Genomic DNA, 57,671 nt, shown 5'->3' with positions numbered 1-57,671 from the left:
AGATCTCGCCGTACTTGCCGAGCGCGACCACGCCCTCCTGGATCCGGGCGCCGCCGGAGTCGAGGATGCCGATGATCGGCACGCCGGTCTTCAGCGCGTGCTGCATGACCTTGATGATCTTCTCGCCGGCGACCTCGCCGAGGGAGCCGCCGAAGACGGTGAAGTCCTGGGCGTACACGGCGACGTTCCGGCCGTGGATCGTACCGACGCCGGTGACGACCGCGTCCCCGTAGGGGCGCTTGGCGTCCATGCCGAACGAGGTGGTGCGGTGGCGGACGAACTCGTCGAACTCAACGAAGGAGTTATCGTCGAGCAGCTGCTCGATGCGTTCGCGCGCGGTGCCCTTGCCCTTGGCGTGCTGCTTGGCGATCGCGGACTCGCCCGCGGCGGTCACGGCCTCGTGGTACCGCTCACGGAGGTCGGCCAGCCGGCCGGCCGTCGTCGAGAGATCGGGGGTGTCTCCTGAAGTCACCCGCTCACCCTACCGGCGGCGGGGTCGGGGCCGGTTGGAGGACCCCCACGGTTCCTGCCCGTACATTTGCGTGCATGTCCACATCCCCGTCGGCGTCGTTCCCCGTCACCAGCGAGGCGGTCCGGTCGGCGGGCGCGACCCTGACCGTCCCCGACGAGACCGGCTCGACGAACGCCGACCTGCTCGCCGCGGCACCCGCGCAGCAGCACGGCAGCGTGGTCGCGACGCTCCACCAGACCTCGGGTCGTGGGCGTCTGGACCGCACCTGGAGTGCCCCGGCCGGCGAAGCGTTGGCCGCGAGCCTGCTCGTGCGCGCCGACCTCGCGGACCAGGACCGCGGCTGGCTGCCCCTGGTCGCCGGAGCCGCCATGCGCGACGCGATCGCCCGGGTGCTGCCCGCCGGCGCCGACGTCGCCGTCAAGTGGCCGAACGACGTCCAGTTCGCCGGCGACAAGGTGTGCGGCATCCTCTGCCAGGTCGCGTCCGACGGCAGCGTCGTCGTCGGCGCCGGCGTGAACCTCACGATCCCCGCCGACCGTCTGCCCACCCCGACGTCGACGTCGCTGCGCGTCGCCGGCGCGGTCGACGACGCCCCCGCCCTGGCCGACGCGGTCCTGTCCGCCTTCCGTGCCGCCGTCCTGGAGGCCGTGGCCGCGCTGGTCACGGGTGGTCCCGCCGCCGAGACGGTCCGATCGCACGTCCGTGCCGCGTGCGGCACGATCGGTCGCCGCATCCGCCTCGAGCTGCCCGACGGCACCGTCGAGGAAGCGGACGCCACCGGCATCGACGACGAGGGCCGCATCACGATCCGGGATCGAGCGGGCGCCTCCAGGGGCGTCGCCGTGGGGGACATCACCCACCTGCGGTATGCATGACGGCATGACCGCCGAGCCGCCGCCCGAACGCGTCGTCGCTCGCCTGCGACCACACGCTCGTCGACTCGTGCGCCCGGCGGTGTTCGTCGTGCTGGTCATGGTCGCCGGCGGGTTCGGGTTCGGCGTGTTCCAGGCGCAGCTGGCATGGCTGAACGCCGTCGTCGCCGCACTCGTCGTGGTGCTCGTGGTGTTCGGCGGTGCCGTGCCGCTGTTCCGGTGGATGTCCGAGCGGTACGTCGTCACGACCCGGCGGCTCGTGGTCGTGCACGGGCTCGGTACACGGACCCGGCGCGAGCTCCTGCACTCCCGCGGGTACGACGTGACGGTGCGCCGGCGCGGGCTCCAGGGGGTGTTCCGCTCCGGTGACGTCCTGGTGTTCCCGGGCGACGACCCCGCCGTGGTGCTCGCCGACGTGCCGCACGCCGACCTGGTGGTGGCCGTCCTGCACGACCTGGTCGAGGCCCACGAGGCCCGGCGGCGCCACCGCGAGCCGGACTGGGACGAGATCGTCGGCGGCCCGGACCGACCGCCGTGGGGCGACGTCCGAGCCTGACGCCGCCGCGACACCCTGGGCGCTGCGGTGCTGGAACTCCCACGAGAAACCGGTACCGTCTTCGTCGTGCGTATCTCTGTCATCGGCTGCGGGTACCTCGGTGCCGTGCACGCCGCCTCCATGGCCAAGCTCGGACACGAGGTCGTCGCCGTCGACGTCGACCCGACGAAGATCGAGCGGCTCGCCGCCGGCGAGGCCCCCTTCTTCGAGCCCGGACTCCCGGAGATCCTGACCGAGGCGCTCGCCTCCGGCCGGATCCGCTTCACCACCGACATGGCCGAGGTCGCCGGTGCCCGCGTGCACTTCCTCGCCGTCGGGACGCCGCAGAGCCCGACGGGTGCCGCGGACCTCACGTACGTCGACGCCGCTGTCGCCGCGCTCACCCCGTACCTGTCCGCCGGCGAGTTCGTCGTCGGCAAGTCGACCGTCCCGGTCGGCACCGCTGCGCGCCTCGCCGCCGAGGTGTCCGAGGCCGTGCCCGGGGCGACGCTCGTCTGGAACCCCGAGTTCCTCCGCGAGGGCTTCGCCGTGCAGGACACCATCAGCCCGGACCGCTTCGTCTACGGCGTCCCGGACGGTGACGCCGGACAGGCCGCCGTCGACGCCCTCGACGAGGTCTACGCCGAGGCGCTCTCCACCGGCACGCCCCGACTCGTCGTCAACCTGCCCACCGCCGAGCTCGTCAAGATCAGCGCGAACGCGTTCCTCGCCACGAAGATCTCGTTCATCAACTCGATGGCCGAGATCGCCGAGGTCGCCGGTGCCGACGTCACCGCGCTCGCCGACGCCATCGGCCACGACGCCCGCATCGGCCGCAAGTTCCTGAACGCCGGCCTCGGCTTCGGGGGCGGCTGCCTGCCGAAGGACATCCGCGCGTTCCAGGCCCGGGCGAACGAGCTCGGCGTCGGGGAGTCCCTCGCGTTCCTGGCCGACGTCGACGCCACGAACCTGCGTCGTCGTGCGCACGTCGTCGAGCTCGCGCAGGAGCTGCTCGGCGGGGTCGTCACCGGCAAGCGCGTCGCGGTGCTCGGTCTGGCCTTCAAGCCGAACTCGGACGACGTCCGTGACTCGCCGGCCCTCGACATCGCCGCACGCCTGCACGAGCTCGGCGCCACGGTGTCCGCCTACGACCCCGAGGCCGTCGTCACCGCCCGTCGCGTGCACCCGGAGCTCGACTTCGTCGAGACCGCGGCGGACGCGCTGTCCGGCGCCGACCTGGTCCTCGTGCTGACCGAGTGGACGGAGTTCCGCGAGCTCGACGCGACCACGGCGGCGTCCCTGGTGTCGAGCCCGGTCGTCATCGACGGCCGCAACTGCCTCGACCGCGACGCGTGGACCGCCGCCGGCTTCACGTACCGCGGCATGGGACGCTGACGTCGCCTGACGTGCAGCAGCGCACCCGGCGCTCGGACCGCATCCGCGCCCTGCTCACCGCGGGCTTCTGCGGCCGGGACTGGGCGACACCGGTCGTGCTCGCGGCGACGCTGCTCGCCCTGACGGCGTCGGTGGCGCGGACGTTCTCGTCGATGCCGCTCGCGAGCGTGGACGAGTCGGCGCACGTCGACTACGTGCTGCGGGTCTGGCACGGGCAGCTCCCGGTCCTGTCCGACGGCATCCGGTTCCGTCCGGGGTTCGGCGGGACCCCGCCCGTGCAGTGGGTCGCGCAGCACCCGCCGCTCTTCTACCTGCTGCTCGCACCGGTGGTGGGGCCGCTCGTCGACGCCGGGCACCCGGTGCAGGCCGTGGTGCTCGGTCGTCTGGTGAACGCCGTGTTCGTGGCGGCGATCGTGCCGGTCGCCGCGTGGGCGGCTGGCCGCTGCTTCCCCGGGGTCGTCCGGCTGCCGGCCACCGTGGCCGTCGTCACCGCGTCGACGAGCGTCCTCGTGGTGCAGGGCGGCGTCGTGTACAACGACTCGCTCGCAGCGTTGACCTGCGCGCTGGCGTGCGGCGTCGCGGGCGCAGCGCTCCGGTCCGGCGTCGGCCCGGGGCTCGCCGTCGGTGGCGCCTTCGTGGCCGCGGCCGGCGCGACGACCCGCCTGTCGTTCGCCCTCTGGCTCGTGGCGATCGTCGTCGCGTTCGCGCTGGCCCGCACGGTCCGGTTCGGCCGGCTCCGCGGCACCTGGGCCCGCGTCGCCGTCACGGCGGTCCCGGTGCTGGCGGCCGCAGCCGCCTCCGGGTGGTTCTGGCTGCGGAACGAGGCACTGACCGGGTCGTTCAGCGGCCGACCGACGGCCTGGCCCGGGTACACGCCGCGACCGCACTACTCCGAGGCCGAGGTCGTCTCGATGCTCGGGTTCTGGCGGCAGCTCTTCGCGCTGTACCGCGGGTCGTTGCCGATCGCGAGCCCGCTGCCGTGGGTGGTCCTGCTCGTCCCGGTGCTGCTGTTCGTCGCGGCCCTCGTGCTGCGGCGCCTGCGGCCCTGGGCGCCCGCCGACGACGACCGGTGGCCGCGCCGCCTCGTGGTCGCGATGCTCGTGGTGGTCACGCTGCTGTTCGTCGTCGTCGAGATCCGCTACACCGCCGGGGGCGGCGCGCCGCTCAACCGCTACACGCTCACGGTGCTGCTGCCGATCGTGTTCGCGATGGCGGCCGGCTTCCTCGCCTGGCGTCGCGCGGCAACCGTGCTCGTGCTGGTCTGGGGCGCCGTCGCGTTCGTGCCGACGTGGTCGCTCCTGCGGTTCGAGGGCTCGGACCTCGTCGAGCACTCCGGCACCGTCGTCGTGCTCGCGTTCGCGGCGGCGGTCGTCTGCGCCGCCGCGATGCTGGTGACCTACGCGATGGCCGCGCGCAGCACCGCCCGGTAGCGCTCGCCGATCCGCTCGGTCGAGAACTCCGCCGCCGAGACGACGGCCTGCTCCTGGTAGCGCGCCCGTGCGGCATCGTCGGTGAGCACGCGCTGCAGGGCTGCCCGGAGCGCAGGGACATCGCCCGGGGGCACGAGGACGCCGGACACGTCGTCCCGCACGACGTCGCGGATGCCGGGCAGGTCACTCGCGACGATCGCGGCACCGACGGCAGCAGCCTCGAGCAGGGTGACCGGCAGTCCCTCTTGATCGCCGTTCGCCGCCGGGATCGACGGCACCGCCACGACGGTGGCCGACGCCAGGGTCTCGAGCACCTCGGTGCGTCCGCGCTGACCGAGGAACGTCACGGGCAGTCCGGCGGCCTGCTGCTCGAGCTGGGCCCGGTAGGGGCCGTCACCGACCACGGTGAGCCGCCACGGCACGTCGTCGCCGAGTCCCCGGAGGGCCTCGATCAGGTTGCCGAAGCCCTTCTTCTCGACCAGCCGGCCGACCGCCACGACGTGGTGCTCCTGGGCGGGGACGCGGGCGCGGGTGTCGCGGGCCGGTCCGAGGTCGACGCCCATCGGGATCACGGTGGACCGGGCCTCGGGCACGCCCCACTCGGTCAACCGTTCCCGCATCTCGGAGTTCACGGTCGTGACGTGCGCCGAACGGCCGAACACCCAGCGCTTCAGGCGGACCAGGGGAGCGGCACGGAGCGCGTAGATGTCGCCGCCGTGCGTCGTGACGACGACGGGCACGCCCGGGGCTGCCAGCGTCGCGACCAGGGCCTGCGGGATGGCCCAGTGCGCGTGGATGACGTCGGGCTTCGCGGAGCGGACCACACGGCGGACCGCGAACCACTGCGCGAGCACCAGCGCCGGCACCTGCACGATGCGTGACCGGCGCTCCTTCAGGTTGTCGAGGATCGCGCCGTCGGCCAGGTCCTCGAACGCCTTCGGGAAGTAGGGGAAGCGCCGGACGCCGACGTCGCCGATGCGTTCGGTGGTGGCGCCGCCGGGTACGCGCGGGGTGAGCACCATCGTGTCGAACTCGAGTGCCTCCTGGTGGGCGAGGTCGAGCACGAACGCCGGCACGCCGTCGTCCGGACGGGCCGGGAACGTCGAGCCGAGGACGAGCAGGCGGGGACGGGCGGAGGGGGTGGGGCGGGACATCGTGCCTTTCCGGGGGTCGCGGGGGACGGTCCGGTAGGCTCTCCACCCGTGCGCGTTCTGATCCACAATAGCGATTCGCCCCACAACCGCGGGGACCGGGCGATCCTCGCCGGCAACGTCGAGCTGGTCCGCCGGCGGTGGCCCGACGCCGAGATCGTCTCCCTGTCGCAGTACCCCGAGCGGGACGCCGCGTGGTTCGGGATCCGGTTCCTGCCGGTCTCGCCGTACAGCACCGGCATCGGCGACCTGTTCGCTCTGCTGCGTGCCGCACGCAGTGCCGACGTCGTCCTGTGGGGTGGCGGGGAGATCCTCAAGGACTACACGAACAAGCTCGGCCTCGTGTACTGGTTCGGCAAGATGCTGCTGGTCCGCGCGGTCAACAAGAACCTGGTCGGGGCCTTCCAGGGCATCGGCCCGACGACCGCCGGCGTGAGCAAGCGCCTGATCCGAGCCACCGTCGACCTGTGCCGCTCGTTCGCCGTGCGCGACGACGAGTCCCGCGAGAAGCTCCTGGCGTGGGGCGTCCGCACACCGATCGTGTCGTCGTTCGACCCGGCCGTCGTCGGGACCGTCACCGCGCCCGACGCCGACGTCCTCGAACGCCTCGAACGCACCACCGGCCTGACCGCCGAGCGCCTCGAGGGCTCGATCGGCTTCGGGGTCCGCCGCTGGTTCCACTACAAGCGCAGCGGCTGGATCCCGTTCCGCTTCCTACCGAAGCGCTTCCGGCAGACCGGCGTCGACAGCGACAAGCTCGTCACGTACCGCCAGGCCGTCGCGGACCTGGCCGACCGCGTCATCGACCGCTGGGACGCCGACGTCGTGTTCTACCCGATGCACATGGAGGCCTCCGAGGGCGACGCCGCCTTCGCCCGGGAGGTCATCGCCCTCATGCGGCACGCCGACCGCACCCACGTCGTCGAGGCCGACGAGTTCTCGCCGTCCGAGTACGCGGGGCTGATGTCGCGCAGCCGGCTGTTCCTGGCGAGCCGCCTGCACTCTGCGATCGTCGCGACCATCGCCGGCGTCCCCGCCGCGGTGCTCTACTACGTCGACAAGGGCCGGCTGTTCTTCGAGCAGATGGGTCAGCAGGAGTTCTCGAAGCCGATCGAGGCGGCGCTCGAGCCGAGCTTCGTCGACGACGTGACGGCGCAGCTCGAGCGGCTCGACGCGGACCGCGACGCGGTCCGCGCGCAGCTCGCCGAGGGCGTGGCCCGGATGGCGACCGCGCTCGACGCCGACTTCGCCGAGGCGACCCGCGACGTCCGCTGACACCGGCGGCTCGCGATCGTGAGCCGCTGACGGACGGGAGGCCCGTGGCGACACCGCCACGGGCCTCCCGTCCGCCCGGGCGAAGCTCGCCGGCGCGTGGTGCGTGGGCTGCGCACCGTGCGCGCGTCGTCGTCTGGTGCGGGCTTGCCCGCGTGGTGCGCGGTTGTGTGGCGGCACGGGGCGTGCAACGGCGCACCGGGTGTCGGAGTCCGCACCGTGCGGCGGACGGGATGGCGCGTGGTGCGTGGGCTGCGCACCGTGCGTGCGTCGTCGTCTGGTGCGGGCTTGCCCGTGTGGTGCGCGGTTGTGTGGCTGCACGGGGCGTGCAACGGCGCACCGGGTGTCGGGGCGCGCACCGTGCGGCGGACGGGAGGCCCGTGGCGACGCCGCCACGGGCCTCCCGTCCGCCCCCGCACCCAGCTCAGGGCGTGACGCGCGTCACTCGGTCTTGGCCGCGAAGCGCTTCAGGTACGTGATGTTGTTGCGGTAGACGTCCTGGTCGCCGGGGAGCACCCCGCTGGACGCCCACTGCCAGAACGTCCACTTCGACCAGCTGCGCCCGAGGGTGCCCGGCGTGGTGAAGTTCTTCACGGGGTAGATCGCGACGAACAGCGGGTTCTTCGAGAACTGGTTGCTGTTGTTCGTGCAACGCTTCCACCAGTCCGTCGTCGTGTAGATCGCCGGGTAGCGGTGGGTCTTCTTGTAGACGGTGTTCGAGAAGTCCTTGATCCAGCTGCGCATCTGGCCCCAGGTCTTGCCGTAGCAGGTGCCCTGTGCCGCGCTGCCGTACTCGATGTCGAGCAGGGGCGGCAGGGTCTTGCCGTCCTTGCTCCACTGCCCGCCGTGCGCGAAGAAGTAGTTCGCCGTCGCGGCGCCGCTCGCCTGGCTCGGCTGCGCGTACACGTAGCCACCGCGGTACAGGTTCCGCTGCTTGGCGGTGGCGTACTGCTGCTTGTAGGTCGAGCTGACGTACGAGGTGCCCTCGGTCGCCTTGACGTAGGCGAACCGGGCACCGTTGCGGTACGCCTGCAGGAAGTTGACGCTCGGCTGCCAGGCGCTGATGTCGAAGCCCTGGACGCGTCCCGGGGGCGGGCCGGACGCGGTGGCGGCGGAGGAGGTGCTCAGCGACTGGGCGCTCACGCCGCCGGCGGCGGTGTCCGGCGCGGTGACCGTGACGTGCGACTCGCCGGCGTGGGCGGCGATGCCGGCGCCCATGGTGTGGTTCCCGGTGCGGTCCATCTCGGCGATGGAGAGCTGCTCGGCCGCGGGGGCGGGGGTCGCCGCCGCGGTGGCCGTCGGAGCCGGCGTGGTCGGGGCGGTCTCGGCGACCGCCGTCCCGCTGCCGAAGGTGATGGCCCCGGCGACGGCGGCAGCGGTGCCGAGTCCGAGGATCCTGGTGATCGGTGCGCGCATGTGGTCTCGTCTCGTCTTCCCTGTCGAGATGCCGTGGGCCTGATCACCCACGCCGCGGTCCGAGCGATGCTACCTGCCGCCCGCCCGTGCTGTCCGCGACGCGCAGCACGGCGGCGTCCGCGGCCGCGAGCGACGTGGTGCGGTCGTCAGCGCGCGCTGCGGCTGCCCGCGTCGGGGGAGGCGCTGTCGGTCTCGACCTCGGGCAGGCGTCCGCGGTGCGACACCTCGGCCGTCGCGTGCTTCTGTCGGCGGTTCATGAAGTTGCGCTCGACGAGCCACCAGAAGCCGATGCAGATGCCGATCACGACGGGGATCACGACGAAGACCATCATCAGGAACTGGTACTTCGGGTACAGGCCGAGGGGCAGCAGGAGCAGGTTACCGAGGCCCAGCAGCGGGCTGTGGAACAGGTAGATCGAGTACGACACCAGACCGGCGAGCACGAAGGGCTTCCAGGCGAAGAAGCGGGCGAGCCACGTGTGGTTGCCGGTGACCGCCTGGCGCCCCATCCAGGTGAGCAGGATGCCGGCCAGGATGCCGGTGACGACCTCGGACGGCCAGGTCTGGTGCTGCCAGTAGTCGCGGTTGCGGAAGAACACCAGCAGCGTCCCGAGCACCATCGCGCCGACGAAGGCGCCGCTCGCCCACCGCGGCCCGCCGAGCTTCGAGCGTTCGCGGACCACGCCGGACAGGTGCTCGTCGCGGGCCTTCACGGTCAGCTCGGCGGCGAGCATCCCCACCGCGAACAGGCCGACGAACCACGGGTGCATGAACGAGTAGCGGCTCTCGGCGCCCATCCACATGCCGATCAGCACCAGGCTCGAGGCCGTCGCCCAGCCGCCGAACACCCGCCACAGCGGCAGGATCAGGAGCGGCATCAGGAAGTAGATCTGCCACTCGACCGCGACCGTCCACATCGGGCCGTTGATCTTGCCGATGTACTGCGGGAAGAAGTCGTGCACCAGGAAGAAGTGCGTCAGGAACGTGCCCCAGCCCATCGGCAGCTTCGTGTCCCACTGCGTGCCACCGGGCTGACCGAGCACGGGGACGAACAGGATGAGGAGCGCGAACAGCACGAGCGACGCCCAGTAGGGCGGGATGATCCGTCGGGCGCGACGCCAGACGAACTTCCAGAAGCCGCCGGGCAGGCGGTACCGGTCGAACCGGGTCAGCACCGGCAGCATGAGCACGTAGCCGGACAGCACGATGAAGAGCGGGACGCCGAGGTAGCCCCAGCCGATGATCGGGCGCAGCCAGGGCAGCTCGGTCGGGCCGGTGCCGGTCGTCCCGGTGAAGAGGTACGCGTGGTAGAAGACCACCGCGAGTGCGGCGAGGCCGCGGAGCCCGTCCAGGTAGGGGAACTCGAGCCGGCCGCCGGCGCGGGGCGCGGCGGCAACGGGATCGGCTGCGGATTCTGCTGCGCGGGTCTCGGTGGCCAACGATCGTCCTCGGTGTGGTCGGAGCGGGGTCGCAGGCAGTCTCCCACACGCCGAGCGGGTGTCGCGATGCGGGCCCTGTGCCTGGTGTTTCGGTTCGGATGTCATGATGAAGCACGTGACCTCGACGAGCGCAGCCGCAACGCAGATCACCCACGAGCCGGATCATCGGCGTTCGGGGGCCGCTCCGCGTCGGTTCGCGCGCGTCGTCGCACCGCTCGTCCTGGCACTCCTCGTCGTCGTGGGCGTCGCGCTCAGCGCCGCCGTCGCGTACCACAACCGCCTCGGCGTGACGAACGTCGACGGCATCTCCTACATGGGCATCGCCCGCGAGTACGCGAACGGCTGGCTGCCCGACGCCATCAACGCCTACTGGTCGCCGATGGTGTCCTGGATGATGGCGCCGTTCATCGCGGCCGGCCTCGGCATGCAGACGGCGTTCGCGGTCGTGAACTGCTTCGCGGTCGCCGTCGTGCTCGGCATCGGCGGCTGGCTGGTCTGGTCGCAGAACCACCGCATCGTCCCGGCGGTGCTCTTCATGGTCACCGCGATCCCGGCGCTGATGAGCGCGGTGTCGGTGCAGACCCCCGACCTGCTCGTCGTCGCGTGGGTCGTCGGCTACCTCTGGGCACTCCGGTGGGCGGACCAGGCGCTGCACGGGTCGACGCAGGCCCGGCTGGTCTCCGGCGGCGTGCTCGGCGCCGTCGCGGCCATCGGGTACTTCGTCAAGCTGTTCCTGCTGCCCGTGGCGGTCGGCGCGGTGATCCTGTGGCTGCTGCTGCGGGTGTGGTCAGCTCGACGCCGCCGCGAGCCGGTGCGGCACTGGTGGACATCGCCGGTGGCCACGATCGTGGTCTTCGCCGTCGTCATCGCGCCGTGGGTGGGCGCCCTCACGATGAAGTACGGTTCGCCGACCCTGGGCTCGTCGCTCTCGGTGAACATCGGCTCGAAGTTCGACGACGGCGGGCGCGCGACCGACTGGCCGTTCCTGCCCGTGCCGCCGAACTCGCACGCGTTCTCGCCGAACGAGGACTTCACCCCGTCGGTCTACAAGCAGGGCCCGATGGACAACCCGGACCCCGCCGTGGTGCCGCCGACCGACGACGCCGCCACCACCGAGGACACCGCGCCGAAGGTCACGAAGGACTCCGGCATCGCGGCCCGCGCCGGCTACTACCTGCACGAGCGGATGCTCGCGTTGCCCTACTACCTGCAGAAGATCAGCACGTTCGCCCCGTTCGCCGCACCGATCGCCCTGCTCTTCGCCGCGGCCCTGGTGATCGGCGTGGTCCGGTTCCGCCGGTACGCCTTCACCTGCATCGTGGCGGCGACGACCCTGGTCTACTTCGTCGGCTACGGCATGATCACGTCGTCGTCGAGCGGCGGCGGGAACGCGCGGTACTACTGGCCGCTGTTCTACCTGACGGCGATGATCGGCGCGCTCATGCTGCCGGCCGTCTGGCGGCTGGTCCGCCGACGCGGCGTGGTCCGGACGATCGTCGCGTGCGTCGCGATCGCCGTCGTCCCCGTGGCGTCGTTCACGCAGAACTGGATCGGGTCGCCGGCACCCTTCTACCCGTCGGTGAACCGCACCGAGGCCCTGCGCGTCACCGGACCGACGGACGTGCCCGAGATCGTCCGGCTCGCCGACCAGATCCGGGCGAGCGGTGCCCTGCCGGAGGACGCGACCGTCATCGGCTCGAACTACCGCTCGCTGTCGTCGCTCGCGTTCCTGACCGACACGCGTGTGTACGGTCGCTCAGGTCAGGGGTACACGTACCACTCGGACGCGATGCGCAAGCTGTTCATCGACCAGGGCGTGCAGTACTTCGTGCAGTTCGACCCCGCCACCGCACCAGCACGCGACTACTCGATGGCCGGGAAGCTCGTCGGGACGTACAACGCGACGATCTCGTGCAGCGCCGACCGGTCGACCGATCCCGAGATCCCCTGCCGCATCCAGATCGTCAAGTTCGCGAAGTAGTCGCCGCTCCAGGGAGCGCGCCACACCAGCGTCTACGATGACCTGGTCCCGAAGCCCGGCAGGAGACCACGTTTGTCAGGAACCACCAGCGACACCCCCGCACCCGAGGGGAAGCGTCCGCCGAAGTGGCGGCGGTTCCTCGGCAAGGCGATCCCGATCGTCTTCTACGTCCTGCTCGCGGTGTTCCTCGTGCTCTACCTGCGCGGCGTCGACTGGGGACAGCTCGCCGAGGCCGACTGGCAGTGGGGCTGGGTGGTCGTCGCGACGCTGATCAGCCTCGGGTTCCGCTACTGGGGTGTCGGCATCTGGTTCTACCTGCTGCGACGGCTCGGAGCGACCGGGCTCAAGGGCAGCGGCGTCACCCTGACCTACGTGTACGCGAAGTCCTGGATGGGCCGCTACATCCCCGGGGCGGCCACCTGGATCATCGGCAAGGTCTACTTCGCCTCGAAACACGGCGTCTCGAAGGCCCGGCTCGGCGTGAGCGGCCTGCTCGAGGGCGCCCTGCAGATCGCCGCCACACTGGCCCTGGCGCTCGTGCTGCTGCTCATCGACCCGCGCACGCACGACCTCGACCCGTGGCTCATCGCCCTGATGATCGCGGCGTTCGTCGGCTGCGTCGTCTGCCTGATCCCGCGGGTGTTCGTGTTCCTGATCGGCATCGCGCTGAAGGTCCTGCGCCGCAAGCCGCTCGAGGCCGACGTGCGCCCGAACCTCGGCACGGTGCTCGGCGGGGCCGGACTGTACGTCGCCGGCGCGGTGCTGTCGGGTACCGCGTACTACTTCATCACGCTGGCGGTGTACCCGTCGCTGAAGCTCTCCGACGCGGCGTTTGTCATCGGTGCCGCGAGCATGGCCTCGGCGATCAGCATGTTGGCGGTCTTCGCCCCCGGCGGGCTCGGTGTCCGCGAGGGCGTCCAGGCCCTCCTGCTCGCGCTGGTGATGCCGGTGCCGGTCGCCCTCGTGGTGGTCGTCGTCACCCGCATCTGGAGCCTCGCGGTCGACGGACTCTTCCTGCTCTGCGCCGCAGCCCCGACGTGGTTCCGTCGTGGTCGCCCGACCGACGACCCCTCCGCGGTCGAGGGCAGCGCCCCCGCCGCCTGACGCGCGCACGCCGCGAGCACGCACGCCGTGAGCACGCACGCCGCGAGCACGCACGCCCCGAGCGCACACGCCGCGCGCGCGGGGTGGTCACGACGCGGGGGCGACCACCCGACGGTCGGCTCGGGCGACCTGCACGACGGACGCGACGAGCCCCACCGCGACCAACGCCACGACGACCACGAGCACCGCGGGCGGCACCGGACCGATCTCGGAGTAGCGCAGCAGCCCGCGGCCCGTCACCGGGAACAGCGCCGCGTTCCAGAACCACGCCGACGCCACCGCGAACCCGTACACGCCCACCGCGGGCAGCAGCACGGCCAGCGCCACGGCGACCCAGGAACGTGCGCGCCCGGCGGGCACCAGGCGACGCCATGCGATGGCGCTCAGCACGATCAGGCAGACGATGGCGGGGAAGTAGTAGCGACCCTGGGTCGCGGCGACTTCAGTGGTGGTCAGGTACGAGTGCGCGCTCGTCCGGTTCTGGATGCCGATGAGCAGCGCCGGGAACACTGCCAGGCACAGCGCCACCCGCAGGTCGGGGCCCCGCCGGAACGCCCAGCCGACGAGCACGACGAGCGCGATGACCGTCAGGACGGCGGTGAGCAGGTCGCCCATGCTGACCTGTGCGCGACCGCCGAAGCTGCCCCAGAACGTGCGGGCGAGCGTTCCCCAGCTGACGTCGAGGAAGTGCCCGAGCGTCGGGTGCTCGCCGGGTGGGAAGTCCTTCGGCGGGCGCATCGCCGTGTACCCGTTCGGCTGGATCCGGCCGTAGGCGAACCAGTTGTGGATCCACCACCACGCCCCGATGCCACCGGACACCGCCATCGTCACCACGGTGCGGACCACCCGTTGCCGCAGCGACAGCACCCCGGCGCCGGCGAAGAGCACGACCACCGCCACGAACGGCACCGCGGGCAGTCCGGTGCCCTTGATCCAGACCAGGGCACCGAGCACCACCGCGAGCGCGATGGTGGTGCGCCACCGGGTGTCCCCGGTGAGCAGCCGGGTGGCGAGCCACACGACGATCCCGGCGACGAGCAGCACGGGGGCGTCGTTCGAGAACGAGGAGCCGATGGACGCGAGCTCGGGCGTCGCGAACACCGCGAGTCCACCGACGAGCGCGGCCCGCGGCGACCGGGTCACCCGGCGGACGGACGCCCACGCCAGCAGCGGCAGGGCGGTGACGGCGAGGACGTCGGCGAGCCGCAGCGCGGTGAACGCCCGGTCCCACCGCAGGTCGCCGAAGTCCACGGCACGGAGCACGGCGGCACCGGCGAGGTAGGCGGTCGGCGGGTGCTGCGTCATCTGGTTGACGGTCGAGGACGCGCCGGGGGCGTTCTGCAGCAGCTCGCTGACGGTCGACCACTCGCTCGACGGCTTGGTCGCCTGCTCGACCTTCGCGGTTTGCACGGCGTTGGTGACGAACAGCTCGCCGGGAGCGGCCCACGCGTCGCCGAGCGCGACGTGCACGGCGGCGTCGACGTGCGCCGTCTCGTCCGGGGCCTCGAAGACCGGGACGATCAGCGCCCAGGCGACGAGCCACAGGCCGAAGGTCGCCGTGACGACGGCGATCGCCACACGCTCCCAGCGGGCGGTGCGGGGTGGTGCGGTGGTGCTGGTGGTGGTCTCGTGGGCCGTCACCCGGTCGAGTCTAGGGCGCGCCCCTCGTGTGCGACGTCGGTGGCGACGGGCTCGGAACCGGTCCGCTCGGGGTGGTACACCCACACCTTGTAGAGCCAGAAGCGGAACACCGTGCCGAGCACCAGGCCGACGATGTTCGCGACGTTGTCGGCGAGGACCGAGGTCAGCCCCATCACGTAGTGGGACACCCCGAGGCAGGCGAGCGCGATGACCATGCCGCCGAGCGAGACGACGACGAACTCGATGCCCTCGCGGGTGGCGACCGCACGGCGCTGCTCGCGGAACGTCCAGTAGCGGTTGCCCATCCAGTTCACGAAGATCGCCACGACCGTGGAGATCACCTTCGCCCAGAACGGCCCGGAGTGGACTTCGTCCGGGTCGAGGACGGTGATGCGCAACACGTTGAACACCGTGGTGTCCACGACGAAGCCGACGGCGCCGACCACGCCGAAGCGTGCCAGCTGGGCAATGAGGCGCCGCACGTGCCCTCCAGGATCCGTAGAGTTGTCGCGGGCCGTGCACAACGCGACCCGAACAGCGATTGTAGACAACGCGTTCACCCCGGGCGGTGTGAACGCCGGAAGGATCACACAGCATGGCGTTGCGCGTCGGGGTCATCGGTGGGGGACAGCTGGCACGGATGATGGTGCCGGCGGCCGTCGAGCTGGGGATCGACATCCGGGTCCTCGCCGAGGGGCCGGGCATGTCGGCCGCCATCGCCGCCACGGCCGAGGGCGACTACCACGACGCCGCGACGGTCCTGGCGTTCGCCCGAGACGTCGACGTCATCACGTTCGACCACGAGCACGTGCCGCAGGACGTCCTGCGCGCCCTGGTCGACGCCGGGGTGGCCGTCCGCCCCGGTCCTGGTCCGCTCGCCGTCGCGCAGGACAAGATCACGATGCGGACGAAGCTCACCGAGCTCGGCCTGCCGGTGCCCGACTGGGCCGCCGTGCACGACCCGGACGAGCTCCGCGCCTTCCTCGACGACCACGGTGGTCGCGCGGTGGTCAAGACGCCCCGCGGTGGCTACGACGGCAAGGGCGTGCGGGTCGTGTCGGACCCCTCGGACGTCGACGACTGGTTCATCGCCGTCGCCGAGGCCGGCGGCGGGCAGGCCCTGCTCGCCGAGGAGCTCGTCCCGTTCACCCGCGAACTCGCGCAGTCCGTCGCCCGCCGCCCGTCCGGCCAGGTGGTCGCGTGGCCGCTGGTCGAGACCGTGCAGCGCGACGGCGTCTGCGCCGAGGTCATCGCTCCCGCGCCCGACAGCGCCGGCCGCATCGCCGACGTGACGGAGTCGATCGCGGTCCGCATCGCCGAGGAGCTCGGGGTCACCGGGGTCCTGGCCGTCGAGCTGTTCCAGACCGCCGACGAGCGCATCCTCATCAACGAACTCGCGATGCGACCGCACAACACCGGACACTGGACCATCGACGGTGCGACGACGAGTCAGTTCGAGCAGCACCTGCGTGCCGTGCTCGACCTGCCGCTCGGCGGAACCGGGTCCTTCGCCCCGGCTGCCGTGATGATCAACGTGCTCGGCGGGCCGGCGGACGGCGACCTCGCGGCCCGGTACCCGGCCGCGCTCGAGGCGTTCCCCGAGGCGAAGTACCACTTCTACGGCAAGGCCCCCCGCCCCGGTCGGAAGATCGGGCACGTCACCGTGATCGGTGACGACGTCGACGACGTCGTCTACCGCGCACGGGCGGCCGCGGCGCACTTCGACGACTGACACCGGGTTCGTCGACGCGACGGAATGGCAGACGGGAGGCCCGTGGCGACGCCGCCACGGGCCTCCCGTCCGTCCGCGGGTCGCGTCCAGGGCGGCCGACACGTCCCCAGGACTGCCGACACCCGCTCGGGTGGCACCCGCACTGGCGGGTGGTGGCGCGCGGAGGCCCGTGTTCCCATGGACCGGTCAGGGGTCGACCGTCCGAGGAGTGTGTCCATGCGCCGCCGTCCGCGCCGTGCTGTCTTCTGCGCCGCCGCCGTCGCACTCACCGCTCTCGTCGGCGGGGTGCTGCCCGTCTCGTTCGCGTCGAGCGCCACCGCAGCGACGTCCGCGACGACCATCCGGTCCGCGTCCGCCGCCTCGCTCTACGGGGCCGGGCCGTACCGGTCGCCGACCAGCGAGGCAGCGAAGGCGGCCACCGCGCTCGCCGCCTCCGATCCCGCCGGTGCCACCGCGGCGTCGACCATCGCCCGCTACCCCGTGGCGACCTGGCTCGGCGAGTGGACGCAGGGGACCCAGTTGACCAGGACGATCAGCACGGCGGTCGCGGGCGCCGAGCAGTCCGGCACCACCCCGGTGTTCGTGCTGTACGCGATCCCGGACCGGGACTGCGGCGGGTACTCCGCCGGCGGGTTCTCCGAAGACTCCTACGACGCGTGGGTCGACCAGGTCACCGCCGCACTCGCCGGACACCGTGCCGCCGTCATCGTCGAGCCGGACTCGCTCGCGATGCTCAGCAACGCGAAGTGCAGCACCACGCTCGACGACCAGCGCTACCGGATCCTGTCCCGCACGGTCGCCGGACTCACCGCCGCCGGGGTCCCCGCCTACCTCGACGCCGGCAACTCGAACTGGGTGCCGCCCGCGACCATGGCCGCACGGCTGAACAGCGCCGGCGTGCAGCGGGCCCGCGGGTTCTTCACGAACGTCGCGAACTACTACCCGACCGCGCAGGAACAGGCCTACGCGCAGAAGGTCTCTGCCGCCACCGGCGGCTCCCACTACGTGATCGACACCTCGCGGAACGGGCAGGGCTGGCGCGGGACCTGGTGCAACGGCCCCGGCGCCGGCCTCGGCACCTCGCCGCGGGTCGTCACCGACGGCACCGCGCTCGACGCCCTGCTGTGGGTGAAGACCCCCGGCGCGAGCGACGGCACCTGCAACGGCGCCCCCGCCGCGGGCAAGTGGTGGTCGTCCTACGCCCAGGCCCTGGTCGCGAACGCCCGGCTCGGGGTCCCGGCAGCCGACCTCGCGCCACAGGGCTCGCTCGAGGTCGTCGCCGGCACCGGCGGTGGCGTCCGGGTCCGGGGATGGGCCTTCGACGAGGACGACCCCACGCAGCCCGTCCGGGTCCGCGCCACAGTCGACGGTGTCGCCGCGGGAGCCGTGACCGCCGGACTCCGCCGGACCGACGTGGACGCCGCTGCGGGTGTCGGGGTGACCCACGGCTTCGAGGCCGTGGTGCCCGCGTCCGCCGGCGCTCGCCGGGTCTGCGTGACCGCCGTCAACATCGGCGCCGGGTCGGACACCACGCTCGGGTGCGCCACCGTCCGTGCCTTCCGGCACGACCCCTACGTCGCGCTCGAGTCCGTGACGGGCAAGCAGGGCGGCATCAGCGTGCGCGGCTGGGCCTTCGACGGTGACGCCGCGTCGTCCGCCAGCACCGTCGCGATCACGGTCGACGGCAGGCGGGTGACGTCGCTGTCGGCGGGTCGCGTGCGCGCCGACGTCGATCGGACGTGGGGCTCCGGCGCGAAGCACGGCTTCGCCGGCACCGTCGCCCTCAAGGCCGGCAAGCGGACCGTCTGCGCGGTCGCGCGGAACACCGGCACCGGGAAGGACCGGAGGGCGAGCCCCTGCCGGACGGTGACGGTGGCGCGGCGCTGACCGTTTGGGCGAGCGGCGACCCCGCACCGTGCGGGTTGTGGGTGCTGCGGTCGCACGGTGCGGCACTGCTCACTCGGTGCGAGGTTGATCGCTGGGTGCGGCCGTGCAAGCTCGCACGGAGCGGTCAACGGTCTCCCCGGTGACGAACTCCGCACGGTGCACGCCTGTTCTCCTCTCTGCGCACGGTGCGGCACTGCTCACTCGGTGCGAGGTTGATCGCTGGGTGCGGCCGTGCAAGCTCGCACGGAGCGGTCAACGGTCTCCCCGGTGACGAACTCCGCACGGTGCGCGTCCGATCACTCCGTGCGAGGTGCGAGGTGCGAGGTGCGAGGTGCGAGGCGCGAGGTGCGAGGTGCGAGAGGATGGGCGCATGCCGCGTGATCTCGTCCGCCGAGCCGCTCGTCGACTCCGTCGCGTCGTCGTCGGCACGCCCCCCGTGCCCGCTCCGCTGCCGATCCTGGGCTACGTCGTCGCGGGCGCCGACGGAGCGCACCCGGCGTCCGCCCACGTGCGGGTCGTCCGGCGAACCGAGCACCTGGCTGCCAGCGGCACGGCCGAGGTCCGCCAGGTCGACCAGGTCGCGTTCGTCGACGGGACCGACACGACCCCGTACGCCGCGGTCCTGGTGCAGCGCGACATCCTGCCGCGCGACGCCGTGCAGCCCTTCCTCGCGGTGGCTGCCGCCCGCGGGGTCCGTGTCGTCGGCGAGGTCGACGACGACTTCTTCACCGAGTCCGGCCGCCAGCGCCTCGCCCGCGCCGAGTACGACCCGGACCGCCTCGCCTCGATCGACGCGCTGGTCCGCGGCGCCGACACCGTCGTCGTGAGCACGCCGGAGCTCGCCGACGTCGTGCGCCCGGTCGCCCGTGACGTCACGGTCGTGCCGAACGCCCTCGATCCCGGGCTCTGGACACCCGGTGCGACCGAGGACGACGACGAGCGCCCCGAGGGCGAACACCGGGTGCTCTACATGGGCACGCTCACCCACGCGGCCGACCTCGAACTGCTGCGCGACGTCTTCACCGACCTGACGGCCACCGACGGCACGCCGATCCGGCTCGAGGTCATCGGCGTGACCGACGAGGGCGGCGCCGACTGGTTCCGCCGCATCGAGGTGCCGGACGGTCACTACCCGGCGTTCTCCCGCTGGCTCGTGGCGCACCGGGAGCGCTGGCGCGCCGGTGTCGCACCCCTGCGCGACGAGGAGTTCAACCGGGCGAAGAGCGACCTGAAGTTCCTGGAGTACACCGCACTCGGACTGCCCGCGGTGGTCTCGGACCGACCCTCGTACGCCGTGGCGCGAACGCACGGTGCGGTCGCGGTGCCCGACGACGTGGTGGCGTGGCGCGATGCGGTCCGGGCCGCCGTCGAGCGCGGGACGGCCGACGAACGGGCCGTCCGGTGGGTCACGGCGGAGCGCACGATCGGCCGTGACGACGACGCCTGGCGCCGCGTGCTGCTCGGCTAGGCTCGTCGCGTGACCGACACCGACGCACCCGTCCAGCCGCTCGTCTCGATCATCATGGGGTCGGACTCCGACTGGCCGACGATGCGCGCTGCGGCCGACATCCTGGCCGAGCTCGGCATCCCGTTCGAGGCGGACGTCGTGTCGGCGCACCGCACGCCCGACAAGATGACCCGGTTCGCCCGCGGCGCCGCCGAGCGTGGCATCCGCGTCGTGATCGCCGGTGCCGGTGGCGCCGCGCACCTGCCGGGCATGGTGGCCTCGATGACGACGCTGCCCGTGATCGGCGTGCCCGTGCAGCTCGCACGCCTCGACGGCCTCGACTCGCTGCTGTCGATCGTGCAGATGCCGGCCGGCATCCCGGTGGCGACGATGGCGATCAACGGCGCCGCGAACGCCGGCCTGCTCGCCGCGCGGATCATCGGGTCGTCGGAGCCTGCCGTCGCCGCCCGCCTGACCGAGTACGCCGACGGCCTCGAGAAGCTTGTCGAGGAGAAGGCCGCGCGCCTGCGCGACTCCCTCTAGGACCCCGGTACCGCAGCGCGCACCCGGCTCCGTCGTCACACCTCCGCCCTCGCCCCGGCCGCCGTCGTAGGCGTGCCTGAGCGGCGCCGCCTGCCGCACGCCCCGAGCCGCCGTCAGCCCCAGAACGGGGGCCGCAAAACCGCCGCTGACCAGCATTTCTCGGCGTAGACGGAACGTTCTGCAACCCCCGCGTACTGGGGATAAACCGGATCTGTCAACCCCGCGCGCGGGCTGCATTTCGCAACTACGGTGAACGGCGGGTGGTCGAGATCCGGCCTCCCAGCACCCACGGGAACGGGTGCGAACCGTCACGTCAGGGAGTGACAGCTCATGCAGAAACGCGCAACCAAGCGGGCCGCACTCACCGTCGTGCTCCTCAGTGCCGCACTCGTCGCAGGACCGCTCGGAACAGGAACCGCAGCGTCCGCCAGTTCGGCACCGATCGGGAACGTCGGGAACTTCAAGCAGACCTTCCGAGAGAACTTCAGCACGGCGGCGGCGGCCAAGGGGAAGTTCGCCAAGACCTACGCGAAGTCGTGGCAGCCCTACCCGGACGGCACCGGCGGCATGTACTACTCGGGCGCCCAGATCAGCTCGCACAACGGGTACATGGACGTCAAGCTCGACGGCAAGCACGGCGCCGCCGGCACGTTCGGCACCCCGTCGGGTGCGTGGGGGCACAAGGGCGGCAAGTTCATCGTCCGTGCCAAGGCGACCGGCGGTGACGGGAACGGTGCCGCGTTCATGCTGTGGCCGTCGTCCGACAAGTGGTCGGACGGTGAGATCGACTACCCCGAGGCGAACTTCGACCAGCAGCCGATGCTGCACCACCACTCGATGACCCCCGGCCAGGAGGTCAACGCGACGAGCCTGAGCACCGGCGTCTCGTGGCGCGCGTGGCACACGTACTCGATCGAGTGGATCCCCGGGAAGTCCGTGCGCTACCGCCTCGACGGCAAGGTGATCAAGACGATCACGAAGCACGTGCCGAAGACCGCGCACCGGTACATGTTCCAGGTGGGCAACTGGGGCGCCACCGGCCACCTGTACATCGACTGGGTCAGCACCTACACGTACAAGAAGTGACGTGCCGCCGGCTCAGAGGTCGGCGTGCAGCTGCCAGGTCTCGGCGGCGGAGTCGCTCCAGTCGTACATGCGGGCGCGGTCCGGCCCGGCGACGGCGAGCTGCCCGGCGAGCAACGGGTCGTTGACCACCTGGTAGACCGCCTGTGCGATCCGCTCCGGGTAGGACTCTCGCGGGTTCCGGGCGACGGTGACCCCGGCGTCCGACGCGACCTCGGCCACGGCGGGGTCGTCGGAGTGGATGACGGGGGTGCCGAAGCTCATCGCCTCGATCACGGGCAGGCCGAAGCCCTCGGCGAAGCTCGGGAACACGAACACGGTGGCTCGGTCGTACACCACGGCGAGGTCGGCGTCGTCGATCCGGCCGAGCACCTTCACGCGGTCGCGGGCGAGCCCGGCGCGCTCGGCCGTGCCGTACACGTCGACGTCGCCCCAACCGTCCGGGCCGGAGATCACGAGCGGGATGTCCGCCGGTGCGTCGGGGTGCGCGAGTGCTTCGATGAGGGACCCGAGCGCCTTGCGCGGTTCGAGCGTGCCGACGGCCAGCACGTAGCGGTCCGGCAGGCCGAGGCGTTCGGCGCGCAGGTCGGCGTCGACGGGCAGCCGCAGCCGACCGCTGGGGGCGCCGCCGATGACGCGCAGCCGGTCGTCGAAGCGGTGGATCTCGTTCAGGGCACTCGCCACCGCGTGGGTGGGCACCACGACGGCGTCGGCGTGCTTCCATGCCCGCTTCACCATCGCCTTGTGGAAGTGGACACCGCGGGGGGTCAGGGTCTCGGGGTTCGTCCACGGCACGGTGTCGTGCACGGTGACGACGGTCTGCCGACCCGGGTCCTGGAACCGGTCGTGCTTGACCAGGGGCGCGAGGACGCTCGGCGCGTGCACCATGCCCTTCGCGATGCCACCGACGAAGCCGCCCTGCCACGCCAGCGACAGCTCGCGACGGGCCAGCGGCAGACGCTGCAGGTCGGACAGGCCGGGCAGCAGCGTGCGCAGGTGGGCCATCTCGTCGGAGCTGACCGCCGACACGACCCCGGCGACGTCGCACCCGCTCGGCGCGTTCGCGACGAGGTGACGGGCGAGCTCTTCGGCGTACCGCCCGATGCCACCCGGGACGGGCGCGACGACCTGGTCGACGAGGACGTGGAGGGTGGTCATGGTGCTGGTCTCCTCGTCGTGGTGATGGGGCCGAGGACCGGCCCGGCGCCCGGCTGCCCGACCCTACCAGGGCCGGTGGGCTGCCCCCTGAGCGCCGCTGGCGGGGCGCGGCAGGGGACCGAGACGGGAGGCCCGGATCACGTTCGCGACGCGGCGGACGTGATCCGGGCCTCCCGGTCGACTGCCGTGCTTACTTCGTCAACGCCCCTGCGGCCACCGCGGCGTGCAGCGCCTCGCGCCAGTCGCGCATCGGCGCGAGGCCGGCGCGCGACCAGCCGTCGTGCCCGAGCACGCTGTACGCCGGACGCGGCGCCGGACGGACGAACGCGGCGCTGTCCGTCGGCAGGACGCGCTCGGGGTCGAGGCCGAGCTCGGTGTAGATGGCACGCGTGAAGTCGAACCACGACCCCTGCCCGGCGTTCGTGCCGTGGTAGACGCCCGCGGGGGCGTCGCCGTCGACGAGCTCGACGATCCGCGCGGCGAGGTCGCCGGTCCACGTCGGCTGACCGACCTGGTCGGTGACGACGCTCACGGTGTCGTGCGAGCCGGCCAGTCGGAGCATCGTCGCGGCGAAGTTCGGCCCGTGTGCGCCGTAGATCCACGCGGTGCGGACGACGTACGACGTGTCCGGGGCGATCTCGCGCACGAACGCCTCGCCCGCGGCCTTGGTGCGGCCGTAGGCGTTGATCGGGTCGGTCGGGGCGTCCTCGGCGTACGGGGCGGTGCCGTTGCCGTCGAAGACGTAGTCCGTCGACACCGTGACGAGCTTCGCGCCGTGGCGGACCGCGGCCTCGGCCAGGAGCTTCGGGCCCGTCGCGTTGACCGCGTGGGCGTCGTCCTCGTGCTCCTCTGCCTCGTCGACCTTCGTGTACGCGGCGGAGTTGACCACGACGTCGTGCCCGGCGACGGCGGCGTCCACCGCGGCCGGGTCGGTGATGTCGAGCTCGGCGCGGGACAGCGCCGTCACGTCGCGGCCGGCGAGCGCGGCCTGCAGGTCACGGCCGAGCATGCCGGCGGCGCCGGTGATGAGGTACTTGGTCACGGTCGACCGCTCAGCTCAGGGCCGCGCGCTGCTTGAGCGGCTCCCACCACGAACGGTTGTCGCGGTACCACTGCACGACGTCGGCCAGGCCCTGCTCGAACGGGACCTGCGGCTCGTAGCCGAGCTCGGCCCGGATCTTCGAGATGTCGACCGAGTAGCGCAGGTCGTGCCCGAGGCGGTCGGCGACCCGGTCGACGTACGACCAGTCCTTGCCGGTCGCGTCGAGGAGCAGCTGCGTGAGCTCCTTGTTGGTGAGTTCGGTGCCGCCGCCGATGTTGTAGATCTCGCCGGCGCGGCCGCGGGTCAGGACCATCGCGATGCCGCGGGTGTGGTCGTCCACGTGCAGCCAGTCGCGGATGTTGTTGCCCTCGCCGTACAGCGGGACGTGCACGTCGTCGATCAGGTTCGTGACGAACAGCGGGATGACCTTCTCGGGGAAGTGGTACGGCCCGTAGTTGTTCGAGCAGCGCGTGATCGAGAGGTTCAGCCCGTGGGTGCGGTGGTAGCTGCGGGCGAGCAGGTCGCTGCCGGCCTTCGACGCCGAGTACGGCGAGTTCGGCTCGAGCGGGCGCTCCTCGTCCCACGACCCCTCGCTGATGGAGCCGTAGACCTCGTCGGTGGAGACGTGCACGAAGCGCTCGGTGCCGTGGCGGAGCGCGGCGTCGAGCAGGCGCTGGGTGCCGACGACGTTCGTCTCGACGAAGATGCCGGAGTCGCGGACCGACCGGTCGACGTGGGACTCGGCGGCGAAGTGCACGATCGCGTCGACCGTCGGGACGACCTCGTCGAGCTTCGCGGCGTCGCGGATGTCGCCGTGCACGAAGGTGTAGCGGGGGGAGTCGGCGACCGGGGCGAGGTTCGCTTCGTTGCCGGAGTAGGTCAGCGCGTCGTAGACGACGACCTCGGCGCCCTCGAGGCCGGGGTACGCGTCCTCCAGGGTGCGGCGGACGAAGTTCGAGCCGATGAAGCCGGCTCCTCCGGTGACGAGGATCTTCACGAGTTCTCTTTCCTGACGGTCGGTTCGTGGGTCGGCGGCGATTCTAGCGGGAGGCCGGTGACGGGGGTGGTCGTGGTGCTCGGCACGGCGGTCGTGGTGCCGGGGACGTCGGTCGTGGTGCTGGGGACGGCCGTCGCGCGCCAGACGAGTGCGACGCTCGCGACGCCCGCGACGAGGAACAGCGCGCCGGCCACCGCGATCGGGAGCGGCCCGGCGAGCGAGCCGCCGGCCATCGCCGACAGTCCGCCCGGGGTCACCCGGAACTGGACGTTCTCCCACGCACCGCGGTACGCGATGCCGATGCCGTACAGCGCGATCGCGAACGAGCCGACGGCGGCGATCCGGGCGAGCCGACGGCGCAGCTCCGGGCGCATGACCAGGGCGCGCCACGCCACGGCCTGCGACAACACGAGCGCGACGACGGCCACGAACAGGAACCGGCCCTGCAGGCCGTTGCCCTGGTGCGTGCCGAGGTAGTTGCGCCAGTTGTACGCCAGGGTCGCGACGACGACGAGCGCCGGCCAGACCAGGGCGATCGTCATGACCCGGCGTCCGGCGCCGCGGCGGGCGTACGACCAGCCGAGGGCGACGAGTCCGACGATCGCCAGGGCGTCGACGACCATGGGCGGCAGCGGCCACTGGTTCGCGCCGAAGTCCCCGAAGAACGAGGCGGTCAGGCCGTCCCACTGCCGACCGGCGAACGCGCCGGGGTTCGCACCGCCCGACGGGTACGGCTGCACGGTGGTCACGCCGCGCAGGGCGTCGGGCAGCAGGGTCCCGCTGACGAGCAGCGTGCGGACCCACCACCAACCGGACACTGCGGCGGCAGCGACGACGACGACACCGGCGTGCAGGGCGGACCGGCGCCACGGGCGCTGGTCGCGCTGGCCAGTCGCGGTGCGCTGGTCGCTCGCGGTGCGCTGGTCGCGGGCCAGCACGAACACGAGCACGACGAACGGCACCGCCAGCAGGCCGAGCGCGCTGATCGCCGCCAGCCCGGTCACCGCCACGGCCAGACCGGCCGTCGTCCACCACGACCGGTCGCCGGTGAGCACGCGCACGCTCAGCCACACGAGCACGGCGCCGAGCAGGATCATCGGCGCCCACGACGTCACGCCGGCGGCGACCTGTGCGAGCTGCGGCACCGCGAAGAGCAGCAGCGGCGCGACCAGGGCAGTCCGCGGCGACCGGGTCACCCGGCGGACGGTCGCCCACACGAGGACGGGCAGCGCGGTCACGAGCGCGACGTCGAACAGACGCAGGACGAGCACCGAGGTGGCCCAGTCGTGCGCGCCGAACCGGATCAGGCGCAGGATGCCCGCGGCGACGAGCCAGTACGTCGGCGGGTTCTGCGACATCGGGTCGATCGCGGGGGAGTCGCCGGGCACCGCCGCCAGGAGCGCGTCGAACGTGGGGCGGTCGACGGCGGGCACCGGGTGCTCCACGATCTGCCGGACCGCTGCGAGGTAGTGCATCTCCCCACCGTGCGGCCATCCGAGGCCGAGTGCCAGCCGGAACGCGGCGTCGACGTGGGCGGGCTCGTCGGGGGCGCCGAACGCGGGGGTGAGCAGGGCGAAGCTGAGCAGCAGGCCCAGCCACGCGACGGTGGTCGTCCCGAGGACGATCCACTCGCGGCGGGCGGTCACGCCGTCACCTCCGGGCGGCGCATGAACCGCACGAGCAGGACCGCCGTGGCGATCAGCGCCACCGCGGCCACCGCGGCGAGCGTGAAGTTCCCGCCGGCGGCGAGCATGCCGTACTGGTCGAACTTGACGATCGAGAACTCGTCGATCCAGAACGCGGCGTCGCGGCCGAACGCCCGGAGCGCGTAGACGACCCCGTACAGGGCGATGGCGGTCGCCGCGACGGACATGCCGACGGCCAGTCGTGTGGCGCCGGCCGCCGTGACGGTCACGCGGCGCCAGGCCAGGGCGCTCAGGGCGATGAGGGCGATGAGCGTGGGGTAGTAGTACCGGCCCTGGGTGCCGGCGACGATCGTGTTCCGCACGTAGCCGCCCCAGCCGCTCTGCATGTGCAGGGCGATCAGGATGACGGGGTACGACGCCAGCACGATCGCGGGTCGCAGCGACGGGCCGCGGCGGAACGCCCAGATGACGATGCCGGCGACCGAGACGATGGTCAGGCCGTCGATCAGGAACTGGGCGAACTGGAACTGCGTGAGGCCGCCGACGCTGCCCCAGAACGTGCGGGTCACGCCGTTCCAGTAGTCGCGCAGGAAGACCTCCGGGCTGGCGGCCGTGTCGTCCGGGAACGGCATCGACGGACGGGCGTACGCCATGCCGTCGGGCTGGATCGCGTGGTACACGAGGATGTTCCGCAGCCACCACCACCCACCGACGACGCCGGCGATGCCCAGCGTCCAGAGCGTCCGGAGCACGTTGCGCCACACGGTCGCTCGGGTACAGCCCGCCGCCATCACGGCGATGCCGACGAACGGGACGGCGGGCAGCGCGGTGCCCTTCGTCAGCAGCATCGCGCCGAGCAGCAGGCCGATCCACACCGTGGTCCGCACCCGCTGGTCGCCGGTGAGCAGCCGGACGACGAAGTACACCAGGGCGCCCGCGAGGGGCAGCATGAGGGCGTCGTTCGTGACGGAGGTCCCGATCGACGCGACCTCGGGGACCGCCAGGATCGCGGCCCCTCCGACCAGCGCCGCCCGGGGCGAACCGGTCAGCCGACGCACGGTGGCCCACGCCAGGAACGGCAGGGGCAGCACGAGCAGGGCGTCGAACAGCCGCAGGGCCATCACGGCGTGGTCCCACCGCAGGTCCTCGAAGTGCACCACGTGGAGCACCCCGGCGGCCAGCGCGTAGTACGTCGGCGGGTGCTGCGACATCTGGTCGATGCTCGTGGGGTGCACGCCCGGGAACTCGCGCAGCAGCTCGCCCCACGTCGCGTTGTCGGCAGCCGGCTGGCGCAGGTTGCTGATCTGGGTGTCGTGCGTGGCGTTGAGGTAGTGCATCGCGCCCGGCTCCGGCCAGGCGTCACCGATCGCCAGGTGCAGGACGGCGTCGACGTGGGTCGGCTCGTCCGGCGCCTTGTAGGTGGTCGTCACGATCGCCCAGACCCCCAGGACGGCGGCGAACGCGATCGTCAGGGCGATGACGACGACGCGCTCGGCACGGCCGACCCGCGGGCGGGCGACGGTACCCGACACGGCCGGGGCCGTGTCAGTCGCCATACCGCTGCAGTTTCTGCAGGTCGAGCTGCTCCTCGGCCAGCGTGCGGTTGAGGCGGGTGAGGTCGGCGACGACGCCGATCACGATGGAGAGCAGCGCCGTGATGAGCAGCACCACACCGAGGATGATCGACTGCAGGTGGTTGCCGGGGGTCTGCATCGCGAGCAGCACCAGGTAGCGGACGAGCGGCCAGAGCCCGAGCCCGCCCAGGATCACGCTGACCCAGGCGAACAGCGCCATCGGCCGGTACATCAGGTAGACGCGGGCGATCGCCGAACCGGACTCGAACATGTGCTGGAAGATGTTGCTGAAGAGCCGGGACTCGCGCGTCTTCGGGTTCGTCGTGATCGGCACCGACGCGATCGCCAGGCGCTTGTAGCCCGCCTGCACGATGGTCTCCATGCAGTAGCTGAAGCGCGTCACGATGTTCAGGCGGATCAGCGAGTACTTCGAGTAGGCGCGGAAGCCGCTCGCGGCGTCGGGCAGGTCGAGTCCGGCGGCGCGGCTGGCGACCCACGACCCGAAGCGCTGCATGAGCTTCTTGAAGCCGGAGAAGTGCTCGATCGTGCGGGTCTGCCGGTCGCCGATGACGATCTCGGCCTCCTTGCGCAGGATCGGCTGGACGAGCTCGGCGATCTGCGCCTGCGGGTACTGGTTGTCGCCGTCGGTGTTGACGACGATGTCGGCACCGTGCAGCAGGGCGTAGTCGACGCCGTCGCGGAACGACCGGGCGAGGCCCATGTTGGTGGTGTGGTGCACGAAGTGCTTGACGCCGTGTTCCTTGGCGACCTCGACGGTGCGGTCGGTGCTGCCGTCGTTGATGACCAGGATCTCGATCTCGTCGATGCCGTCGATCTCACGCGGGATCGAGTCGATGACGCTGGCGAGGGTGTTCTCCTCGTTGAGGCAGGGGATCTGGACGAATAGCTTCACGGGCTCGCTTGGTCTCGTTTCGGGAGTCGCAGCGCGCGGGGCGCGGGGCACAGAACCAGGACAGCCTATGCGATGCGCCACCTTGCTAGGCTTCCCCGGTGCAGATCCGCGAACTGAAGATCCCCGGCGCGTGGGAGTTCACGCCCGTCCAGCACGGCGACGCACGAGGAGCATTCCTCGAGGCGTACCGGGCCGACGTCCTCGAGGAGACGGTCGGTCACCCCCTGGACCTCCGCCAGGTGAACATGTCGATCTCGTCGGCTGGCGTCGCGCGGGGCATCCACTACGCCCTCGTCGCCCCGAGCCAGGCGAAGTACGTCACCGCCGTCCGTGGCGCCTTCATCGACTACATCGTCGACATCCGCGTCGGTTCGCCGACCTTCGGGAAGTGGGACTCGGTCCGCATCGACGACGTCGACCGCAAGGCCGTGTACCTCTCCGAGGGCCTCGGCCACGCGATCGTCGCGCTCGAGGACCAGTCCACCGTGAACTACCTGGTCAGCGCGCACTACAACCCGGAGCGCGAGAAGGGGATCACGATCCTCGACCCGACCGTCGGGTTGGAACTGCCGGACGGCATCGGTGAGCCGGTGCTCTCCGAGAAGGACACGAGCGCCCCGACGCTCGATGAGGCCGCGGCCGCCGGTCTGCTGCCGACGTACGAGGAGTGCGTCGCGTACACCGAATCGCTCCGGACGAAGAAGTAGGGAACGGGTCACCGTATGAAGGGCATCATCCTCGCCGGCGGTTCCGGCACGCGCCTCTGGCCGATCACCAAGGGCATCAGCAAGCAGCTCATGCCGATCTACGACAAGCCGATGGTCTACTACCCCCTGTCGACCCTGATGATGGCCGGCATCCGCGAAGTGCTCGTCATCACGACGCCGGAGTACAACGAGCAGTTCAAGGCCCTGCTCGGCGACGGCTCCGCCTTCGGCATGGAGATCCAGTACGCCGTGCAGCCGTCCCCGGACGGACTCGCGCAGGCGTTCGTCATCGGCGAGGACTTCATCGGCGACGACAGCGTCGCGCTCGTCCTCGGCGACAACATCTTCCACGGCACCGGCCTCGGCACGAACCTGCGGAAGAACACCGAGGTCGACGGCGCGACGATCTTCGCGTACCACGTGGCCGACCCGAAGGCCTACGGCGTCGTGGAGTTCGACGACGACTTCACCGCCGTCTCCATCGAGGAGAAGCCGGCCGAGCCGAAGTCGAACTACGCCGTCCCCGGTCTGTACTTCTACGACAACAAGGTCATCGAGATCGCGAAGACGATCGAGCCGAGCGCCCGCGGCGAGCTCGAGATCTCGACGGTCAACGAGCGCTACCTCGAGGCCGGCGAGCTCGGCGTCCAGGTCCTCGACCGTGGCACGGCCTGGCTCGACACCGGCACGTTCGAGTCGATGATGCAGGCGTCCGAGTACGTGAAGGTCATCGAGGACCGCCAGGGCTTCAAGATCGGCTGCATCGAGGAGATCGCCTGGCGCAACGGGTGGATCGACGACGCGCAGCTCGCCGAGCTCGCCGCACCGCTCGTCAAGGGCGGCTACGGCGTCTACCTCCAGCGGCTCCTCGGCGCCTAGCACCGCCCGTGGCGTCCGGTTCTGGGTGGTTCGGTCGCCGTCGTCGCGACACGACGGCGACCGGCCACCCCGACCGGGAGGCCCGTCCCGCGTCCGCGACGACGGCTGACGTCGTCCGCGTGGCCGGCTTCGACCGTCCCCTGCCGCAGCTGGACCAGGACGTCACGGTGCTCGTCACGACCCGCTCGGACCGGCACGCCGAGGTCGCCCGCCTCGTCGCCGTCGCCCGCGAGGCTTTCGGCCGTGGCGCTGACGTCCGCGCCGTGAGCTACGTCGCCGACGCCTCGCCGCGCGACCCGTTCGGTCGTCGTCTGCCGTGGGTGCGGACCGTGCCCGTCGACGGCCTGGGGTCCGCGATCAACGCCGGCCTCGCCGCCGGGGTCGGACGGGTCCTCGTGCTCGTCGACACCTCGGTGATGATCGACGCCGCCGGCCTCCGGGCGCTCGCCGAGACCGGAGTCCACCGCCTGGTGCAGGCCGCGGTGCGCACGGCGGACGGTTCGGCGCGGAACGGTGCACTGCTCATCCGTCCCGGCGCACTCCCGTGGTCGGACGACCGTCCGTTCGGCACGGGGGAGTCGGTGTTCGGTGCCGATCAACCCGTGCTCGCTGTGCCCCGGGCCGCGATCGTCCCTGCGCCCGTGCTCACGGACGAGCCGACGACGCTCGTCGGGTGGACGCACGCGTGCGCTGTGCGCCAGCGACCGCAGTCGGGTCCCACGATCCTGGTGGAGGACGTCGGTGCGACCGTCCGACTCGCTGAACCCGGGCGGACGATCGACGCCGCCACCGTGGACGCGTTCTCGGCCTGGCGGGACGCGAGACGGGACTCGGTCGACGGCCGGGGTGCTGCAGTCTCCGCCGGGCCGCCGTTGCCGCCGTGGGGAGCGCGACCCGTGACACCGGTCCGCCGGACGACCGGCAGCGCCACCGGTCCGCTCGCCTGGTCGCTCAAGATCGCTGCGCCCGCCGGGCCGGAGGGCGACGGCTGGGGCGACGTGCACTTCGCGGCCGAGCTCGCCGGGGCACTCGAGCGCCTCGGGCAGCGCGTCCGGATCGACCGGCGTGACGCCCATGTGCGGGACGACGACGCCTCGGACGACGTGACGCTCGTGATCCGCGGGCTCGACCGGGTGCCGCCGAACCCGGCGTCCGTCAACCTGCTCTGGGTGATCAGCCACCCCGACGACGTGTCGGACACCGAGCTGCGGTCGTTCGACGCGGCGTTCGCTGCCGGTCCGGTCTGGGGTGCGACGGCTGCTGCGCGGTCGGGCATACCGGTGCGCACGCTGCTGCAGGCGACCGACCCGTCGGTGTTCCACCCCGGAGCGCGTTCGGCGACGAGTCCGGACGCCGACCGCGTGGTGTTCGTCGGCTCGACCCGCGGGACCGCACGCCCGGTGGTCTCCGATGGGGTGGCGCTCGGGGCGGACCTCCGCGTGCACGGGCCCGGCTGGGAAGCACTCGTCCCCGCGGAGTCACTCGGGGAAGCATCCCTGACCCGAGCCGAGGTCGCGACGGCCTACGCCTCGGCGCGCGTGGTGCTCAACGACCACTGGCCGGACATGGCGGCAGGTGGCTTCGTGTCGAACCGGGTGTTCGACGTGCTGGCGTCCGGGGGAGCCGTGGTGACGGACGAGGTCGCCGGACTGCCCGAGGTGCTCGACGTCCCGACGCTCGCGGTCGCGCGTTCCCGTGACGAGCTCGCCGCGCTGCTGGACCCGTCGTACGCCTGGCCGACTGCTGCCGAGCGGGCCGCAGTGGCGGAGTACATCGCCGCCGAGCACTCCTTCGACGCCCGTGCCGCCGTGCTGCTCGAGGCGGCCCGTACCGAGCGCGCCCGCCTCCGCGCCTGACCCGTCGCTCCGCGTCGACGAGTCCCGTCCTGAGCTGCGCCCCGCCGCGGTCATCGCGCCCCGAAGAGGCGGGGCGCGATGACCGTGCCGGGGCGCGTATCGGCAGAGCCGGGGCAGCCCCGCAGGCCCCCGACCGGGCTACTTGCGTGTGACCCAGCGGGCACGGGCGGAGAGGCCCGCGTGCAGGGCGACCCGCAGCGGCCAGAGCCACCACGCCCGGTACTTCCGCGACAGGAACCGGTACGCGCTGCGGTGGTGCTCGATCTCCATCCGGCGCCGGTTCGACGACGTCGAGTGCGCCCCGGTGTGGGTGACCACGGCCGTCGGCACGTACACGTTCGCCCGACCCGAGCGACCGACGCGCTGGCCCAGGTCGACGTCCTCGAAGTACATGAAGTACGACTCGTCGAAGCCGCCGAGCTCGCGGAACAACGACGTCCGGATGAGGAAGCACGCTCCGGACAGCCAGCCGGCCTCGCGCTCGACGACCTGCGTGGTGGACCAGTACCGCTGGCTCCACGGGTTCGCCGGCCAGAACCGCGAGAACGCTGCGTGACCGAGGCCGGTCCGGAGCGACGGCAGCTGGCGTGCGGACGGGTACGTCTCGCCCTGCTCGTCGAGGATCCGCGGTCCGAACGAGCCGCCGGACGGCAGCCGGTCGGCGGCGCGGACGAGTTCGTCGATCGAGCCGGGCGCGAGCACGACGTCGGGGTTCGTGACGAGCAGGAACTCGGGCCGGACGTCGGGCAGCACGTCGTCGAGGGCGCTCAGCGCGGCGTCGATGCCCCCGCCGTAGCCGCGGTTGCCCCCGGAGGACACCACGACGGCGCCGTAGGACTCACCGATCGCCCGGAGTGCATCGATGTCGGCCGACCCGTTGTCGGCGATCACGACGGCCACCGGATCGGACGAGGCCCCGGCGACGCTCGCCAGGAACGGCCGGATGGTCTCGCCGGTGTTGTAGGTGACCGTCAGCACCGCGACGCGGATCACCGTGCGCCCCCGGCGACGGACTCGTAGGCACCGACGTGCACGGCTGCCGTGGCCTCCCACGTGAACGAAGCGGCCCGGGCCAGCGCGGCCGCCCGGTGCGACGCGACGAGCGACGGATCGTCCAGCAGCCCCGTCATCGCGGAAGCCAGCGCGTCGGCGGACGGCTCGGTGTACACGGCTGCGTCGCCGCCGACCTCGGGCAGCGACAACCGTCTCGTGGTCAGGACGCACGCGCCGGAGGCCATCGCCTCGACCACCGGCAGGCCGAAGCCCTCGCCGAGTGACGGGTAGACGACGAACTCCGCTCCGCCGAGGTAGCCGGCCAGGTCCTCGAGGGGCAGGTAGCCGGCCTCGATCACGTGCTCGTCGGGCTGCAGGGCGTCGAGGCGAGCGATCGCGGACTCGTCCCAGCCCCGGGCCCCCGACAGGACGAGCCACGGCGTGTCCGCGCCGGCGGCCGCACGCGACGTCCGCACCGTGGCGTAGGCGTCGAGCAGTGCGGTGACGTTCTTCCGCGGTTCGATGGTGCCGAGGAACGCGATCCAGGGCGCCCCCTCGGGCAGGGTCGCGGCGATCCGGGCGTCCTCGACCTCGGCGGTGGACGGCTCGTGGAACACGGCACGGTCGACGCCGAGGGGTGCGACCCGGACGTCGGCGCGGATGCCGGTCACGACCCTGGCGGCCTCGGTCGCGGTGGCCGCGCTCGGGACGATGACCACCGGCCGGGAGCGCAGGGACCGACGGCTCCACCACGTGAAGAACGTGCGCTTCAGGCGGGAGTGCCACTCCGGGTTCGAGAAGAAGGTGGCGTCGTGCAGCGTGACGACGGATCCGCCGCGCCAGCCGAACGGGAACGTGTAGTGCGGGGACTGCAGCACCTGCGCGCCGAGGCGGCGGCCGAGTGCCGGCAGCCCCGTCTGCTCCCACAGGAACCGGAGCGGCACGGAGTCGGTCCAGCCCGGCGCGGTGTGCACGGTCGCGTGCGGCGCGACGGCGGCGAAGTGCGGAGCGTGCACGGGGCGGACCACCAGGTGGACGTCGAGCGCCGGGTCGGTCAGGTGCGACACGACCCCCTCGACGTAGCGACCCACACCGCCGAGTTCACGCGGTACCGCGGTCCCGTCGACGAGGACGGTGAGCTGCGGCACGCGTGGGTCCTTCCGAACGGGGGCGCGACGGTCGGGACCGTCGGCGGGGGAGTGACCAGGATAGCCCTCCGTGCTCATGCGCCCGGGTCCACGCTGCGGCGGGGGACGGACGCGCGCCGCGACTCGCGGAGCCGCCGGGCGAGGTGCGACGGGAGTGCCCCGACGACGTCCGCGAACGCTGCCAGGACGAGCCGGGCCTCCCGTCGGGTGGTGCCGGACAGCATCCCGCGCAGGCCGCGGAAGAGGGTGCGGGCGCTCGCCCGCAGGACGGTCGGCCACGGAGCGTGCCAGAGCGCGACGACCATCCGGTTGCGGGCGTTGCGGAAGCGGAACAGATCGCTCTGCACGCCGGACGACGCCGAGTGGTCGTGCTCGACGACGGCGTCGGCGGCGTGTTCCACGCGCCAGCCGCGTCGGCGGAGCCGCCACGCGAGCTCGGTGTCCTCGTAGTACATGAAGAGCGACTCGTCGAGCAGGCCGACGTCGTCGAGGGCGCTCCGCCGGAGCGCGGAGGCACCGCCGGAGAAGCCGAAGACGTCGACGTCGGCGACCCGGTCGGTGGGTGCGAACCAGTCGCGGTCCATGCCGTTGCCGTCGCGGTCGACTCGGACACCGGTCGAGTTGAGGCGCACCTCGCCGTCGGCCGACGGCGTCCACAGGCGGCCGTCGTGGTCGCGCAGCACGCGCTGGCCGGGTGCGGGCGTCGCACCGACCGGGAGGCCCGTCCAGCGTCCGGCGAGCACGATGCGGCCCGTCACGGCCGCGACCTCGGGCCCCGCCTGCGCCAGGTGGTCGCGGAGCGCCGCGACGAAGCCCGGCGCGGGGACCGCGTCGTTGTTGAGCAGCACGACGACGTCGGCGTCCGCGTGCCGGATGCCGGTGTTCGCGCCGGCCGCGAACCCGTCGTTGTGCTCCCGCGCGACGACGGTGACGTCGGGCAGGGCACGGCGGAGCACGGCGACGGAGTCGTCCGACGAGCCGTTGTCGACGACGACCACCTGGTCGGCCGCACCATCGGCGAGCACGGCACGGACGGCCGCGGTGGTCAGGTCGGCGCGCTCCCAGTTGACGACGACGACCGCGGTGCGGAGCGTGTCGTCGGTGGGGCTCAGTCGAGCTCCTCGATCGAGGGCTGCGCGTAGACGGTGCCGACGGCGTTGTCGAAGGCGGGCACCTCGAACGAGTCGCACTCCGGCATGTCGTGCAGGTGGCGGCCGGCCGAGTCCATCATCGACACGTTGATGAAGTACTTGCCGGTGCCGAACGCGGTGTCGGCGATCCGCAGGCGGAGCTTCCGGCGACCGTGCAGCGGCTGCAGTTCGAGGCCCATGATGCCGGTGGTGGTGCCGTAGACGACCTGGCCGCCGGCGTTGTTGATCTGGACCGCGGCCTCCCAGTCGGCGATGCCGTCCAGGTGCTCGAACTCCATGTCCACGACGAGGTCGTCGCCGGGCACGACCTCGGCGCGCGGCTCCTTGCCGTCGACGTGCACGCTCGCGCCGATGACCTTGCCCCGGCCGACGGCGACGTCGGTGCTGAGCTCGCCCTGGCGGCGTTCCTCGAGGACCTCGCGGAACATGCTCACGGCCTGGACGGGATCGCCGTCGTGCAGCACCTTGCCCTTGTTGAGCAGCACGACCCGGTCGCACATCTCCTGCACCTGGCTGAGCGAGTGCGTGACGATGATGATCGTCTTGCCGGCCTCTTGGAAGGTGCGGATGCGGTCGAGGCACTTGCGCTGGAACGCCTCGTCGCCGACGGCCAGGACCTCGTCGACGAGCAGCACGTCGGGGTCGGTGTGCACGGCGACGGCGAACGCGAGTCGCACGTACATGCCCGATGAGTAGAACTTCACCTGGGTGTCGATGAAGTCGCCGATCCCCGAGAACGCCAGGATGTCGTCGAACTTCTCGTCGGTCTGCTTGCGGCTCAGGCCGAGCAGCGACGCGTTGAGGTAGACGTTCTCGCGTCCGGACAGGTCGGGGTGGAAGCCGGCGCCGAGCTCGAGCAGCGCGGCGAGGCGACCGCGGCGGGACACCGTGCCGGAGGTCGGCTGGATGATGCCGCCGATCGCCTTGAGCAGGGTCGACTTGCCGGAGCCGTTCTGGCCGATCAGCCCGACGGTGGAGCCGGCCTGGATCGACACGGTGACGTCGTCGAGGGCCCAGAAGTCCTGGCGGTGCTTCCGGCCGGCACGACCGAGCGTGACGATGCGCTCGCGCAGGGTGTTGTCCTTGCGGACCGTGAAGCGCTTGCGGACATGGTCGATGACGATCACGTCCGGGCGCTCGGCGGTGCCCTCGGTGGACGTCGGTGCGACGGGGGTGCTTATGGCCATGGTCTACAGCTCCTGCGCGAAGTTGCCCTGCAGACGGGAGAACACCCGCTGCGCGCCGAGGAGGCAGAGGACACCGATGACGAACGCGATGCCGAGGCGCAGCATCAGGTGGTCCGGGTACGTGACGTCGGCCGGGTCGTGCAGCCAGATGGCGTTCTGCATGCCGAGCACGGACAGCGTCAGCGGGTTGTTCGTGTAGGCCGTGATGAGCCAGTCGGTGTTCACGGTGGCGACCACCCGCGAGTACGAGTACACGATCGGCGAGGCCCAGAGCAGGACCATCAGGCCGACGTCGATGACGAACTGGACGTCGCGCAGGTAGACGTTGAGCGCGGACAGCACCAGACCGATGGCCGCGCCGTAGACGAGGATCACGGCGAGTGAGGGGATCAGGTAGATCAGACCCTCATGGAACGGGAAGACGCCGATGACCACCGTCGCGGCGAGCAGGATCGCGAACTGGATCGTGAAGTTCACCAGGGCCGCGCCCACGCTGGCGAGCGGGAAGACTTCGCGGGGGACGTAGACCTTCTTGATCAGCCCGGAGTTGCCGACGATCGAGCCGGTCGACCCGGCGACGATCTCGCTGAAGAGCGTGTAGGCGGTCAGGCCGGTGAAGACGTAGATCGCGAAGTTGTCGATGCCGTTGGCGGCGCCGAGGACCTTGCCGATGACGAAGTAGTAGATGAGCAGCTGGGTCAGCGGGCGCACGAGCGTCCACACGAACCCGAGTGCCGAGTCCTTGTACCGCGCCTTCAGGTCGCGTCGGACGAGCATCCCCAGCATCTCGCGCTGCCGGAAGACGTCGCGCAGCTCCCGCCAGGTTCCGCGGAAGGCGCTCGTCGGAGCGCCGATCACGACGAGGGGTTCCTTCGCGAGCGCCGTCATGCGGGCTTGATCGACCATACGTCTCTTCGTTCGTGGGGGCAGGACCGGAACAGCATACTCACCGGGCCCGCGCGGCAGGGATGGGCGACGGCCGTCGTGCACCCCGAGCGGGGGTGATTCCGGACCGATCCAACCCTCAACCTTCACTTTCGGGTTACCGTTGTCGCAACCCGGACCCTTGTCAACATCCACAGGACGGCCCGTCAGCATGCTCCTCGCATCCAGGCCGATCGCTGCGTTCGCGGTGGTCGGTGCCCTCAGTGTTCTCTTGGCCGGTTGTTCCGGTGGTGGCGACGACGCCACCCCGACGCCGTCCGCATCGCCGACCCGCACCGCGAGTCCGACCCCGACCGCCGACGACTCGGCGACCGCGGAGCCCACCGGCACCGCGTCGTCGCCCGTGTCCGAGGCCACCGACGACCCCACCGCCTCGGACGACGACACCCCCGGTGCCTTCCCGGGGAGCGGCTCGACCAACGAGCCGGACACCGACCCGTCGGACTTCCCGGCCACCGCCGTCGTCACGTACAGCGGCTGGGACACGGCCTCGAAGACGCTGCAGGCCGGCGGACTCGTCTCGGGCACCACCGACACCAGCGGGACCTGCACGTTCACCGCGAAGAAGGGGAGCGTCTCGCGCACCGCCACGAGCGCGGCGCAGGCGAGCGCGTCCTCGGTCAACTGCGCGCAGGTCGCGTTCCCCGCGGCCCAGGTCCCCAGCGGCACCTGGTACGTCACCCTGACCTACACCGTCGGCTCCGCGTCGACGACGTCCGACCCGATGCCGGCGGAGGTGCCGTGATGCGTTCCATCCAGACCGAGTCGGACGGACGCCGTCGCCGGCCCTTCCGGACCTCCCTCGCGCTCGTCGCGGCACTCGCCGTCGCCGTCAGCGGGCTGACCTTCGGCACGATCCTGTCCGAGCAGACCACGACCGAGTCCGCCGCGGCCGCCGTCGCCGGCGACTTCGACCCGGGCAACATCATCAGCGACGCCAACTTCTACAACGGCTCGGCGATGAACGCCGCGGCCGTGCAGTCGTTCCTGACGAGCGTCGCCCCGAACTGCCGGAAGTCGTCGAGCGGACCGGCCTGCCTGAAGGACTTCTCGCAGAAGATGAGCGCGATCGGCGCCGTCTCCGGCCGGTGCAGCGCCATCGCCGGCGGTACCAAGTCCGCCGCGACGATGATCGCCCAGGTCGGCGCCGCGTGCGGCATCAGCCAGAAGGTGCTCCTCGTCCTCCTGCAGAAGGAGCAGGGCATCGTCACGACGTCCTCGCCGACGTCCTACATGTACCTGCACGCCACCGGCTTCGCGTGCCCCGACACCGCCCCGTGCGACCCGGCGTACTTCGGCTTCGGCCAGCAGGTCTACGCCGCGGCCCTGCAGTTCAAGCGCTACCAGGCGTCGCCGACCTCGTGGGCGTACCAGGCGGGTCGCACCAACTCGATCCTCCTCAACCCGAACGCGGCCTGCGGTCGGAAGTCCGTCTACATCCAGAACCAGGCGACCGCGGGGCTGTACATCTACACCCCGTACACGCCGAACACCGCCGCGATGTCGAACCTGTACGGCAGCGGTGACAGCTGCTCGGCGTACGGCAACCGCAACTTCTGGCGGATGTACACCGACTGGTTCGGCTCGGCGACCGGCGGCGGCAACCCGTACGGCAACGTCGACGCCGTCACCCCGAGCTCGACCTCGTCGATCACCGTGAGCGGCTGGGCCGTGGACCCGGACACCACGAGCGCGCTCCGCGTCGCGTTCTACGTCGACGGCGCCGGGGCGAAGACCGTCACCGCGAACGTGAACCGACCCGACCTGTCCGCCACCCTCGGCGCGAACAACCTCAAGCACGGGTTCTCGACCGAGCTGACCGGGCTGAGCGTCGGCAAGCACTCGGTCTGCACCTACGCCATCAACCAGGGCAAGGGCAGCAACACGTTGCTCGGCTGCTACACCCGCACCGTGGTGAGCGCACCGCCGAAGGGCGCACTCGACACCGTCACCGGCAGCGCGGGCACGATCACCGCGAGCGGCTGGGTCCTCGACCCCGACTCGGCGAAGCCCGCCCCGTGGAAGATCCTGGTCGACGGCGTCAGCAAGGCGACCGGCACCGCCGACCGCACCCGCACCGACGTCGCCAAGGTCTACAAGGGCGTCGGCAGCACCCTCGGCTTCTCGAAGACGATCGGCGGCATCACGCCGGGCACCCGCAGCGTCGCGCTCTACACGCAGGACAAGCCCGGCACCGACTACGTGAAGGTCGCGTCGAAGTCCGTCACCGTCAGCGCCCCCACCACCGGCAAGACCGGCAAGACCGGAGCGCTCCGCGGGTCGTACGAGTCCGTCACCGGCGGCGCGGGCACGGCCACGGTGCGCGGGTGGGCGATCGACCCGGACGTGTGGGACCCCGTCAAGTACAAGATCCACGTCGACGGCGTCAGCACGGACAGCGGTACCGCGAACGCCACCCGGACCGACGTCGAGGCGAAGCACCCGTCCTGGGGTTCGGACGTCGGCCTGGCGCTCCGCCTGACCGGGCTGAGCGCCGGCAACCACACCGTGCGGGTCTACTTCCAGGACCTGCCGAGCGGCACCTACAAGAGCTTCGGCACGAAGACCGTCAAGGTGACGTCGGCCACGGCCCCGTCGTCCGGCACCACCGGCAAGACCGGCAAGACCGGCTCGGTGACGGGCTCGTACGAGTCGGTCACCGGCGGCGTCTACAGCGCGACGGTCAAGGGCTGGGCGATCGACCCCGACGTGTGGGACCCGGTCAAGTACAAGATGCACCTGGACGGCGTCGCGATCGCCCCCGGCACGGTCAACGCCAAGCGCACCGACGTCGAGGCGGTCCACCCGGGCTGGGGATCCGACGTCGGGCTGTCCGTGCAGCTCACCGGCCTGAGCGCGGGCACGCACACCGTCCGCGTGTACTTCCAGGACCTGCCGAGCGGCACGTACAAGAGCTTCGGCACGAAGTCCTTCACGGTCATCGACCCGCCCGCGACGGGCTCGACCGGCAACGGCGGCGTGGTGAAGGGCTCGTTCGACTCCGTCACGGGCGGCAAGGGGACCATCACCGTCCGGGGCTGGGCGATCGACCCCGACGTCTGGGACCCGGTCAAGTACAAGATGCACCTGGACGGCGCCGCGATCGCACCGGGCACGGTGAACGCGACCCGCACGGACGTGCAGAAGAACTACCCGAACTGGGGTTCCGACGTCGGGCTGTCGCGGGTGCTCACCGGGCTGAAGCCCGGCACGCACACCGTGCGCGTCTACTACCAGGACCTGCCGAGCGGGACGTACAAGAGCTTCGGCACGAAGACGGTGACCGTGCAGTAGACGGTTGCCGAGACGGACGGGAGGCCCGTGGCGGATCCGCCACGGGCCTCCCGTCCGTTCCGTGGTCGCGCCCACGGCGGCGGATCGTGAGCAGCAATGGTCGGGTCCGGTGGACGGACCCGACCATTCCTGCTCACGAAGTGAGCGCGCTGGACGTCAGCGGCGCACGCGCCGGGCCATCAGGCCCACGCCGTGCAGCAGCCGGTACTCGGGGGAGCGGGTGAGGCCCGCGAACCGGGCCGCGATCTGGTCGCGCTCCGCTTCGGCCCGGCGGCGGGCGGTGTCGTAGGCGCCGACCTGCTGCTCCGACGCGACCAGTCGCCGGTTGATGTCCTGCACCCCGGCCAGGTGGACGTCGCGGTCGTGCTCGGCCTGCCGCAGGACCTCGCGCTGCGCGGTCGCCCAGCGCAGGAACGCGTTCCGCTCGCCGGACCGACCCGACGCGATCGCGACGGCCGCGTCGAGGACCGGACCGACCTGCTCGGCGCGCGCCCGGAACGAGTGCCGCTCGACGACCACGGCACGGAGCCGTGCCGTCAGGGCCGTGCGCTCGGCGCGGGGCATCGCGAGCACCCGCTCGAGCGAGGCGGCGTCGTCGAAGACCGGCACGTCGGACAGGCCGAGCTCGTCGAGGCCGAGCGCGCAGTCCGTCACGGGCAGCGCCCCGGACGCGAGTGCTTCGTACAGGCGGGAGTTCAGGGTGCCGTACTCGGCGGCCGGGGCGATCACGTCGTCGACGACGAAGCCGGCGGCGCGGTACACCTCGGGCAGCGCGAAGTAGGACACCGCGGGACGCAGCTCGACGCCGGCCGTGGCCTCGACGTGGTCGACGTTCGCGGCGAACCACACGATCGGCTCGGGCGGCGCGACCTCGGCGAGCACGTCCTGCACGCGGCGGCGGACACCCCAGAAGTTGACGGTCGTGACGGCACGCTCGGTGCGCTCGGTCGCGGTCGCTGCCGCGGTGGTGCCGGCGCCGTGCGGACGCTCGTCGGTGAACAGGTCCAGGTCGACGCCGATCGGGACGACCTCGACGGGTCCGTCGTACTGCGCGGCGACGGCGTCACGGGCGATACCGGACGACGTCCACACCGCGTCGAACTCGTCGAGGTAGGGCAGCGCCGCCCACTTCGCCGTCCAGTTCCGCACCCACGCGACCAGCGCGGTGCCGGCGGGGACGTACCCGGGGACGAACGACTCGATCATGCTGACCACGACGGCGGTGTCGGCGGGCACCGCTTCACCCCAGCGCTCGAGCGGCCACATCGCGACGCCCCAGCCCTCGGCACGGAGCGCCCGCGCGAGCCCGAGCGCGACGAACAGGTCACCCTTCCCCTCGGTCGGGTCGGCCGTCGAGACCGCGAACCGGACGGTGCCGCGCGGCCCCTCGGCGTGCGCACCGGCCGCGATGGCCGCGTACTCCTGCGCAAGGGGCGAGGACAGGGGAGTGTTCGGGATCACTGCGGCAGTCACGCGGCCCATTCTGCACGAATCGGCGGCGGCCACAGGGGAGTGGCGGGGCGCGCCTTGTAGGGTGTCATCGGCTCGCGGCACCCCGTGGGCCGAGCCACCGATCCGCGCCCGTGCGCGGCAGCTGCTGGAGGAACTCGCGTGACAGAGCGCAAGCCGGGAGTCGTGTCCGTCATCCTCGTGAACTACAAGGGCACGGACGACACCCTGACGAGCATCGCGGAACTCCGCAAGCAGGACTGGCCGCAGGACAAGCTCGAGGTGATCGTCGTCGAGAACGGCTCCGGTCCGGAGCACCTCGGCCGGCTGCAGGCGTCCGACCTCGACTTCACCCTGGTCGACGCCGGCGCCAACCTCGGCTTCACCGGCGGCTGCAACCTCGGCGTCGAGAAGTCCTCCGGCGAGGTCGTGGCGTTCCTCAACAACGACGCCCGCCCGGACACCGGTTGGGTGCGCGAGGCGATGGCCACGTTCGCGTCCGGCGCCGACATCGGTGCCGTGGCGTCGAAGGTCCTCGACTGGGAGGGCGTGAACATCGACTTCACCGAGGCCGCGATGACCTGGTACGGCATGGGCTACAAGCCGTTCGCCGGGTCGCCGGACACCGGCCGCTGGGAGAGCGAGACCGACGTCCTGTTCGGCACCGGCGCCGCGATGTTCATCCGCGCCGAGCTGTTCGAGCAGCTCGACGGCTTCGACGACCGCTACTTCATGTTCTACGAGGACGTCGACCTGGGCTGGCGGCTCAACCTGCTCGGCTGGCGCTTCCGGTACCAGCCGAAGTCGGTCGCGTTCCACAAGCACCACGCGTCCATGAACAAGTTCGGCGACTTCCGCGAGACCTACCTGCTCGAGCGGAACGCCCTCTTCACGCTGTACAAGAACCTCGGTGACGAGCAGCTCGCCGCCGCCCTGCCCGGCTCCCTGGCGCTCGCCGTCCGCCGTGCCGTGGGTCGCGGGGAGCTCGACTCCACCGAGCTCGACCTGCGGAACCCCGGCGACGACAGTGTCCCCACCATCCCGGTGCCGAAGACGAGCATGGCCGGCATCTACGGCGTCGACCAGTTCGTCGAGCAGCTGCCGTCGATGACCGATTCGCGCCGCGCGATCCAGGCCACGCGGGTCCGCAGCGACCGCGAGCTCCTGCGCCTGTTCGGCAACCGCGACGAGCCCGCGTACCCGATCGAGAACTACCTGGCCGGCTACGACAAGATCGTGCACTCGCTCGGCGTGCTCGAGGTCGGCACCCGTCGTCGCATCCTCATCATCACGGGCGACTCGATCGGCGCGAAGATGGCCGGTCCGGCGATCCGCGCCACCCAGATGGCGAAGCAGCTCGCGTCCGAGCACGACGTGCGCGTGGTCAGCCTGACCCGCTCGTCGCAGATCGACCCGTCGTACGAGGTCGTCACCGTGCCGCACCGCCACCCGCGCCAGATGGTCGAGCACGAGGGCTGGGCCGACGTCATCATCGTGCAGGGCCACGCGCTCCGGCTGTTCCCGGTGCTCGAGTCGACGAGCAAGATCCTGGTCGTCGACGTGTACGACCCGCTGCACCTCGAGCAGCTCGAGCAGGGCCGCAGCGACGACGTCGACCAGTGGAACCGCCAGATCCTCGACGCCTCGGACACGCTCAACCACCAGCTCGAACTCGGCGACTACTTCATCTGCGCCTCGGAGCGGCAGCGCATGTTCTGGCTCGGCCAGCTCGCCGGCTCCGGCCGGGTGAACGCCCGCACGTACTCGCGCGACGCCGACCTCCGCTCGCTCATCGGCGTCGTGCCGTTCGGGCTGTCCTCCACCCCGCCGGTGCACGACCAGCCGCGGGTCAAGGGCGTCGTGCCGGGCATCGGCAAGAACGACAAGCTCGTCGTCTGGGGCGGTGGCATCTACGACTGGTTCGACCCGATCACCCTGGTCCGTTCGATCGCGCAGCTCGCCGCACGCCGACCGTCCGTGAAGCTCTTCTTCATGGGCGTGCAGCACCCGAACCCCGACGTGCCCGAGATGGACATCGTCGCGAAGGTCCGTGCCGAGGCCGACGCCCTCGGTCTGACCGGCAAGCACGTGTTCTTCAACGACTCGTGGATCCCGTACGAGGAGCGCGGCGCGTACCTGCTCGAGGCCGACGCGGGTGTCTCGACGCACTACGAGCACCTCGAGACCACGTTCTCGTTCCGGACCCGCATCCTCGACTACCTGTGGGCGCGCCTGCCGATCGTCACGACGGCCGGCGACTCCTTCGGCGACCTGGTCGCCGAGGAGCAGCTCGGCGTCGCGGTGCACGAGCAGGACGTCGACGGCCTGGCCACGGCGCTCGAGACGGCGCTCTTCGACAAGAAGGCCCGGGCCCGGTTCATCGCCAACGTCGACCGTGTGCGCGAGCAGTTCACGTGGGAGAACGTCCTGGCGCCGCTCGTCGAGTTCTGCCGGAACCCGATCCGTGCGGCGGACAAGTCGGTGCGCGACACCAGCACGAAGCTCGCGCCCCACACGATGCGCGTGCGCGTGCCGGACCGCAAGAAGCTCTCCGGCGTCCGCTACGACGTCGGGCGCGCGGTGCACTACTTCCGCACCGAGGGCCCGCGCAGCGTCGCGGGGAAGATCAAGCGACGCCTCGGCAACCGGTGAACCCAGCCGAGACGACGGCCCTCGTCGTCGTCCCGACGTACGACGAGGCCGAGAACATCCGCGCCATCGCCGACGCGATCCTGACGGCGTCGCCCGGTGTCCACCTGCTGGTCGTCGACGACGGCAGCCCGGACGGCACCGGCGACATCGTGCGGTCCCTGGCGGCCGCCGACGACCGGGTGCACCTGCTGCAGCGCTCCGGCAAGCTCGGACTCGGCACGGCCTACGTCGCCGGGTTCCGGTGGGGGCTCGAGCGCGGCTACCCGCTGCTCGTCGAGATGGACGCGGACGGCTCGCACCCGGCCGACCGGTTGCCCGCGCTCATCGACGCGGTCACCGCCTCGGACGACGTCCTGCTCGCGATCGGGTCGCGCTGGGTACCCGGGGGATCGGTCGTCGACTGGCCGCTCCGCCGTCAGGCCCTGAGCCGCGGTGCGAACACGTACGCGCGGCTGGTGCTCGGGATCCACGTGCGGGACATCACCGCCGGGTACCGCGTCTACCGCTCCGACGCGATCGCGCGGATGGACCTCGGGTCGATCGACTCGAAGGGGTACTGCTTCCAGGTCGACATGACGCTGCGCGTGGACGCCCTGGGCGGCCGCATCGTCGAGGTGCCGATCCGGTTCCGTGACCGCGTGCACGGGGTCTCGAAGATGAGCCGCTCCATCGTGGTCGAGGCGATGCTCCGCGTCACGCAGTGGGGCCTGCAGCGCCGCCTGGGTCGCCCCACCCGCCCGTAGCGCGCGCGCCCCCGCCCGCCCGCGCCCTCCCGCGCCCGCCCGCGCGAGGAAGCCGTCCGCCCCGAGGTTCCGAAATCCTGGAACCTCGGCGCTCCCACCGCCGTTCCGTGGAACCTCGGCGGCACACGGGCGGCGTGTTCTGGAACCTCGGTGATCTGCGCACGAGCAGGCACAGCGTCGGCGGTGGCTGGCGCATCGTGAGCAGAAACGGTCGGGTCGCTGTGCCGGACTCGACCGATCCTGCTCACGATGTGCGGCTCCGGACCGCGTGGCGTGCCGGACGGGAGGCCCGGGTCGGGCCCGCCACGGGCCTCCCGTCCGGCGCCCTGCCCGCTCACCCCCCCCCGTTCGGTGAGCAGGAATGGTCGGGTCGCCGCGGCGGACTCGACCATTCCTGCTCACGAAGCGCGCCGCGCCCCGCGCCGCGGCACCTACGCCCGCGGCAGGTGCCGGCGCCACGAGCGCCGCCGCGCCGCGATCACGAGCACCGTCACGAAGAACATCAGGCCCGCTCCGTGCAGCAAGTAGCTCTCCGCCGCGCTCGTCACCGCGAGGAGCACCAGCACCGCTGCCGGCCACACGTAGGCGACCCCGGGGAACGTCGTCGCCGTCACCCACGCCCGTGCGAAGGCCAGCAGCGCGGCGATGCCGAGGATGATCGTGCCCGCCACCCCGAGCTGCAGCCAGGCGTCGACGAACGCGTTGAGGCCCGAGGTGAACCGTGCGCCGGCCGGATCGATGAGCGTGACGTAGGGCACGACGGGCTCGGTCGGCCACGTCCCGACCCACCCCCAGCCCTGGATCGGGTACCGCTCGGTCAGGACCCGGATCTGTGACCACAAGTCGATGCGCGTCGCGGTGCCCCCGGCCGCGCCGATCTCGGCGAGCAGCCGGTGCCGGGCGAACACCGCCACCACCAGCGTGAGCAGGACCGCGGAGCCGAGGACGCCGTTGACCACCGGTCTGGTGGCGGGCCGCGCGTGCCGGAGCGACCAGAGGGCCAGGGCGGTGACGGCGAGGGCGATCATCGCGAGGCCCGTGATGGGGGACTGCACGAGCATGAGGGCGATGACGGCGAGGGCGGTCGAGCCGATCGCGCGCCACATGGTCACGGAGCGGGTGAGGAACTCGACGACGAAGGTGACCAGGGCCATCGCGGCGATGAAGCCCATGAAGTTGCGCGTCCCACCGATGCCCTGGATCGGGCCGCCGTACGCGATGTCGCCGCGGATCCCGAAGGCCGGCAGCGGGACGTCGAGCACCAGTCCGGACAGCACTTCGAGCCCGAGGGCGACGACGAGCAGGATCCGGAACGCGTCACCGGACGCCCGGATCACCTGCACCAGGTCCCGCCCGAGGGCCAGGTACAGCCCGAGCCCGATGAAGCAGACGGTCTGCACGAGCCCGCGCAGGGCGACCCAGGAGTACTCGCTCCAGAGCACGCTCAACGCGCAGTACCCGACGAACGCCAGCAGCGAGAGGGGGAGCACGCCGTGCCACTCGATCCGGTACCGCTGCCCGAGCAGGCTCAGCCCGGCGAGCACGAACAGCGTGACGAGCACGGCCCAGGTGCCGGACCGGCCGACCAGTGCCTGCACGGTCGGCTGCCCGAACCCGAACAGCACGATCACCGTCGCGAGCGCCTGGCTGAACCGTCCACCGGCCGAGAAGCCGATCCAGGCGGAGAGGTACCGGCGCCCGAGCGCGTGTCTGCTCACCCGGCCGTCCGTCACGCGTCCATCTTGGCGTACGACCTTGTGACGAGCCGCCCGCATCGCGGAAACGCGGTATCGACGATCCGCGGTGTGGCGTCATCGACGATGCGCGATGCTCACCTAGCTTCACTGCAATGGACCCCCTGCGGAGGGCCGCCGGCCTGCCGCTGGTCGCGGTCGTCATCGCCTTCGCCACCGCCGCGCTCGCCTGGTACCGGCTCGGTCCCGTGCCGCGCAACACCGTCTGGGCCGAGGACGGCGGGGTCTTCCTGCGGGAACGCATCGCCCTCGGCCCCGTGGACACCCTGCTGCACCCGTACGCCGGGTACGTCCACCTGCTGCCCCGGATGGTGGTCGACCTCGGCTACGCGCTGCCGACCGCCCGGTACGCCCAGGTCGTCTCGCTGTCGTCCTGCCTGGTCGTCGGCGCCGTGTGTGCGCTGGTCTTCGTCCTGTCCCGCGACGTGGTCCGACCGTGGCCGTTCCGCCTGGTGCTCGCCGCCGTACCCGTCGTGCTGCCGCTCGCGCCCTACGAGATCAGCGGGAACGCCGCGAACCTGCACTGGTACCTGCTCGTGCTGGTGCCGTGGGTGTTCGCCCACCGCAGCCGGACCTGGTGGGGCGCAGCCGCGCTCGCCGTGGTGGCCGGACTCGCTGTGCTCACCGAGCCGCAGGCGATCCTGTTCACGCCGCTGCTCCTGCTCGCGTGGCCCCGGCGGCGCGCTGCGTCGGGAGGGGCCCGCCACGCGCGCCTGCTGCCGCTGCCCGTCACGGTCGTGGCGCTCGCCGCGGCCGTCGTCCAGGTCGTCACGACCCTCACCCACCCGCGCGACCTGACACCCGGTGCTCCGGCGTTCCGCGACGTGCTCGCCGGGTTCCTGCTCCGGCCCGTCGCCGGCGCGTGGGACCCGCATCTCGGCGACGTGGTCGCCACGGTCGTGGAGCACGGCTGGGCGCCCGTCCTGGTGCCGGCCGGCGCACTGGTGCTGGTCCTGGCCGCGGGCGTCGTCGTCGGACCGCCCCGCAGCCGGTGGATGGTCGTCGCGCTGGCGGTCGCGGACGGTGCCGTGTGGTGGGCGGCCCTGCTCGCGAACGACGGTGCCGGGCAGCCGTGGGCGGACCCCACCTCCGCCATGGCGGCGATCCCGCCGCAGCGCTACGCCGCGGCGTCCGGCCTGCTGCTCGTCAGTGCCGCGGTGGTCGCCGCCGCCGCGCTGGTGGACGCCGACCGGTGGTCGCGTGTCGCGCAGCGGACGGGAGGCACGGGTCGCCTCGTCGGGGCGCTGGTCGCCTGGTGCGTGGTCGCCGCCGTCGTCACGGCCGCCGTCCTGCACGTCGCGCCCGCGGACACCCGGCGCAGTGACGGGCCGGTGTGGGCGGAGCAGCTGCCCGCCGCCGCCGAGGCGTGTCGCGCCGACCCGACGGTCGAGGTCGTGCGGGTGCGGTCGAACCCGTGGTCGTCAGCGGTCGCGTGCGCCTGGCTGTTCCGCTGACACCGGACCGCTGACCGCCGGCCGTCCGATGCTCAGCGCGTGGTGGCCCAGCGGAACTCGCGCTTCGCCGGCGGGGTGCGCGGGCCGTCGCCGGTCGAGGTCGGTTCCTCGCCGGTCAGGACGATCCGGGTCTTGATCGCGATGAGCGCGAAGAGCACCCAGTTCCCCTGGTAGAGCAGCCGGGACTCGGCGACGGACTGCACGAGCAGTGCGACGACGACGAGCAGCGGCAGGAGCGACACCGGGTCGAACGTGCGCGGACGGAGCGCGGCGTCGTAGCCGATCCGGGTCGCGCACGCCCACGAGCGCGACAGCGTCGTGACGACGTAGAGCAGGAAGAGGACGAGCCCGATGATGCCGGTCTGCATCCAGACGTCCAGGTAGGCGTCGTGTGCCTGCAGGTACGTGACGCCCTTGCGGTGGGCCAGATCGGCCAGGGTCGGGATGCCGGGCCACCAGTAGCCGATCCACCCCCAGCCGACGACGGCGTGCTGGTCGATGAGGCCGAGGACCTTCGCCCAGATCTCACCGCGTCCGGTCGCGTCGGTCCCCTTGCCGAGGAGTTCGGAGACCGGCCCCCGGAGCACGAACGCCGCGGCGGCGACGACGACCGCGCCGACCGCGAGCAGCAGGTACCGCGGGGTGCGTCGCTCCGTCGGGACCCGGCGCATCCACACGGCGACCAGGGCGACGACGGCGACGACCAGCGTGGCCGCGATGACCGTGGACGAACGGGTGAGCACGAACCCGAGGGCGGCGACCACGAGCCAGCCGGTGGCCCGCTGCCGACGCAGCCGGCCCTCGGCGAGCTGCAGCACGACGACGATCGCGACGAGCAGCGCGACCATCGCCAGCAGGTTCGCGTTGCCGGGCAGCCCCTGGATGCGGCCGCCGGTGAAGAGCTCGGCGCGCGAGAAGTAGAACGCGTCCGGGATGTCGGCGTCGCCGTAGTCGGTCCAGATCGGCGCGATGGGGTGCCGCACGAACACGGCGACGACGGCCTCGAACAGGATCGAGAGCAGCAGCACCCAGCGGAGCGCGAGGCTGAGCGCGTCGAGGATGCGGCGCCAGGTCAGGGTGGAGGCGATCGTGAAGGCCACCGCGGCGCAGATCACCTGCACGGTCAGGCTCGAGATCGTCGCGAACCGCCAGTGCGACCAGACGACCGACAGCAGGCACCACGCCAGGAAGGCCCAGAGCGGCCAGGGGGAGCGCACGAGCGGCGGCTTCGCCCGGACCAGGATCGTGATGCCCCAGGCGGCCACGAGCGCCCACAGGATGCCTGCGCCGACCCAGGTGAGGGTGTTCGGCACCGCGTCGCCGGCGAAGAGCACGAAGATCGTGGTCGCACCGAAGGCGAACGCCTCGCGCTCGGGTACGGTCCCGCGTGCCAGCGGCCAGGTGTTCGTCACGACGTCAGGCTACCGGCGGCGGGCGGCCACGGAGTCCCCGGATCCCGCCGGTAGGCTCTCGCCCATGTTCCTCGGCATCACGAACACCCCCCGCGACTACGCCTGGGGCTCGGTCACCGCGATCCCCGAGCTCCTCGGTCGCACCGTCACCGGCGCCCCGCAGGCAGAGCTCTGGCTCGGTGCGCACCCGGGCAGCCCGAGCGTGGTCGTCAACCCGGCGATGGTCGGCGGTGCCGACACCCTGCTCGACTGGATCGCCGCCGAGCCGCAGGACGCCCTGGGCGGCGACCGCACCGGTCTGCCGTTCCTGCTGAAGGTGCTCGCAGCGGCCGCGCCCCTGTCCTTGCAGGCGCACCCGACCCCGGAGCAGGCCGAGGCCGGCTTCGCGCGCGAGGAACGCGAGGGCATCGCGATCGACGACCCGGCGCGCAACTACAAGGACCCGTTCCCGAAGCCCGAGCTCGTCGTCGCCCTGAGCGAGCGGTTCGAAGCACTGAGCGGCTTCCGTCCGGTCGAGGAGACCCTGGCCGAGGTCCGCGTGCTCGACGCCGGCAGCGGTCGGCTCGGTCCGCTCGAGGTGCACCTGGCGCACGGGCTCGAGGACACCGTCCGCTGGCTCGAGACCGCCGACGACTCCGCGCTCGCCGTGGTGCAGGCGGCGAGCGACCTCGCCGTCGCCCTCGACGACGACCTCCTCACCCCGAACACGGCCACGGTCCGCGACCTGGCGACCAGCTGGCCCGGCGACCCCGGCATCGTCGTCTCCCTGCTCATGCACCGGGTGACCCTCACCGCGGGGCAGGCCATGTACCTGCCCGCCGGCAACATCCACGCCTACCTCGACGGACTCGGCATCGAGCTGATGGCACCGTCCGACAACGTGCTGCGCGGCGGGCTGACGCCGAAGCACGTCGACGTGCCCGAGCTCCTGCACGTGCTCGACTTCACGGCGTACCCGGCACCGGTCCTCGAGCCCGAGCGACTGGCCCCCGGCGTGGACCGCTTCGCACCCGAGGGCGTCGGCTTCGCGCTCCTGCGCGTCGACGGGGACGGACGACCGGTCGGGCTGAGCACCGGCGGGGTCGCTCCGCTGTCCGGCCCGTCGATCGCCATCTGCACCGAGGGCGTCGTGACGCTCGTCGGCGCGACGTCCGCGACGCTGCTCCGCAAGGGCGAGTCCTGCTTCATCACGCCGGACGAGGGCGACGTCACGGTGGAGGCCGACTCGTCGAACGGCGTCACGTCGACGGTGTTCATCGCGACCGGCCACTAGGGGCACAGGCCGGGGCCCGGCGTGGAGCCGCACGCCCTGGCGCGGTCCCGCACACCGGCCCCGGGGCGTCTCGTTCGTCCGCTAGCGTGGCGACCATGAGTTGGCTGGTCACCGGCGGTGCCGGGTACATCGGGTCCCACGTCGTCCGAGCACTGCGCTCGGCCGGCATCGACACGGTCGCGTTCGACGACCTCTCGAGCGGCTTCCGCGCGTTCGTGCCGGACGACGTGCCGTTCGTCGAGGGCACGATCCTGGACGGCGACCTCGTCGCCCGCACCCTGCGGGAGCACGACGTCACCGGTGTGGTGCACGTCGCGGGCTTCAAGTACGCCGGCGTCTCGGTCGAGCGCCCGCTGCACACCTACGAGCAGAACGTCACCGGCATGGCGACGCTGCTCCGCGCGATGGCCGAGAACGGCGTCACGAAGGCCGTCTTCTCGTCGAGCGCCGCGGTGTACGGCACCCCGGACGTCGACGTCGTCGTCGAGTCCACCCCGAAGGCGCCGGAGTCCCCGTACGGCGAGTCGAAGCTCATCGGCGAGTGGCTGCTGCGCGACATGGAGGTCGCGGCCGGCTTCACCACGACCTCGCTCCGGTACTTCAACGTCGTCGGGTCCGGCGAGCCCGACTTGTACGACGCCAGCCCGCACAACCTGTTCCCGCTCGTGTTCGACGCGCTGCTGGCCGGTCGCACCCCGCGGATCAACGGCGACGACTACGCGACCCCGGACGGCACCTGCGTCCGCGACTACATCCACGTCGCCGACCTCGCACACTCGCACGCCGTCGCGGCGCAGAAGCTCGAGGCGGGGGAGCCGCTCGAGCAGGCCTACAACCTCGGCAGCGGCGACGGTGTGAGCGTCCGGCAGATCATGGACGCCATGGCGAAGGGCACCGGGATCGCCTTCGAGCCGGAGATCGCGCCGCGCCGCCCCGGCGACCCGGCGCGCATCGTGGCGACCGGCGAGGCCGCGACGCGTGACCTGGACTGGGCGATGCGGCACACCCTGGACGAGATGGTCACGAGCGCGTGGGAGGCCCGCCGCAGCGCCTCGTAGCGGCTGAGGACGTGTCAGTTGTCCCCCGGAACCCCGACAGAACGGGCGCGACACGCCCAGACGGGGGACATGACACGCCGAAGTGGTCACTGCCTTCTATGATCCGCGACTTGACTCAGGCGAATGACACCGCTGTAATTACAGGCAACGACTTCAATCGTTGTGGTCCCGTTATCGAGACGTCAGGGGTGATCAGGGTGAACGGTTCCGACTTCCACGCCGGAGTTCCGGAGGACTGGCACGTCGACCCCGTGGCGCTCGGCGTCCCGGGTGTTCGACGGCCGGAGACGGACGACGAGGAGAACCCGCTCGCGTGGCAGGTCGACTCGCTGTGCGCACAGACCGACCCGGAGGCGTTCTTCCCCGAGAAGGGCGGCTCCACGCGCGAAGCGAAGAAGATCTGCACGTCGTGCGAGGTCCGGGCGCAGTGCCTCGAGTACGCGCTCGAGAACGACGAGCGCTTCGGCATCTGGGGCGGTCTGTCCGAGCGCGAGCGTCGCAAGCTGCGCAAACGGGCGTAGTCGCGGTCCAGGCGTTCGCCTGACGTTCCCACAGGTTCACGGCGCGCCGCCGTCCGCAGCGGACGCCGTGCCTCCAGACCGTAGAGTGACGCCCGTCATGCAGCCCAGAGTCACCGCGATCCTCGTCGCCGCCAACGGAGCGGCCCACCTCGACCGGACCCTGGACGCACTCGCGGCCCAGACCCGCCACCCCGAGAACCTGGTGGTCGTCGACGTCGGGTCGACCGACGGCTCCACTGCCGGGCTCTCCTTCGGCGGGTCCGCCGAGCTGCTGCGTCTGCCGGCCGGACGCCCCTTCGGCGAGGCCGTCGCCCGCGGCGAACGCGAGGCGCCGCCCGCCGTCGTCGACGAGCCCGTCGACGAGTGGCTGTGGCTGCTCGGGCACGACAACGCACCGTCCCCGACCGCGCTCGCGGACCTGCTCTCGGCCGTCGAGATCGCGCCGTCCGTCGTCGTGGCGGGTCCGAAGCTCGTGTCCGACGACGACCCCTCGCTGATCCGCGCGTTCGGCGAGAGCATGACGCGCTTCGGCCGCTCGATCGGTCTCGTGCAGGACGAGCTCGACCAGGGCCAGCACGACCGGCACACGGACGTGCTCGCGGTCGCCGCCGGCGGCATGCTCGTGCGCCGTTCGGTGTGGACCGAGCTGTCCGGCTTCGACCCGGCGCTGCCGGACGTCGACGCCGCCCTCGACTTCTGCGTCCGCGTCCGCCTGGCCGGGCACCGCGTCGCCGTCGTCCCCGGCGCGAAGGTCACCACCGCCGGTCCGATCGAGGAGTTCGGTCGCAAGCGCGTCTCCGAGGCCCGCCGCGTCCGCATGCACCGGCAGGCACAGCTCCACCGCCGGATGACCTACGCGCCGGGCGGGCTGCTCTGGCTGCACTGGCTCACCCTCGTCCCGTTCGCGGTCGGCCGGGCGATCGGCCACCTCGTCGCCAAGCACCCCGCGGCCGTCGTCCCGGAGCTCGCCGCGGCGTTCGCGGTGGCGTTCGGCGGCGGCACCGGTCGGGCGCGCAGGAACCTCGCCCGCACGAAGAAGCTCGGCTGGGCCGCCGTCGAACCGCTCCGGGTCAGCTGGCGTCGGGTGCACGAGCACCGGACCACCTCGCGCGACGTCGAACTCGCCCGCGTCGAGGACGCCCCGATCGCGCGGGCGTCGTTCCTCGGCGACGGCGGGATCTGGGTCGTGCTGGCCGCGGCGGTCCTGAGCGTCGTGACGCTCTACCCCCTGCTCGGCTCGCCGGCGCTCACCGGCGGCGGCCTGCTGCCCCTCAGCACGACCGTCGGCCAGCTCTGGCAGAACGTCGGCTACGGCTGGCACTCGCTCGGCACCGGCTTCACCGGTCCGTCCGACCCCTTCGCCGCCGTGCTGGCGGTGCTCGGTTCGATCGTGTTCTGGTCGCCGTCCACGTCGGTCGTGCTCGTGATGCTCGTCGCGTTCCCGCTGTCCGCCCTCGGTGCCTGGTTCGCGGTCCGCAAGGTGACGACGCGCAAGTGGGTGCCGGTCATCGGCGCCGCGCTCTACGCCATCGCCCCGGCCCTCGTCGGCGCGGTCACCACCGGACACCTCGGTGCCGTCATCGCGCACCTGGTCCTGCCGTGGTTGTTCGTCGCCGTGCTCGAGGCGCACCGCTCGTGGGCGTGGGCGTCCGGCGCCTCGCTGCTGTTCGCGGTCGTGGCGGCCTCGGCGCCGTCCTTGCTGCCGGTCCTGCTGATCGGGTGGCTGGTCGCGCTCGTCGTCGGGTGGCGCCGCGCGCACCGTCGGGCCTTCATCCCGGTGCCGACCGCGGTGCTCTTCCTGCCGCTCGTCCTCGCGCAGGTCGCGCGCGGCAACGTCCTCGCGGTCTTCGCCGACCCCGGCGTTCCGTCGGCCACCCGTGCGCCGTCCGCGCTGCAGTTGGCGATCGGTCAGCCGCTGCCGGACTGGAGTGGGTGGCTGCCCGCCACGTCCGGGCTCGCCGCCGTCGGCACGTGGCTGCCGATCGTGATGGCCGTCCTGGCCGTGCCGATCGCCGCCGCCGCGATCGGCGCGGTGCTCGGACACCGCTGGGCCGTCGCCGGCTCGGCGCTCGTCGTCGCACTGCTCGGCTTCGGCACCGCGTTCGCCGCCACCCACGTGACCGTCACCGGCGTCGGGTCGACCACCACCATCGTGTGGCCCGGCAGCGGGCTGTCGGTGTACTGGCTCGCGATCGTCGTCGCGGCCTGCATCGGCATCGACGTGCTGCCGAAGGCCGCACCGGTGACGGGACTCGTCGCGACGGTGCTCGCCGGCGTCGCGGTGGCCCCGGCCTTCGCCGCGTTCTACCTCGGCAACGCCGCGATCCAGCCGACCACGGGCCGGGTGCTCAGCGCCTACGTGAACGCCGAGGCGCAGGCGAACCCCGACGTCGGCACGCTCGTCGTGGTGCCGCAGGACGACGGGTCGCTCGCCGTCGCACTCGAGCGCGGTCAGGGTGCCACCCTCGACGACCAGTCGACCCTCGACGCCACCGCACTCCGGCTGAGCGAGTCCGGCGCCCGCCTCGCGACGCTCGCCGGCAACCTGGCGAGCCGCAGCGGCTACGACCCCCGGCCGGCGCTGCAGGAACTCGGCATCAGCTTCGTCCTGCTCGACGACGCCGGCGACGACCCCGAGGCGCAGAGCGTGCACGACCGGGCCGCGGGTGCGATCGGGCAGAACGCGCTCTTCACGAGCATCGGCGAGACCACGAACGGGCAGCTGTTCCACTACGAGGGCGACGTCGACCGGACCACCACCGGGTCCGCCGCCGCCCGTGCCACGCACGTGCTGTACCTGGTCGTGCTCGGCGTCGTGTTCGGCGCCGCCGCCCTGCTCGCCGTGCCGACGGCCCCGCGCCGCCGCCGGGCCACCTCGAACGTCATCGAGGCCGAGGAACCCGCGACCACCTTCGACGAGGAGCGCGACGAATGAGCACCACCACCGGCTCCGTCCGACGCTGGGTCGTCCGCGGCACCGCGACCGCGATCGCCGTGGTGGTCGCCGCCGGCGCCGTCACCGCTGCGCACGCCTACGGCACCGCGGCCGAACCGGGTCGCCCGGCCGGCCGGACCGTCACGCCGGTCCCCGCCGACGCCGAGCGTGTCTGTGCAGGCAGCGCCCTGCGACTGTCCGACGACTCCGGCAACGACGCCACCCAGGCGAGCACGGTCGGGTCCGCCACCGTCGCCACGGCGACGACCGGCTCGACCGTCGAGCGGTCCTCGCTCGACCCGTCGTCCACCGGCGGCAGCGACCCGCGGCTGCTCACGGCCCCCGCGGGTGACACCACACCGCAGGTCGCGGGCAGCAGCTACCAGAGCGTCTCCAGCGGCGACCTGGTCGGTGCCGGGGCGGCGTCGTGCGACGACCCCACGCAGTCGACCTGGCTCGTCGGCGGCTCGACCGAGACCGGGCGCACCAGCCTCGTCACCCTGTCGAACCCGACCGACGTGAACGCGACCGTCGACCTGGCGATCTACGACGGCACCGGCACGGTCAGCGCCCCCGGCACGACCGGCATCGTCGTCGCCCCGAACACCCAGAAGGTCGTCCCGCTGTCCGGCTTCGTGTCCGACCAGGGATCCACCGTCGTGCACGTGTCGTCCTCCGGCGGGCAGATCGTCGCCCACATGCAGGAGACCGTCGTCCGCACGCTCACCCCCGGCGGCTACGACATCGTCTCCGGCGGCGCCGCGCCGTCACGCTCGCAGGTCATCCCAGGCGTCGTGCTCGCCGGTGCGCAGGAGGCACAGCGCGGCGACGACACCGCGGACGCCGCCCCCGTGGTCCGGCTGTTCGTTCCGGGCACGGAGTCGGCACGCGTCACGCTCGGCATCACGACGGCGGACGGCGGCGGTACGACCGTGAACGCCACCGCCGAGCCCGGGGTGGTGACCGACGTCGCGCTCGACGACTTCCCGGACGGCCGGTACTCGTTCACCGTCACGTCGACGCAGCCCGTCGTCGCCGGTGCCCGCACGACCTCACCGACGGCCGACGGCAACAGCGACCTCGGCTGGTTCGCCTCGGCCGAGCCCCTGGGCGACGAGGTCATCACCGCGGTGGCTCCAGGGGAGGGCGTCCGCATGAACTTCGTGAACCCCACGCGCGAGGACCGTGCGATCACGATCCGCTCCGGCGACGAGAAGCGCACCATCCAGGTGCTGTCCGGCGCGACGGCGACCATGCCGGTGCAGACCGCGAAGCAGCTCTCGATCTCGGGGGCCGAGGGCGTCGTGGCGGGCGTGACCTACCGCGGGGACGACGGCATCGCCGGGTTCCCCGTCCGTCCGTCCACCCAGGTGTCCACGCCGGTGCGCGTCTACCCCTGACGGTGACGACGGTGCCGGGTCGTCACCAGTGGCGGTAGCGGTCCGGCGCCAGGTCCCACGGGTCCTTGCCGATCAGCTCACCGACGGCACGGAACACGGCCGTCTCGATGATGATCCGCCGGTCGGCGTC

General features: G+C 72.0%; 46 protein-coding genes (2 of these 46 cut by a window edge). 25 read left to right on the top strand and 21 right to left on the bottom strand.

What is annotated here, in order from left to right:
- Nucleotides 1–472: the 5' portion of an acyl-CoA carboxylase subunit beta gene (locus ACGH48_RS12660; RefSeq protein ID WP_396288857.1), read on the bottom strand. It extends 1,124 nt beyond the left edge of the window; only the first 472 of its 1,596 coding nucleotides appear in the window; its start codon is at nucleotides 470–472; its stop codon lies off the left edge, out of view.
- A 74-nt stretch (nucleotides 473–546) separates the two neighbouring features.
- Between ACGH48_RS12660 and ACGH48_RS12655 the strand changes: the two genes are divergently transcribed.
- From ACGH48_RS12655 to ACGH48_RS12640, 4 genes are all read left to right on the top strand, one after another.
- On the top strand, nucleotides 547–1,347 hold the full coding sequence (locus ACGH48_RS12655; protein ID WP_396288856.1) for a biotin--[acetyl-CoA-carboxylase] ligase: 801 nt from the start codon (nucleotides 547–549) through the stop codon (nucleotides 1,345–1,347).
- Between the two features lie 4 nt (nucleotides 1,348–1,351).
- Nucleotides 1,352–1,900 carry a PH domain-containing protein gene (locus tag ACGH48_RS12650; RefSeq protein WP_340195671.1) on the top strand — a complete coding sequence of 183 codons (549 nt, stop codon included), beginning with the start codon at nucleotides 1,352–1,354 and terminating at the stop codon, nucleotides 1,898–1,900.
- Between the two features lie 66 nt (nucleotides 1,901–1,966).
- The gene (locus ACGH48_RS12645) at nucleotides 1,967–3,274 is read left to right on the top strand and encodes a UDP-glucose dehydrogenase family protein (RefSeq protein ID WP_396288855.1); all 1,308 of its coding nucleotides are present in this window, start codon (nucleotides 1,967–1,969) and stop codon (nucleotides 3,272–3,274) included.
- A gap of 11 nt (nucleotides 3,275–3,285) precedes the next feature.
- Complete coding sequence (locus ACGH48_RS12640) at nucleotides 3,286–4,704, top strand: hypothetical protein (protein WP_396288854.1); 1,419 nt, start codon at nucleotides 3,286–3,288, stop codon at nucleotides 4,702–4,704.
- On the opposite strand, the gene ACGH48_RS12635 is transcribed toward ACGH48_RS12640, so the two are convergent.
- A complete protein-coding gene (locus tag ACGH48_RS12635; RefSeq protein ID WP_123313739.1) occupies nucleotides 4,671–5,858 on the bottom strand; it encodes a glycosyltransferase in 1,188 nt (395 codons plus the stop codon). The two genes, ACGH48_RS12640 and ACGH48_RS12635, sit on opposite strands and share 34 nt — an antisense overlap.
- A 48-nt stretch (nucleotides 5,859–5,906) precedes the next feature.
- Between ACGH48_RS12635 and ACGH48_RS12630 the strand changes: the two genes are divergently transcribed.
- Nucleotides 5,907–7,130 (top strand): polysaccharide pyruvyl transferase family protein, encoded by a 1,224-nt coding sequence (locus ACGH48_RS12630; protein ID WP_340195920.1) that lies wholly within the window; start codon nucleotides 5,907–5,909, stop codon nucleotides 7,128–7,130.
- 438 nt (nucleotides 7,131–7,568) lie between these two features.
- Here the strand turns inward: ACGH48_RS12630 and ACGH48_RS12625 are convergent, their stop codons facing one another.
- Both ACGH48_RS12625 and ACGH48_RS12620 read right to left on the bottom strand, forming a co-directional pair.
- Nucleotides 7,569–8,543: a GH25 family lysozyme gene (locus ACGH48_RS12625; RefSeq protein ID WP_396288853.1), complete on the bottom strand. Its 975-nt coding sequence runs from the start codon at nucleotides 8,541–8,543 to the stop codon at nucleotides 7,569–7,571.
- A 146-nt stretch (nucleotides 8,544–8,689) separates the two neighbouring features.
- Nucleotides 8,690–9,982 (bottom strand): acyltransferase, encoded by a 1,293-nt coding sequence (locus tag ACGH48_RS12620; protein WP_185021442.1) that lies wholly within the window; start codon nucleotides 9,980–9,982, stop codon nucleotides 8,690–8,692.
- A gap of 115 nt (nucleotides 9,983–10,097) precedes the next feature.
- Between ACGH48_RS12620 and ACGH48_RS12615 the strand changes: the two genes are divergently transcribed.
- Both ACGH48_RS12615 and ACGH48_RS12610 read left to right on the top strand, forming a co-directional pair.
- Nucleotides 10,098–11,963, top strand: coding sequence for a hypothetical protein (locus tag ACGH48_RS12615; RefSeq protein ID WP_396288852.1), 1,866 nt, complete (start codon nucleotides 10,098–10,100; stop codon nucleotides 11,961–11,963).
- 72 nt (nucleotides 11,964–12,035) lie between these two features.
- The gene (locus ACGH48_RS12610) at nucleotides 12,036–13,067 is read left to right on the top strand and encodes a lysylphosphatidylglycerol synthase domain-containing protein (protein WP_396288851.1); all 1,032 of its coding nucleotides are present in this window, start codon (nucleotides 12,036–12,038) and stop codon (nucleotides 13,065–13,067) included.
- 87 nt (nucleotides 13,068–13,154) lie between these two features.
- Here the strand turns inward: ACGH48_RS12610 and ACGH48_RS12605 are convergent, their stop codons facing one another.
- Both ACGH48_RS12605 and ACGH48_RS12600 read right to left on the bottom strand, forming a co-directional pair.
- A complete protein-coding gene (locus ACGH48_RS12605) occupies nucleotides 13,155–14,708 on the bottom strand; it encodes a DUF2142 domain-containing protein (RefSeq protein ID WP_396288850.1) in 1,554 nt (517 codons plus the stop codon).
- Complete coding sequence (locus tag ACGH48_RS12600; RefSeq protein WP_222658026.1) at nucleotides 14,705–15,190, bottom strand: GtrA family protein; 486 nt, start codon at nucleotides 15,188–15,190, stop codon at nucleotides 14,705–14,707. Before ACGH48_RS12600 ends, ACGH48_RS12605 begins: the two co-directional genes overlap by 4 nt.
- A 113-nt stretch (nucleotides 15,191–15,303) precedes the next feature.
- Between ACGH48_RS12600 and ACGH48_RS12595 the strand changes: the two genes are divergently transcribed.
- The 5 genes from ACGH48_RS12595 (at nucleotide 15,304) to ACGH48_RS12575 (ending at nucleotide 21,403) form a co-directional block, all read left to right on the top strand.
- Nucleotides 15,304–16,440, top strand: coding sequence for a 5-(carboxyamino)imidazole ribonucleotide synthase (locus ACGH48_RS12595; RefSeq protein WP_396288849.1), 1,137 nt, complete (start codon nucleotides 15,304–15,306; stop codon nucleotides 16,438–16,440).
- Nucleotides 16,441–16,656: 216 nt separating this feature from the next.
- Entirely contained in the window at nucleotides 16,657–18,327 is a 1,671-nt protein-coding gene (locus ACGH48_RS12590) for a glycoside hydrolase family 6 protein (RefSeq protein ID WP_396288848.1), read from the top strand.
- 370 nt (nucleotides 18,328–18,697) lie between these two features.
- Nucleotides 18,698–19,795 (top strand): hypothetical protein, encoded by a 1,098-nt coding sequence (locus tag ACGH48_RS12585; RefSeq protein WP_396288847.1) that lies wholly within the window; start codon nucleotides 18,698–18,700, stop codon nucleotides 19,793–19,795.
- A gap of 54 nt (nucleotides 19,796–19,849) precedes the next feature.
- Nucleotides 19,850–20,317 (top strand): 5-(carboxyamino)imidazole ribonucleotide mutase, encoded by a 468-nt coding sequence (purE, locus tag ACGH48_RS12580; protein ID WP_185021477.1) that lies wholly within the window; start codon nucleotides 19,850–19,852, stop codon nucleotides 20,315–20,317.
- 330 nt (nucleotides 20,318–20,647) lie between these two features.
- Nucleotides 20,648–21,403: a glycoside hydrolase family 16 protein gene (locus ACGH48_RS12575; RefSeq protein ID WP_123313727.1), complete on the top strand. Its 756-nt coding sequence runs from the start codon at nucleotides 20,648–20,650 to the stop codon at nucleotides 21,401–21,403.
- A gap of 12 nt (nucleotides 21,404–21,415) precedes the next feature.
- On the opposite strand, the gene ACGH48_RS12570 is transcribed toward ACGH48_RS12575, so the two are convergent.
- The 6 genes from ACGH48_RS12570 to ACGH48_RS12545 all read right to left on the bottom strand — a co-directional run bounded on the left by ACGH48_RS12570 (nucleotide 21,416) and on the right by ACGH48_RS12545 (nucleotide 28,730).
- The gene (locus ACGH48_RS12570) at nucleotides 21,416–22,558 is read right to left on the bottom strand and encodes a glycosyltransferase family 1 protein (RefSeq protein WP_123313726.1); all 1,143 of its coding nucleotides are present in this window, start codon (nucleotides 22,556–22,558) and stop codon (nucleotides 21,416–21,418) included.
- A gap of 190 nt (nucleotides 22,559–22,748) precedes the next feature.
- Nucleotides 22,749–23,600: a dTDP-4-dehydrorhamnose reductase gene (gene rfbD, locus ACGH48_RS12565; RefSeq protein ID WP_396288845.1), complete on the bottom strand. Its 852-nt coding sequence runs from the start codon at nucleotides 23,598–23,600 to the stop codon at nucleotides 22,749–22,751.
- A 10-nt stretch (nucleotides 23,601–23,610) separates the two neighbouring features.
- On the bottom strand, nucleotides 23,611–24,597 hold the full coding sequence (rfbB, locus tag ACGH48_RS12560; protein ID WP_123681455.1) for a dTDP-glucose 4,6-dehydratase: 987 nt from the start codon (nucleotides 24,595–24,597) through the stop codon (nucleotides 23,611–23,613).
- Nucleotides 24,594–26,243: a hypothetical protein gene (locus ACGH48_RS12555; RefSeq protein WP_396288844.1), complete on the bottom strand. Its 1,650-nt coding sequence runs from the start codon at nucleotides 26,241–26,243 to the stop codon at nucleotides 24,594–24,596. The genes rfbB and ACGH48_RS12555 overlap by 4 nt, the downstream gene beginning before the upstream one ends.
- Complete coding sequence (locus tag ACGH48_RS12550; RefSeq protein WP_396288843.1) at nucleotides 26,240–27,799, bottom strand: glycosyltransferase family 39 protein; 1,560 nt, start codon at nucleotides 27,797–27,799, stop codon at nucleotides 26,240–26,242. Before ACGH48_RS12550 ends, ACGH48_RS12555 begins: the two co-directional genes overlap by 4 nt.
- Nucleotides 27,789–28,730: a glycosyltransferase family 2 protein gene (locus ACGH48_RS12545; protein WP_111086000.1), complete on the bottom strand. Its 942-nt coding sequence runs from the start codon at nucleotides 28,728–28,730 to the stop codon at nucleotides 27,789–27,791. Before ACGH48_RS12545 ends, ACGH48_RS12550 begins: the two co-directional genes overlap by 11 nt.
- Before the next feature lie 98 nt (nucleotides 28,731–28,828).
- Here ACGH48_RS12545 and ACGH48_RS12540 point away from each other — a divergent pair, with 98 nt between their 5' ends.
- Genes ACGH48_RS12540 through ACGH48_RS12530 form a run of 3 tightly spaced genes read left to right on the top strand, consistent with a single transcriptional unit; the run spans nucleotide 28,829 to nucleotide 32,172 of the window.
- Nucleotides 28,829–29,437 (top strand): dTDP-4-dehydrorhamnose 3,5-epimerase family protein, encoded by a 609-nt coding sequence (locus tag ACGH48_RS12540; protein WP_396288842.1) that lies wholly within the window; start codon nucleotides 28,829–28,831, stop codon nucleotides 29,435–29,437.
- Nucleotides 29,438–29,452: 15 nt separating this feature from the next.
- A complete protein-coding gene (gene rfbA, locus ACGH48_RS12535; RefSeq protein WP_111085998.1) occupies nucleotides 29,453–30,316 on the top strand; it encodes a glucose-1-phosphate thymidylyltransferase RfbA in 864 nt (287 codons plus the stop codon).
- Between the two features lie 8 nt (nucleotides 30,317–30,324).
- Nucleotides 30,325–32,172, top strand: coding sequence for a glycosyltransferase (locus ACGH48_RS12530; RefSeq protein WP_396288841.1), 1,848 nt, complete (start codon nucleotides 30,325–30,327; stop codon nucleotides 32,170–32,172).
- 138 nt (nucleotides 32,173–32,310) lie between these two features.
- On the opposite strand, the gene ACGH48_RS12525 is transcribed toward ACGH48_RS12530, so the two are convergent.
- The 5 genes from ACGH48_RS12525 to ACGH48_RS12505 all read right to left on the bottom strand — a co-directional run bounded on the left by ACGH48_RS12525 (nucleotide 32,311) and on the right by ACGH48_RS12505 (nucleotide 37,557).
- Nucleotides 32,311–33,165 carry a glycosyltransferase family 2 protein gene (locus ACGH48_RS12525; protein ID WP_396288840.1) on the bottom strand — a complete coding sequence of 285 codons (855 nt, stop codon included), beginning with the start codon at nucleotides 33,163–33,165 and terminating at the stop codon, nucleotides 32,311–32,313.
- Complete coding sequence (locus ACGH48_RS12520; protein WP_396288839.1) at nucleotides 33,162–34,313, bottom strand: glycosyltransferase family 4 protein; 1,152 nt, start codon at nucleotides 34,311–34,313, stop codon at nucleotides 33,162–33,164. The genes ACGH48_RS12525 and ACGH48_RS12520 overlap by 4 nt, the downstream gene beginning before the upstream one ends.
- Before the next feature lie 74 nt (nucleotides 34,314–34,387).
- The gene (locus ACGH48_RS12515; RefSeq protein ID WP_396288838.1) at nucleotides 34,388–35,503 is read right to left on the bottom strand and encodes a glycosyltransferase; all 1,116 of its coding nucleotides are present in this window, start codon (nucleotides 35,501–35,503) and stop codon (nucleotides 34,388–34,390) included.
- A complete protein-coding gene (locus tag ACGH48_RS12510) occupies nucleotides 35,422–36,651 on the bottom strand; it encodes an ABC transporter ATP-binding protein (protein WP_396288837.1) in 1,230 nt (409 codons plus the stop codon). The genes ACGH48_RS12515 and ACGH48_RS12510 overlap by 82 nt, the downstream gene beginning before the upstream one ends.
- 3 nt (nucleotides 36,652–36,654) lie before the next feature.
- Nucleotides 36,655–37,557: an ABC transporter permease gene (locus ACGH48_RS12505; protein ID WP_123313715.1), complete on the bottom strand. Its 903-nt coding sequence runs from the start codon at nucleotides 37,555–37,557 to the stop codon at nucleotides 36,655–36,657.
- Between the two features lie 190 nt (nucleotides 37,558–37,747).
- Here ACGH48_RS12505 and ACGH48_RS12500 point away from each other — a divergent pair, with 190 nt between their 5' ends.
- Together ACGH48_RS12500 and ACGH48_RS12495 are read left to right on the top strand one after the other, a co-directional pair.
- Nucleotides 37,748–38,341, top strand: a complete 594-nt coding sequence (locus tag ACGH48_RS12500; protein ID WP_396288836.1) for a hypothetical protein — start codon at nucleotides 37,748–37,750, stop codon at nucleotides 38,339–38,341.
- A complete protein-coding gene (locus tag ACGH48_RS12495; protein WP_396288834.1) occupies nucleotides 38,341–40,890 on the top strand; it encodes a hypothetical protein in 2,550 nt (849 codons plus the stop codon). Before ACGH48_RS12500 ends, ACGH48_RS12495 begins: the two co-directional genes overlap by 1 nt.
- Before the next feature lie 156 nt (nucleotides 40,891–41,046).
- On the opposite strand, the gene ACGH48_RS12490 is transcribed toward ACGH48_RS12495, so the two are convergent.
- Nucleotides 41,047–42,363, bottom strand: a complete 1,317-nt coding sequence (locus ACGH48_RS12490) for a glycosyltransferase (RefSeq protein ID WP_396288833.1) — start codon at nucleotides 42,361–42,363, stop codon at nucleotides 41,047–41,049.
- A 138-nt stretch (nucleotides 42,364–42,501) separates the two neighbouring features.
- Here ACGH48_RS12490 and ACGH48_RS12485 point away from each other — a divergent pair, with 138 nt between their 5' ends.
- Together ACGH48_RS12485 and ACGH48_RS12480 are read left to right on the top strand one after the other, a co-directional pair.
- Entirely contained in the window at nucleotides 42,502–44,991 is a 2,490-nt protein-coding gene (locus ACGH48_RS12485; protein ID WP_396288832.1) for a glycosyltransferase, read from the top strand.
- Nucleotides 44,988–45,734, top strand: a complete 747-nt coding sequence (locus tag ACGH48_RS12480) for a polyprenol monophosphomannose synthase (RefSeq protein WP_396288830.1) — start codon at nucleotides 44,988–44,990, stop codon at nucleotides 45,732–45,734. The genes ACGH48_RS12485 and ACGH48_RS12480 overlap by 4 nt, the downstream gene beginning before the upstream one ends.
- Before the next feature lie 431 nt (nucleotides 45,735–46,165).
- Here ACGH48_RS12480 and ACGH48_RS12475 read toward each other — a convergent pair whose 3' ends face one another.
- Nucleotides 46,166–47,452, bottom strand: coding sequence for an O-antigen ligase family protein (locus tag ACGH48_RS12475; protein WP_396288828.1), 1,287 nt, complete (start codon nucleotides 47,450–47,452; stop codon nucleotides 46,166–46,168).
- 131 nt (nucleotides 47,453–47,583) lie between these two features.
- On the opposite strand from ACGH48_RS12475, the gene ACGH48_RS12470 reads away from it, so the two are divergent.
- Nucleotides 47,584–48,942, top strand: a complete 1,359-nt coding sequence (locus tag ACGH48_RS12470) for a hypothetical protein (protein ID WP_396288827.1) — start codon at nucleotides 47,584–47,586, stop codon at nucleotides 48,940–48,942.
- A 32-nt stretch (nucleotides 48,943–48,974) separates the two neighbouring features.
- On the opposite strand, the gene ACGH48_RS12465 is transcribed toward ACGH48_RS12470, so the two are convergent.
- Complete coding sequence (locus ACGH48_RS12465) at nucleotides 48,975–50,354, bottom strand: O-antigen ligase family protein (RefSeq protein WP_396288826.1); 1,380 nt, start codon at nucleotides 50,352–50,354, stop codon at nucleotides 48,975–48,977.
- Nucleotides 50,355–50,418: 64 nt separating this feature from the next.
- Between ACGH48_RS12465 and manA the strand changes: the two genes are divergently transcribed.
- The 5 genes from manA to ACGH48_RS12440 all read left to right on the top strand — a co-directional run bounded on the left by manA (nucleotide 50,419) and on the right by ACGH48_RS12440 (nucleotide 57,541).
- A complete protein-coding gene (gene manA, locus ACGH48_RS12460; protein WP_123313706.1) occupies nucleotides 50,419–51,627 on the top strand; it encodes a mannose-6-phosphate isomerase, class I in 1,209 nt (402 codons plus the stop codon).
- A 95-nt stretch (nucleotides 51,628–51,722) separates the two neighbouring features.
- A complete protein-coding gene (gene galE, locus ACGH48_RS12455) occupies nucleotides 51,723–52,685 on the top strand; it encodes a UDP-glucose 4-epimerase GalE (protein ID WP_123314068.1) in 963 nt (320 codons plus the stop codon).
- A gap of 188 nt (nucleotides 52,686–52,873) precedes the next feature.
- Nucleotides 52,874–53,206, top strand: coding sequence for a WhiB family transcriptional regulator (locus ACGH48_RS12450; protein ID WP_374114433.1), 333 nt, complete (start codon nucleotides 52,874–52,876; stop codon nucleotides 53,204–53,206).
- Nucleotides 53,207–53,303: 97 nt separating this feature from the next.
- Nucleotides 53,304–56,141, top strand: a complete 2,838-nt coding sequence (locus ACGH48_RS12445) for a glycosyltransferase (protein WP_396288825.1) — start codon at nucleotides 53,304–53,306, stop codon at nucleotides 56,139–56,141.
- Nucleotides 56,138–57,541, top strand: coding sequence for a DUF5719 family protein (locus ACGH48_RS12440; RefSeq protein WP_123313704.1), 1,404 nt, complete (start codon nucleotides 56,138–56,140; stop codon nucleotides 57,539–57,541). The genes ACGH48_RS12445 and ACGH48_RS12440 overlap by 4 nt, the downstream gene beginning before the upstream one ends.
- 22 nt (nucleotides 57,542–57,563) lie before the next feature.
- On the opposite strand, the gene ACGH48_RS12435 is transcribed toward ACGH48_RS12440, so the two are convergent.
- Nucleotides 57,564–57,671, bottom strand: partial view of a metallopeptidase family protein gene (locus ACGH48_RS12435; protein WP_111085978.1) — the 3' end only. It continues 333 nt past the right edge of the window; the window shows 108 of its 441 coding nt (coding positions 334–441); its start codon lies off the right edge, out of view; its stop codon occupies nucleotides 57,564–57,566.

Origin of the sequence: Curtobacterium pomorum, from assembly GCF_044497295.1 — a bacterium.
Taxonomy (GTDB): domain Bacteria; phylum Actinomycetota; class Actinomycetes; order Actinomycetales; family Microbacteriaceae; genus Curtobacterium.
Note: the sequence above shows the minus strand (reverse complement) of the source record. Positions and strands in the feature narration are given on the sequence as shown.

Excerpts from the sequence above, each read along its gene's own strand:
- ACGH48_RS12655 (WP_396288856.1), top strand. The coding sequence starts at position 547 with ATGTCCACATCCCCGTCGGCGTCGTTCCCCGTCACCAGCGAGGCGGTC.
- ACGH48_RS12650 (WP_340195671.1), top strand. The coding sequence starts at position 1,352 with ATGACCGCCGAGCCGCCGCCCGAACGCGTCGTCGCTCGCCTGCGACCA.
- ACGH48_RS12635 (WP_123313739.1), bottom strand. The coding sequence starts at position 5,858 with ATGTCCCGCCCCACCCCCTCCGCCCGTCCCCGCCTGCTCGTCCTCGGC.
- ACGH48_RS12625 (WP_396288853.1), bottom strand. The coding sequence starts at position 8,543 with ATGCGCGCACCGATCACCAGGATCCTCGGACTCGGCACCGCTGCCGCC.
- ACGH48_RS12595 (WP_396288849.1), top strand. The coding sequence starts at position 15,304 with ATGGCGTTGCGCGTCGGGGTCATCGGTGGGGGACAGCTGGCACGGATG.
- ACGH48_RS12590 (WP_396288848.1), top strand. The coding sequence starts at position 16,657 with ATGCGCCGCCGTCCGCGCCGTGCTGTCTTCTGCGCCGCCGCCGTCGCA.
- ACGH48_RS12585 (WP_396288847.1), top strand. The coding sequence starts at position 18,698 with ATGCCGCGTGATCTCGTCCGCCGAGCCGCTCGTCGACTCCGTCGCGTC.
- purE (WP_185021477.1), top strand. The coding sequence starts at position 19,850 with ATGGGGTCGGACTCCGACTGGCCGACGATGCGCGCTGCGGCCGACATC.
- ACGH48_RS12575 (WP_123313727.1), top strand. The coding sequence starts at position 20,648 with ATGCAGAAACGCGCAACCAAGCGGGCCGCACTCACCGTCGTGCTCCTC.
- ACGH48_RS12570 (WP_123313726.1), bottom strand. The coding sequence starts at position 22,558 with ATGACCACCCTCCACGTCCTCGTCGACCAGGTCGTCGCGCCCGTCCCG.
- ACGH48_RS12550 (WP_396288843.1), bottom strand. The coding sequence starts at position 27,799 with ATGGCGACTGACACGGCCCCGGCCGTGTCGGGTACCGTCGCCCGCCCG.
- rfbA (WP_111085998.1), top strand. The coding sequence starts at position 29,453 with ATGAAGGGCATCATCCTCGCCGGCGGTTCCGGCACGCGCCTCTGGCCG.
- ACGH48_RS12510 (WP_396288837.1), bottom strand. The coding sequence starts at position 36,651 with ATGGCCATAAGCACCCCCGTCGCACCGACGTCCACCGAGGGCACCGCC.
- ACGH48_RS12505 (WP_123313715.1), bottom strand. The coding sequence starts at position 37,557 with ATGGTCGATCAAGCCCGCATGACGGCGCTCGCGAAGGAACCCCTCGTC.
- ACGH48_RS12500 (WP_396288836.1), top strand. The coding sequence starts at position 37,748 with ATGCTCCTCGCATCCAGGCCGATCGCTGCGTTCGCGGTGGTCGGTGCC.
- ACGH48_RS12495 (WP_396288834.1), top strand. The coding sequence starts at position 38,341 with ATGCGTTCCATCCAGACCGAGTCGGACGGACGCCGTCGCCGGCCCTTC.
- ACGH48_RS12470 (WP_396288827.1), top strand. The coding sequence starts at position 47,584 with ATGGACCCCCTGCGGAGGGCCGCCGGCCTGCCGCTGGTCGCGGTCGTC.
- manA (WP_123313706.1), top strand. The coding sequence starts at position 50,419 with ATGTTCCTCGGCATCACGAACACCCCCCGCGACTACGCCTGGGGCTCG.
- galE (WP_123314068.1), top strand. The coding sequence starts at position 51,723 with ATGAGTTGGCTGGTCACCGGCGGTGCCGGGTACATCGGGTCCCACGTC.
- ACGH48_RS12445 (WP_396288825.1), top strand. The coding sequence starts at position 53,304 with ATGCAGCCCAGAGTCACCGCGATCCTCGTCGCCGCCAACGGAGCGGCC.
- ACGH48_RS12440 (WP_123313704.1), top strand. The coding sequence starts at position 56,138 with ATGAGCACCACCACCGGCTCCGTCCGACGCTGGGTCGTCCGCGGCACC.